Genomic DNA, 54,688 nt, shown 5'->3' with positions numbered 1-54,688 from the left:
GCGCGCCGACTCGCTCGCGGCAGAAATCCTGGCCGAGGCTTACCCTGGCCGGCGCGTTGTCACCGTCGATGCCCGGCCTATCCTCGCCCGCGGCGGCGGTATCCACTGCATCACCCAGCAACAGCCGCATCTGAGCAGCGCACAAATCGCGGGAGGTGCCGCGTAATGGCTCCCTTCGACGTGGTTGAGGCCTCCATAGCGCAACTACGCGCAGCACTGGAAGCAGGGGAGGTGACCAGCGAAGCGCTCACCCAGGCATATCTTGACCGCATTGAGGCTTATGACCGCAACGGCATCAGGCTCAATGCACTGGTGGTCATGAACCCCGATGCTTTGGCGGACGCCCGGGCCTCCGATGAACGCAGGGCCAAAGGCTCAGTGCGGGGACCATTGGATGGCATCCCCTACACAGCCAAGGACAGCTACTTGGCCAAGGGGCTCACCGCTGCGGCCGGATCGCCGGCGTTTGAGCACCTGGTGGCGCAGCGTGATGCTTTCACCATCGAACGCCTCCGGGATGCCGGCGCGGTGCTCATCGGCCTCACCAACATGCCGCCCATGGCCAACGGCGGCATGCAGCGCGGCGTCTATGGCCGGGCTGAAAGCCCTTACAACGCAGACTTCCTGACTGCCGCTTTCGGTTCCGGGTCTTCGAACGGTTCGGGCACCGCGACGGCGGCCAGCTTCGCCGCTTTCGGCTTAGGCGAGGAGACCTGGTCAAGTGGCCGTGCACCGGCGTCGAACAATGCTCTGTGCGCGTACACGCCCTCCCGCGGCGTCATCTCGGTGCGCGGCAACTGGCCGCTGGTCCCCACCATGGATGTGGTGGTCCCGCACACGCGCACCATGGCTGACATGTTGGAGTTACTCGACGTGATCGTGGCCGACGACGCCGAGACCCGCGGTGACTTCTGGCGTGCGCAGCCCTGGGTTCAGATCCCCAAGTCGTCCGAGGTCCGGCCGGAGTCTTATGTGGCACTGTCTCCGGAAAAGCCCGACGGCGGACGGTTGGCGTTGCGCGGGAAGCGCTTCGGAGTGCCGCGCATGTACATCAACGCAGATCCAGACGCGGGGACCAGCACGAAGCCGGGGATCGGCGGGTCCACCGGGCAACGGATCGAGACCCGGGCTTCCGTGATGGAACTGTGGGAAGCCGCGAAGCGCGACCTCGAAGCTGCGGGGGCCGAGGTTGTTTTGGTGGATTTCCCTGTGGTCTCAAATTACGAAGGCGACCGCCCCGGCGCACCCACCATCGCCACCCGGGGACTCGTCAGCCCCGAATACCTGAAGCGTGAAATCGTGGACCTTTCCTCCTGGGCTTGGGACGACTTCCTGCGCGCCAACGGCGATCCCGCGCTCAGCAGCCTTGCCGATGTGGATGGCGCGACCATCTTCCCGCACCCGGAGGGAGCACTGCCTGACCGCTACGCCGGGTTCGACGACGACATCGCCGAGTACCCAGGACATGTCCGTGAGCGCGGAGTTTCCCGATTTACCGAGATTCCCGAGCTGGAAAATGGTGTGCGAGGGCTCGAGGAGACACGGCGAACTGACCTTGAGGGCTGGATGGACGGGCTCGGATTGGACGCTGTCCTTTTCCCGGCAGCCGCCGATGTGGGTCCTGCCGACATGGACGTCAACCCCGCGTCTGCGGACCTCGGCTGGCGCAACGGCGTGTGGGTGGCCAACGGCAACCTCGTCCCGAGGCACCTGGGCATCCCCACGGTTACCGTACCGATGGGAACCATGGCGGACATTGGCATGCCCGTGGGCCTCACTTTCGCTGGCCGCGCCTACGATGACACGGCACTGCTGACGCTGGCCGCAGCCTTCGAAGCCACCGGTTCACGGCGGACGGAGCCACCCCGTACGCCAGCGCTCTAACGGATTCGACGGCGGCCCTACGGGACCCAATGCGTGATGGGACGTCGGCTCTGATTACAATCAAAGGGACGTCGACCACTGAGGGAATCATGAAGAAACTCACCACTGTCCTGATCGCTGCCGGGCTTATTGCCTCGGCATCCGCCTGTTCCGCTCAGCAGCAGCTGACCACCGCGGAAACCTGTGACCGCGTTGGCGTCGCCGCAGCCAGTATTCCGCAGAACCCGAGCCAGACGGCCTCGAACCGCGCAGCCAACGCCATCAGGCCAATCGAACCGGTGGCGTCCACCGAGATGAAGCCTGTAGTCACAGCCATCCTTGAGTATCTGGACGAGCAGGCCAAGGAAGAACCGAACGAAGCAAAGATGGGCGAGCTTACATCGGCCTTCCAGGAAGCTGGTGCCAAGTTCGGCGAACTGTGCCGCGGCTAATGACGCCCGTGGCGTAGCCGCAGTTGCAACGCAAAGGGACCGGTTCGTTGAACCGGTCCCTTTTTGCGCCCTCAACGCTCTATCACTTCCCACGTGCTTGAGCCGAACCTTCTCTCACTTCCCGGCCCTTATAGGGGAACGCCCTATCACTCTTCTGAGGAAAGTGAGAGAGGGGTGGCGGGAAGGGCACGGGATGTGAGAGAGGGTTACTTTCGCCGTTCTCCACGGCTCGAACGGGGTTGGTCGGAAGTGGTCGCAGCTGAAGCTCCTTTGCCCTCACCCTTCAGAACGGTGTATAGATGTATACAAGTACACTTCACGCGGTAGGCGGAACGTCATGGCAGATCCACAACCACGCAATACAGGAGCGCACGTTGTCTATAGCGTGCTCAAGCGCCAAATCCTCAACCTTGAACTCAAGCCGGGTGAACGCATCTACGAGCCGGCCATGGCCGAAGCTCTGCAGGTTAGTCGTACCCCGCTGAGGGAAGCTATCCGCCGCCTGATTTCCGAGAACCTGCTCGAGCAGCAGCCCACGGGCGGAGTGATAATCCCGGCGTTGGACGAGAAGGTGATTTCAGAGTTGTACGATGTCCGCGCAGCCTTGGAGTCCCTGATGGCACGGGAAGCGTGTGCCAATGCGAGCCCGACGGACCTTGAAGAACTGCGAGGGATCGTGGCCCGTAATGCCGCCATGGTGGAGTTCGCCGACGAAGCCATGAAGTACGGGGTTGCCCTGCACGCCGCGATCGCCAGGATCGCCGGAAACTCCTGGGCCCAGCGCTTCCATGAGCAGATCGCCAGCCAGGTTGAGCGCTACCGATACTTCACCAACAATGCCCCCGAACGTCGTGATGAAGCACTCGCCAATCACCGGCTCTTAGTCGAGGCCATCGCTTCCAAGGACGCCGAGATGGCAGCCAAGGTCGCTTTCGATCATGTCATCGGGGCTCGTGATGAGACCTTGCGCGTCATCTCAAGTACCGGCCTCGTGGTCGAATGATCGGCGAGCTCGGACGGCGTTCCTCAACGGCTCTCCTGGTGCACTCGGCTCTCATCCAGGCCGTCACTTTCCTGGTCCGGCCCGCCACCACGTACCGCGCCCTCGAATTGGACGTTCCCGGGTTCGCCCTCGGCCTTCTTGCCGCCAGCTACGCAGTGTTTCCCCTACTGCTCGCCCTGCCCATCGGCGGACTGGTGGACCGCCTTGGTGAGCGTCGCCTCATGGCGATCGGGGCCGCCGTCGTACTGGGCTGTTCCGCCTTTCTGTTGTTCTGGGGGACGTCAGTCCCCGCACTCGTGGCGGGAACCGCGCTTCTAGGTGCAGGGCAGTTGGCGTGCGTAGTTGGACAGCAGGCCGTGGTTGCGAACAATGCGGCGTCAACGCGTCTGGACTCCGCTTTCGGTTATCTGACCTTCGCCGCGTCTCTGGGCCAGGCTCTTGGACCGTTGGCCATCTCCGTGGTGGGCGGTGCGTCTGTTCGCCCGAACACCAACGCGATCTTCCTGCTCGCGACAGCGATGAGCCTGGTGCTCTTCCTGACCACGTTCGTGATTTCCTCGAAGGTCAGCCGAGGGAGGCGCACTGCCAAGGGAGGACCAAAGGGCAGCTCGGCTGCTCTCCTTAGGACTCCCGGCGTCGTCCGGGCGTTGGCCACCAGCGCTACTGTCCTGGCCGTAGTGGACCTGACGGTTGTTTACCTGCCGGCACTGGGCGCGGAGAGGGGTCTGACCGCGGCAACCGTGGGTCTGATGCTGACCGTTCGGGCCGTGTTTTCCATGGTCTCCCGATTGGGGCTGGGCAGCATGTCCCGCAAACTTGGCAGGATGAAACTGCTGCTCCTCAGCCTGGCCATCTCCACGGCATCGCTGGGGGTGGCCGCGATACCCATGCCCGTGTGGTTGCTCTTCATCGTCATGGCATTCCTCGGCTTGGGCCTGGGAATCGGCCAACCACTGACCATGTCGTGGCTCTCAGCGCAAGCGCCCGAAGGCCAACGCGGCCGTGCGCTCGCCTTGCGGTTGGCGGGAAACAGGGTGGGCCAAGTGGTCCTGCCCAGCGCAATAGGCATCGTGGCGGTGGGACTCGGTGCGGCGGGCGTGTTCCTGGCCTCCGCAGTTGCCGTGGGTGGAACCATGTTGTTGCTACGCGGGGTTCGGCTGGACGACTAGCTGTACTGACCGGAGCGAGTGATTGAGCGGCTCACACGTCCCGACCATGCACGGGTCTGGCGTTCGCAGGGGGTTCTCCGACCTCGTGGATGGTATGGCCGCCGCAAGCCGTTTTGGTTACGCTGGCCCGCTCGATGCGCGACACGATGAACCATCTCATGGCGTCGCGAAGTCGACACCACCCAACCAAGTACCACTGGCCGTTCGTTGAGGCGAACAGTACGGGTTCGACGTCGCGGATGGTGGTGCTCCCATCTCCCGATGTGTAGCGAATGCGGACTACCCGCTGCTCGGACATCGCCTGCTCCAGAGCCGACCTTATGGTGCGCGAGGAGGGGGGGCCCGCATTAACCCAGACACGGCCGGCAAGTTCGTCGGCTCTTGCCCGGGTCTTGGGATCGAGGACATCTACGATCTTCCTGATTCCGGCTGCTGCCAGATCGGCATAGGGGGCGTCGGGTGCAGCAGATACGGCTGCCATGAGCGCTACGGCCTGCGTTGGGGACAAGCTTACGGGCGGCAGGGAAGCGCCAGCGGCCAACCCGTAGCCACCGCCCGGACCTGGGCGCGACCACACGGGTGCACCGCTGCTCTCCAAGGCATCCAGGTCCCTCTTGACTGTGCGCACAGACACCTCGAACTCTCTCGCCAGACGCTCGGCGGAGACTCCCCGCGCCCCGCTGCGGCGAAGCATCTCGGATAGAGCATGGAGTCGTTCTGCTCGCTTCACCGTTCAGGCCGTACAGAATTCATGACATAAATAGTGACATACACTTGTCCGTAGCGCCTGCGAGGGTAGTGATATGACAACTACTAGAAGCAGTCGGGACATCATCCTCATCGCCGGCCACTGGCTGGGCGCTTGGGCGTGGGACGAAGTCCTCGAACACCTGGAATCCGACCACTCCCGTGTAACGGCAGTAACGCTCCCTGGTCTCGATGGGGACGATCCTGAGCGGGCGACAAAGACCCTCGACGATCAAGCTGCGGCGGTCCTGGACATCTTTGCCCGACGCGGCGTTTCCGAAGATCAGCCTGCAACTATCGTCGCTCATAGTGGGGCGAACGCCCCTGTCAGCCTTGTCCTTGACCGACACCCTGAGCTTGTTCATCTGGTGGTGTGGGTCGACTCCGGCCCCCTGGCCACAGGAAGCGTCTTCGCCCCGGATCTCCCGGAGGGATTGGAGGAGCTTCCCCTACCGTCCTTTGAAATCCTCGCACAGCAGGCGAGCCTTGAAGGCCTGAGTGCAGGGGTCCTCGAGCGTTTTCGTGCCCGGGCCGTCCCTGAGCCTGGCCCCGTGCTCCGTCAGCCCGTCGAGCTCATGAACGATGCCCGCCGCAAAGTCCGGACCACCTTGGTGTGCTGCTCGATCCCTGGCGCGCAGGTGCTGGAGTTGGCCCACACAGGCCATGCCATGTTCGCTGAAGTGGCGAACATCGAGAATCTCGACGTCATCGACCTGCCGACGGGGCATTGGCCCATGTGGAGCCGCCCCCGCGACCTCGCCAAGGTCATCCAGTCAGCTGCCTCACGGGCCAGCTGAACCAGTGCGGGCTGTTCGGGGAGGTCACTCCGCGAACAGCGCCGCCAAATCATCCGCGGTCAACGAGCCACCGGCCAGCGCGTCGCCTTCCATCACGTCCGCGAACAGCTGTGATTTCTTTGCCTTCAACGCCATGACCTTTTCTTCGATGGTGTCCTTCGCTACCAGTCGGTACACCATCACGTTCCTGGCCTGTCCGATGCGGTGCGTGCGGTCCACGGCTTGGGCCTCTGACGCCGGGTTCCACCAGGGGTCCAGCAGGAACACGTAGTCCGCCTCGGTCAGGTTGAGTCCAAAGCCACCGGCCTTCAGTGAAATCAGGAACACCGGAGCGGCACCGTTCTTAAACTCGCTGACCACATCGCCTCGGTTGCGGGTGCTGCCATCGAGATAGCAATACTCGACGCCCTCGGCATCCAAACGCTCCCGAACCTTGCCCAGGAACCCCGTGAACTGGCTGAAAATAAGTGCCCGGTGTCCCTCGGAAATGAGGTCCTCCAGCTGTTCAAAGAGCACGTCCAGCTTGGATGAGCGCACCCCGGACAGCGACGAATCCACCAACGACGCATCCAAACTCAGCTGACGCAGCAACGTCAACGACTGGAAAATCGTAAACCGGTTCTTGTTGACGTCATCGATCAGCCCAAGGATCTTCTGCCGCTCGCGCTGCAGGTGTGTCTGGTAGACCTTCTGGTGCCGCGGGTTCAGCACCACTTCCAGGATTTGCTCCTGCTTGGGCGGCAGATCCTTGATGACCTGCTCTTTGGTGCGGCGCATCATGAGCGGACGCACACGACGCCGGAGCTTGCCCAGTTGCGCGGAGTCACCGTTCTTCTCGACCGGCTTTTGGTAGTTCTCTGCGAAACGTTTGGGGCTCGGGAACAGTCCCGGCGCCACAATCGACGTCAGCGCCCAGAACTCCATGAGGTTGTTCTCCAGCGGCGTACCCGTGATGGCCAGCTTGAAACGGGCAGGCAGTTTGCGTGCGCACTGGTACGCCTTGGACTGGTGGTTCTTCACGAACTGCGCCTCATCCAGCATCAGCCCTGCCCACTGGAAGGAGGCGTAGGCATCGTAATCAATGCGGAACAGGGCATAGGAAGTGATGACGACGTCGGCGCCCGCCAACGCTTCGGCCGGTGCCAGCCCGCTCTTGGCAAAGGTTTCACCGACGGTCCGCACCGCGAGCCCCGGAGCGAAGCGCTGCGCTTCAGCAGCCCAGTTGCTCACAACGCTCGTGGGTGCGACAACCAGGAAAGGAGCCCGGGGCGTTACCTCTGAGGCATCACCCTGCGGGGCGGCACCCTGCGCGGCGGCAGCGGTGGAGGATGCCAGGTCTTTCGCCGCACAAATCAGCGCGATCGCCTGCACGGTCTTACCCAGGCCCATGTCGTCAGCCAGGACCCCGCCGAGGCTGTGCTTGTACAGGAAGCTGAGCCAGTTGAAACCCTCGAGCTGATACGGACGCAGCTCAGCGTTAAGTCCTTCCGGGAGCGGAAGCCCGGTCACGCCGTCGTCGAGCAGTCCACCAACGGCCTCGCGCCACGCGGCGGCCTGTTCGTCCACGATTCCCAGCTGCGCCAGCTCATCCCAAAGTCCGGCCTGGAAACGGCTGATCTGCAGGGTACCGTCCTTGTTGTCGGGGTTGTCCTGCAGGGAGCGGGCTTCGTCGATCAATGCGCGGAGCTGGTGAAGTTCGGGGAGGTCAAGCGAGAAGTAGGCGCCGCTGGGCAGCAGCATGCGGCTCATTCCGGCAGCAAGGGCAGAGAACACAGCCGCGAAGGAAACGGGTTCGCCTTCGAGGGTGATCACGATGCCGAGGTCGAACCAGTCGCCGCTTGCTGTTTCCTTCGTGGAGATGGACACCACCGGCGCTTCGGCTGCCTCGCGATAGTCGGCGATGTCGCCGGACGTTTCGACCACGACGTCGGGCAGATCCTTGAGCGCGGGCAGCACCTCTTCCGTGAACGCCAGTGTGTCCAAGCCGCCGAGCTCAGCGGAGGCAGCGATCCGGGGCGCACCCCAGCCGCCCGTTGCCGATTCTGCCAGCGCAGGCACCACGTCCCACGGCCGCCCAAGTGACTCCAGAATCCGTGCTTCTTCAAGGTCGTCGCGGTAACCGCGGTCGTCCGGATGCCGCCAAAGTGGCTGGGCGGTGACCAGCGTGCCGGACTTGTAGTGCCATTCCCAGTGCAGGCGGACTTTGTGGTCGTTACCGTAGTTGGCTAGCAAGGACAGTGTGGGGACGGCCAGTGTGGGCAGCCCCACCGATTCATCCGCGGCCTGCACCGGCGTGGATTGCCGCAACTTCGGATAGAACGAGGTCAGGAACCGGCTCTCATCCTCTGCGGGAATCTGAAGTGTTTGGCCGTCCATGACGAACTCCAGCAACTCATCGCTGATGCCGCCCTCGATCGGGGCAAGCGTGATGAGGTTCTTCTGCTGCGGAACGCCGGGCAGGGTTTCCCCGGAATGCGTGAAGAAGATTCCGTTGGCCGGTTTGCCCAGGAAGCCGACGGATCCCGGATCCACGGGCTCCCCGGCCAAAGTCACGGACGGCGCGAGCTGCAGGCCGCCGTCGGGCCCCTCCTGCTTTGGGGTGGCCTGAGCCGCTTCAAGTCGCGCCAAGCTGAGTCCAACGACGGCGGGTTGCGACTCAACGCGGACAGGCTCGCTACCAGCGGAGTGAATGAGTGGGATGCCGGCCTTGGTGGCATCGGCCAGGAGGGTCCAGAGGTTCTTGGCTGCGAAATCGTTCAGGCTCAACCACATGGCACCGGAGGGTTGCTGCCGGCCGTTGCTGGAGCCGTGTGCCGCGAGGAAAGTCTGAAGCCATTCGACGTGGACCTCATTGAATTCACGCCGGAAACTGACGTAGCTCAGGTTGTTCCACGAGACGTCGCCGCGGATCCATTTGCCCTTGGCGCCCATCATCACCGGGCGGGCCTTGAGTTGGCGGACGCTGCGCATGGGGTCGCGGCGGCCTGTGTAGGAGAAGTGGGCCGCGGGCTCTTCCACCTCAAACTGAAGCGCAAGCTGGATACCGGCAGCGCTGGGAGCCGTTCCGGGTTTGGCGATCAGCCTGTTGAGGGCTTGTTCCCACGCAGGACGTGCCGAGCCGCCCTGTTGGCCGGAGCCCACCCTCGACGTTTGAATTCCGGGAGCCTGGGAAAGAAGTTGGGCGCGGATAGTGGGGTGGTCTTCGGCAGTGAAGAGCAACGCGGCCACATGTTTGCAGTCCTTACGGACCGGGCAGCTGCAGATACCCACCGTGCAGCTCCAGCCGCTGGGCTTACGGACCAGTTTCGCCGACGTCGAATAAGGCTGCGGGCCGGTGCCGCGGACCTTGCCCATAAGGAGCCCCGTAGCCGCGTCGAAAGAAATCCCGTTCACGCGGCTGCCCATGGCATAGGCCAGTCCGGCCGCGAGCGAGCGGTCCGTTATGGCTGGAGTCTGAATGGCCAGTTCCCAGTTTTCGTCTGTGTGGGACGGCATGCGTAGGGCTACTTTCGGCAGGAGGATATCTGTTCAATCTTAGTCAGCAGAAAACGGCTCCCAAACTTCGCCCTCCGTTAACCTCTTCCTCGATTGCCGCGCCGCTCCCACGCGTACGTTGAAAGTGTCCGGAGCACCATCAGCTTTCAGCAGTGAGGATTCCCCATGACTACCAACGAGTACCCCGTCGTCCTGAGCAAGACCAGCTTCGAAGCCGGCAGTGCGGATGTAGTGGATTCCAACGTCAACGTGGTGAACGAAATGTACGCGGAGCTCCTCAACAGCGACGAAATTGCCACCCCTGCGCTCAACAGCTATTTTGTTGACTTCTACCTGACCCAGGCACTGTCCGGAGGCTTCGCCCAGTACGTCTTCACCGCATCGGAGCGTGAAGAAGTGGACGCCTACATCCGTGCAGGACTTGAGGCCATGGCAGCCACCCGGCACCTTGACCTCTTCAACCGCACCGCCGCAGCATTCGACGCCCTGACCGAAGACGAAGCCGAGGCCTACCTCGACGGCGACCTGGACGAGTCCGAAACGCCGCCTGCGGCTGTTGGTACCTTGGATGAGCTCGACGGCGAGTTTGAGGCGCTGCTGGAAGAAGAGGACATCATCGAGCTCAGCGGTGCCTACCTCCGCGGCCAGTCCGAACTGCTTGTTCTTTCGGATGAGGAAATCGAAGCGCACATTGCCGAACGCGTTGCCCAGATCCCAGACCTCGCCGAGCGCCAGGCCGAAGCCGACGAAGAAGCCCTCGCCAACGCCCCCGAGTTCGAGGTCATCATCCGCGAACTGTGCGACGTAACCGGCTACGCCTTGGAAAAGATCACCATGGGCGATCCCAACTACGAGCACGACGGCGTGAAGACCCTCGCCTGGCACTTCTCCACCGACCACGGCGACTACATCATGGTGGAAGACGACGACGAGGCCTTCATGATTCACCCGGAGACCAAGGAGATTGTCGCGGCCGTAGAGTTCGAAGAATCTGAGGAATTCGCCGACGCCTAAGCCTTTGGTTCGGCTGGACGGCAGCCATCCTCCGTGTTTGCCTGCGGCTGGACGGCAGCCATCCTCCGCGTGTACCCCGCCGTCCCCCTAGCCTCGCAAGCTCGGCCAGGGAACCCTGACGGTGTGGGCCCACTTTGCGCTTTGACGCACGCTTCCGGATGCCTGCCGTCCAGCCGCTTGGCGAGCTTCCGGATGCCTGCCGTCCGGCCGGCGGTTGCGGACACCCTGGCGACGAATTCACGGCTTTAGTCAGGTGGGTTTGTGTGTCGTAATAGACTCGACCGGTGCGTGCGTATTGGGAGCTGGCCAAGTCATCATTCCGTCGCCATTCCACGTACCGTACTGCCGCCGTCGCCGGGGCTTTTACCAACTCGGTTTTCGGGCTCATCCGGGCATCGCTGCTGCTGAGCGCCATTACGACGGCGGGTGGGGCCATCGGGGGATATTCGGCGATGGAGGCCGCCACTTATGTGTGGTTGGGCCAGGCGCTCCTGGCACCTTTGGGGCTGTTCGGCAACACTGAGCTCGCAAGCCGCGTGAAGTCGGGGGACATCGCCGTCGACCTTTCCCGGTCCGTCAACCTGACCGCGTCCTACTGGGCTCAAGACCTGGGACGTGCCGCCTTCGATATCCTGCCGCGCGGGTTACCGCCACTGATCGTCGGTGCACTGATTACCGGCCTGGCGATGCCCGGAACCCCAGGGCCCTACCTGCTGGGATTCGTGTCGATCCTGGCAGCAATATCCCTCAATTTTTTGGGCTTTTTCGCCATCAATCTGTTGTCCTTCTGGGTGCTCGAGATCCGCGGCTTCTGGATGCTGTACATGGTCCTGATGAACCTGCTGTCCGGCTTCCTGGTTCCCGTGACCTGGTTTCCCGGCTGGTTGCTCGATTTCGCCCGGGCCACACCGTTCCCGTCAATGCTGCAGACCCCGGTGGATATTCTCGCGGGAAGGACCGACGGCGCCGAAAGCCTTGCCATGGTGGGTCTCCAATTCCTGTGGCTGGCCGTGCTGCTGGTGGTCGTTCAGGCCATGGTCCGGTTCGGGTCACGGAAGCTGGTGGTGCAAGGTGGCTAGTCCCCGCGCGACGTCGCCCCGCGCAACCCGGGACCCGCATGCCCCGGTCACCAACCGGGTCCTCCTCAAACTCCTTGTCTCGGCCCGGTTGCGCTCGCAGCTCGCCTACCGGGGGAGTTTCATCTCCGACGTCGCCGGGCAAATCCTGCTGGGCTTGACCGAATTCGTGGAGCTCTACGCAATAGTCCATAACGTCTCCACCTTCGGCGGTATGACCTTAGCCCAGACCCTTCTGGTGTTTGGTCTCGCCTCGGTGGCCTTCGCGCTGGGTGACCTGCTCTTGGGAGAGACCGATTCCATGTCCGAGACCATTAGGTCCGGCAAGTTGGAGGTGTTGCTGGTCCGGCCTTTGCCTGTGCTGCTCCAACTGGCCACATCCGATTTCCAACTGAGACGCGTGGGGCGGTTGATCTTCGCCCTGGCCGCACTGGGGGTAGCGCTCCTACTTACGGACATCGCTTGGGACCCGGCCAAGATCGTGCTGGCTATCATCACACCTGTTGCCGGTGCTGCGATCTTCTGTGCACTCTTCCTCGGCGCGGGAGCAATGCAATTCTGGATCCTCGACGGCAGGCAATTCGCCAACGCCTTCACCTATGGCGGCCGGTACGTGGCCTCCATGCCCGGGGCGGCGCTGTTCTTCCCGATCCAGATCTTCTTCACGTTTGTCATCCCCGCAACGTTGGTGGCATACGCGCCCAGCCTGGTCATCCTCGATCTCGACGGCCCCGCCGGAATCCCGGCCTGGACGGGCTGGCTGGGACTGCCGGCCGCCGTCGTCCTTAGCGGACTCATGCTGCTTCTATGGCGGGCGGCCATCAAAAAATACACCGGCGCAGGAGGCTGACATGCCCATCATCGAAGTGGAAAATCTGAGCCGGGAGTTCCAAATCATGGAATCGGTGGGCCGGTTCCGGCGACGCAGGAAAGCCGTTCACGCGGTCCGCGGGATCGACTTCACTGTGGAGCCTGGGGAGGCGGTCGGCTACATCGGTGCCAACGGGGCCGGCAAGTCCACCACCATCAAGATGCTGACGGGTGTCCTGGTACCAAGCTCGGGTCGCGTAACCGTCTGCGGGTTCAACCCGGTGCCGCAGCGTAAAGCGTTGGCCCGGAAAATCGGGGTCGTGTTCGGACAGCGCTCGCAGCTATGGTGGGACCTCCCGCTGCAGGACTCTTACCCGATACTCGGTGCGATGCATCGCATGTCCGAGGCGGATTGGAGGCCCAGGTTCCGCGAGCTCGCCGATCAGATGGATCTGGGGGAGTTCCTCACCACACCTGTTCGGCAGCTCTCCCTGGGCCAGCGGATGCGGGGTGAGGTTGCCGCTGCCCTGCTGCATCGGCCGGAGCTGGTGATTCTGGACGAGCCGACCATTGGCCTGGACATGATCAGCAAGGAGAAACTGCGCCAGTTCCTGGACGCTGAGCGTCGCGAGAACGGCACCACGCTCCTGCTGACCACCCATGACATGAGCGATATCCAGCGTTTGTGCCAACGCGTCCTGGTAGTCGACGACGGCGCCATCGCCTACGACGGTTCGCTCACCGGTTTGGCTAACGTCGCCGGAGCCGTGCGCACCATGGTGGTTGACTTCACCACCCCAATGCACTCGGCTGCTCTCCTTTCGCTGCCTGACGGCGCGGTGCATGAGGGTATTGAGGCCGATGGAATCAGGCACAGCGTTTCCTTCGATCCGCGCAGGCTCTCGGCGGCCACTGTGCTTGCCGCGATTACCAGCACAGCCGAGGTTGCCGACCTGTCCCTGCACGAGCCGGACATCGAGCACCTGGTGCGGCAGTTGTACGGGCGTGCGAGGCGCTAACTGTTCTGGTCCAACGCCTTCGCGAGGTACCCGAGTAGCTCGTCGTCGACGTCGTCGATTGACTTCAGCCGCACCCGGCGGTCGAAGAATTCTCCCTCACGTGCCTTCACGGCCTCGAGCCTTCCCTCGGCTGGAACGTCCAATCGCAGGGCGATATCAACGGTGGTGGTATTGGTCCGCGTGACCTGGGCAAACTTCCGCCGAGGACTGTGAAGCGAGACATAACCTTTACGCATCTGGATCCCGACGCCCTCGGTCTCGGCGGACCAAGCCAGCAGAGCGTCGGCTATGGGGCGCAACTGCGGATGATTGGCGTATTGGCCGTCGATGAGTTCATCGGCGCCCCGGAGCATGAACTCGGGGTAGCCAAACATCTCCCACGAGACTGCGTATTGCGCATAGCCCGTGATGCCGTGTTCGTCGCGCATCCAGTCGCGGAGCTCGGCGTCGTTCTTCAGGCCCTTGACACGGCCCTCTTCGGCCCACCAATGGACGTCGTGTCCGGACTTGCGCAGAAGCAACGCCTGGTTGCTGTCCACCATGGTTTGCCACGTCTTGGCCGCGGCCTTAATGTCAGAAATCTCGCCCATATCCCGATCCTAGCCCGGCGCGGCGAGCTCGGAGCACGCCTCAGTAGCCCGAACCCGCAGCGCCCTTGATCATCTCCCCCGTCGGGCTGACCAGGTACCAGACGCCGCCCACGCCCTGACCAGTCACGTCGCCGGGAGCCTTGTCCTTGGCGTAGTAGTACAGGGGCATGCCGTTGAGTGTTACCTGTTTCTTGCCGTCAGGCGTCGCAATGGTTCCCACAGTTCCCGTGACGCCTTCAACCGTGGGCATATCCGACGTTGTGGTGAAGACGGGCCAAGCTTCCAGGCACGCGTCCACGCAGGCGCTGGTTCCCGAGTCCTTGACGTCCTTGGTGAAGAAGTAAAGACTCATGCCCTTGCTGTCCGTCACGATCTGACCTGCGCTGGATGATGAAACCTTCATTTCGGCGCCCGTGGTGGTGGAATCCGCTGTCGGGGATGCGGAGGTAGCTGCTGCAGAGGTAGTAGCCGCCGGAGGTGGTGCGGAGGTAGCGGTGGTTCCAGGACTTCCGCCACACCCTGCCAAGGCAGCGGTCAGGATCAACACACCGAATCCAAAACTGAGTCGTTTCCTCATGTCTAGCTCCTTTGACGAGCCGGCCGGAAAGGACCGGCGCTAACCCCTACGACGCCGGTGGGGGAAGAATGGTTCATGGGGTTGAACCTTTTCTGTCCACGCGTCGTCGTATAGGCGATGGGGCAGCTGGAAGAGGGAGGTGGTTATGCCGTTGGATGAAGACGTGGTGGCCGCGATCTACCGCGAACATGGCACGGCTCTGAAGCGCTTCGTTCTCAGCTGCACGTCCGACGCCCATCAAGCGGACGACGTCGTTCAGGAAACCATCCTCAAGGTATGGCAGCACGCCCCGCAGATCACGGGAAGCCTGCGCAGCTACCTCTTCCGTACGGCCCGCAACGTCATCATCGACAACTACAGGAAGTCCCAGCGCCGCCCTGCCGAGGCCAGCGAGCAAGAGCTCCCGGACCATCCTGCAACGGAGCGCGTTGATGAACTCCTGAACAGGGTCCTCATGGAGGAAGCGTTGCTCCGCCTCAGTCACGAACACCGCCAAGTTTTGGTTGCCCTCCACTATCAGAGGTTCACTGTCACCGAGGCAGCGCTGCAGTTGAACATTCCGGCGGGCACCGTGAAATCCCGGGCTTTCTATGCTGTGAAAGCCCTCCGAACAATCCTTGATGAAATGGGGGTGGAACGATGAGCGGCAACTCCGTCCACCAGTTGCTGGGCGCCTACCTGCTGGGTGGGCTCGAGCCCGACGAAGCACGCACCTTTGAGGATCACCTCGCCAAATGCGCTGAATGCCGCCACGAGCTGGAGGAACTCGAGAGCCTGCCCGCGTTACTCGACGCCGTTCCCGCGGCTGACGCCGTCGCCCTCACCGTAGCTGGTGGTTCGCACGGGCTCTCACCTTTGGAACCCGAAGCGCTATCGGAGAAGGTTTTGGTGGACTTGTCGGTCCGCAGGCGGAAATTACGACGGCGGTGGGCGGGTTTGGTGGGCGCGGTTGCCGCTGCTTGCCTTGCGGTTGGCTTCCTCGCCGGGCCCCTGCTGAACCAGCCCCCGAAACCGGACGCAAGCTATTCGGTTCAGTCGGAAACCGGATTACAGCTGACCGTGGGCATGGTGAAAAAGAATTGGGGCACTGAACTCGCTGTGGAGGGACGGTCCATGCCGCTGGAAGGCACACTCTACCTGTGGGTGAAGGGCCGGGATGGTGCCGAAGAACGCACTTGTGGATGGACTGCCACGCAGAGCGGTCGGATCAAGATCACCGGTGCCACTCCGGTGCAGTTGGCTGGTATAGCCGGTGTTGAGCTTCGTGATGAAGCAGAGAAAACGGTGGCCTCGATTTCGGTGCCGTAAACCCTAGCGGTCCGTGACCCCCGTGCCGCTGACCCCCTTGCCCCGGGCGCGTAGTTCCGCAATCAGGGCCTGGTCTTCGCAAGCCCGGGCGAACGCCTCAATGCGACGCTCAATCTCCCGGCCCAGAAGCCAGCTTCCGATCCTCTCGGCCAACGGCTTCAGCAGCGCCGGGCGGCAGGAAAAGGTGTACTTCCAGACTGCCCGGGTGCCGCCGTCGTCCGGGGTGAACCGCCAGCCGCCGCCGAAATTCTCAAAGAACCAAGGCCCGGACACCATGGTCATCCCCACGTTTCGCGGAGGTGTGTAGGAGACGTACTCGCTGACCATTTTCAGCCCCATCCGGGAGACCGTTCGAGTCCTGACGCCCTTGCCCGCAGCTTTTGCGCCATCCAGAAAGGCTTGGGCGGAGATAAAGGGGTCCCATTTGAGTCTGAAATCACCTGTGGTCTGGGAAAGGGCAAAAGCGGTCTCAGGATCCAACCGGATCAGCCGCTCGGCACGTACCTGGGGCATTAGGACCCTTGCCCTGCGCCGAGTACCAGGAAAACCATGAAGGCAACACCAAAGACGTTGACCGCCATGATCGCCAACCCGACGATTCCCGTGATGCGCCCCGCGTTCATGCGACCCGCCCGGAATACGGCGAGCAACCCACTGACCACAGCCACGATAGCCAGAAGGACCGCGACTCCAGCCAGGATCAGTGCACCGAACCACCAAGCGTCGTTGCCCTGGTTGTACTGGCTAATCGACGAGGCGATAGCTGCAATGCCCAAGGGAATGCTCACTACGGCCGCGATGGGGGAGAGGACAGCGGCGACGATGCTCGTGATGCCGGCGCCCAGGCCTCGCGTACCGGACCGTTGTGGTTGCTGGTAGTAGTCGATCGGCGGCTGATAGCTCATGGTTCCCCCAAAGTCCGTTGGCTAAAGCTTGCGGTACGTGAGGTCAAAGATCATGCGCCCGGCCTCATGGGCTTTGTTCTCGAAGCTCGTCCGGATTCGGCCATCGAACCGGGGAGCCCAGCCGCCCTCTTCATCTACGCCCTCATTCGGACCGGTGTGCTCAGTGCTGACCGGTGCTCGACCTTCCCGGACGGGCGCACCGCCCACAACAGACTCGACGCCGGACTGCCACACCTGCGTCAGTGGGCTCTCCTCGCCGCTGCGCTCGCCTTCGTGCATGTTCTCGAACTCTGTGGACCCTGCCAGTACTTCGCGGACGTGCACGGCATAGTTGGACCAGTCGGTGGCGATGCGCCAGTAGCCACCCTTTTCGAGTGCCTTGGCGGCAACTGAGGCAAAGGCAGGCTGGATGAGGCGTCGCTTGTGGTGCCGGGCCTTGTGCCAGGGATCCGGGAAGAACACCCAGAGCTCGCTAACGGAGCCTTCCGGGAGCATGGATTCTAGGACCTCTGGGGCGTTGGCTTCCACCACCCGCACGTTGGTCAGTCCACGGCTGTTGATCTTGATGATGGTGTTGGCCAAACCTGGTGTGTAGACCTCCACCGCGAGGAAGTCCTTGTCCGGGTTCTGTTCCGCGGCGTGGACTACGGCGTCACCCAGGCCTGAACCGATCTCCACAATCAGGGGTGCCTTACGCCCAAAGACAGCCTCGGCGTCGAAGGTGTAGTCCGGGTGCACCGAGGTGTTGGCAACATGGCGCGGCACCTGAATGGCCCAGCGTTCTGCGTGCTCTTCCCAGGCGGCTTGCCTGCGTCCCTGCAGTCGGGTGCCACGGCGCACGAAACTGACGGGCCGGCCACCGTAGGTACCGAAGGATGCCTGGCTGCCGGGCGTGACTGGTCGCGGGGAATCTGGGGTTTCACTCATCCTTTCCAGAATACTTTGGTTCGGCGGGGTAGTTTGGCCCGGTTGGGGTACCTGGGCCGGAACGTTCAAGGGTGGGCAGGGGTTCAGCTGCGCAGCAACATTAAGAGCAACACCAACCCCTCGAGTCCTGCAATACAAAGCCCGAATAATCCGAACATCCAAGCAATGGTCCGCTGCCCATCTGCGTCGCGGTGTTTGGCCAGCCTGAGACAGGTCAGGCCACAAACCACCGCCGCGAGCCAACAAGCTCCGGTGGGGACCAGGAGAATGGTCTGCGCAGCAACCGCGTAGGAGGGTGACTCAGCGCCGAACATAAATAACATCCCCACAGGGAAGACCATCATGAAGACAATGGGCACCCCCATGGCCAGCGTCAAGCTCCAGATGCTCACCCTCAGTCCCGGTGGGCGCGAATACGCTGTGGCCGTCTTGTGAGATGGCGTACCGGGGCGTTCGGAAGTTGCGGGGTGAGGTAAAGATTCAGGCTCTTTATCCATGCCCTCAACGCTATGGAACGCCAAGCTACACAGGCAGGGGCGATCAACCCTATGTGGATAACTGCACCGGAGGTCGTCGAAGGGTCACATCCTGCCCAACAAGCCCCGATCAGGACCGGCTGACAGAATAGGACGGTGACCTCCTCCAAGACGCCCGGCTACCGAGAGAAATCTGTCCACCCCGATATAGCAGTAGACGCAGAGATTGACGATGAACCAGCTGCGGACCCCACGCATCTCCGGGGCAAACGGGGCCTCGTCTACCTAGGCGTCTGCCTGGTGCTGATCGGCCTGAATCTGCGGACGGTCTTCTCCAGTTTCTCCGCCGTGCTTCCGGAAATTACGTCCGACGCCGGCCTGCCGGGCTGGTCGCTGGTGGTCCTCACCACCGTGCCGGTTACCTTGCTGGGCGTCTTCGCACCCCTTGCTCCAGTCCTCGCCCGCAGGTTCGGCGCAGAACGGGTGCTCCTCGGCGCCATGGCTGTCCTCACTGCCGGCTTGCTCCTGCGGCCCGTGGAGATGCCGGGAATTGGCCACCTGCCCGCTCTTTTGGCCGGAACTGCGGCCTGCGGTGCTGCCATCGCACTGTGCAACGTCCTTCTTCCGGGCGTCGTTAAGCGGGATTTCCCACACCGCCTTGGCCTGATGGGCGGGCTATACACCACAGCTATTTGCGCTTCGGCGGCACTTGGCGCGGGCTTCACGTATCCGGTCTATACGGCAACCGGCCACTGGACGTCGGCGCTGTGGTTCTGGGCGGTGCCCGCCGCCGTCGTACTTTTGCTCTTCCTGCCGCTGGCAGTCCGGCAGCCATCGGTGAGGCATCAAGCAGTCCATGGCGGCGTCAACGTGTGGCGTTCAACCGTGGCCTGGCAGGTGACGCTGTTCATGGTGCTGCAGGCAATGATGTCATTCAGCGTTTTCGCGTGGATGGCACCTATCCTGCGCGACCGGGGGATCGATGGCGGAACGGCTGGGCTGATCGTGTCCGTGTCCATCGTGCTTCAGATGCTCGGCTCGCTGTTTGCCCCTGCCCTGGCCACGCGCTTCAAGGACCAGCGAATCATCAACATGGTGGTGGCGCTGATGACCGGGGGCGGTTTTGCCCTCACCATCTTTGGCCCCACCGAGCTGATCTGGGTCTGGACCGGGCTCAACGGGCTGGGCCAGGGTTCGTTGACTGCCGTCGCCCTCACCATGATCATGGTCCGTACCCGCGACGCCCACACGGCGGCACACCTGTCCGGGATGATGCAGGGCGTGGGCTACGGCGTGGGCTCGCTCGGCACACTGATGGTAGGTCAACTCCATCAGGCTACTGGCGGTTTCGCAGCTGCTGGAGTCCTGTTCCTGGTGGTCGGTTCACTGGCAGCATTCTTCGGATACAGGGCCGGCCGGGATCGCTTCGTTTAAACCCAAGTAGGTCGCAGATCAGGTCGTTCTCAGTCCTGGGAACGACCTGATCTGCGACCTACTTGGGAGAACCTAGACGGTGAGGTCCTTGCCCTTCGTCTCCGGGATGGAGAAGGCGAACGCGATGCCCACCAGCAGCAGGATCACTGCGTACACGTTGAACAGCTGAGCCATCCCGATGGTGCCGAGCCAGGTCTGCAGGTACGGAGCCGTGCCACCAAACGCAGCGACGCAGATGGAGTACGGAACGCCCACGCCGATGGTGCGGATATGGGTCGGGAACAGTTCGGCGTAGACGGCAGGAACGATTGCGGCGCTACCCGCGATGAAGAACAGCATCACGGACATGGACACGGCGAGCTGCCACGGTGAGTCCTTGAGTAGCCATGTCATGGGGAAGTGCAGGAGCGCGGCGCCCGCGGCCGAACTGATGATCACCGGCTTGCGGCCGATGCGGTCGGACAATTTGCCCCAGAACGGCAGGGCGGCGATGAACACCACGTTGGCCACCACGCCTGCCCAGAGCGCTTCACCGCGGTCCATCTTCAGCGTGGTCGCGGCGTAGCTCGGAGCCACAACACCCCAGATGTAGTACACCACCGTCAGGCCAACGGTGAGGCCGATAACCTGCAGAGCCTGCTTGCGGTACTTCACGATCTGCGGCCAGATGGGCAGGCGCTTCTCATTGGGCGCCTCGGCCTCGAAAGCTTCGGTTTCCTTCATCTTTGCCCGCATGAACAGTGCGTAGATACCCAATGCGCCGCCGATGAGGAACGGGATGCGCCACCCCCACGAGCTCATGTCGCCCTTGCTGAGGGTGGCAGTGAGAATGGCGCCCAGCAGCGTGCCGGCCAGGATGCCGGCCGTGCCGGAGGTATAGATGAGGGTCGCCCAGAAGCCGCGATGTTCCTTGGGTGCCATCTCGGACAAGTACGTTTGCGACGACGGCAACTCACCACCGTGGGCAAGGCCTTGGATGAGTCGGGCGATCAGCAGCATCACCGATGCGAAGACGCCCACAGACTCAAACGTCGGGGCAATGCCGATGAGCAGGCTGCCCACCGCGCCGAGGGCCACCGCCACCGTCATGGACGTCTTGCGTCCGATCCGGTCGCCGATCCAGCCGAACACGAAACCGCCGAATGGGCGGGCAACGAATCCGACGGCGAAGATCGCCAAAGTGGACAGCATGGCCGACGTGGGGTCGGCGCTGCTGAACAAAGCGCTCGCGATAAACGGCGAGAACGTTGCGTAGATGGCCCAGTCGTACCATTCAACGGCGTTGCCGATGCCGGTGCCGACCAGCGTGCGCATGTGCGACTTGTGGACCTTGACGTCGGGGGACGTTCCTACGGTGGTGGTCATGTGCTTCTCCAAGATCAGGCAGGCCGGGAGTTAGTTGCCGGCGAGGGCGGCGATACGGGACACGGCGAGTTCGGCGTACAGCGCGGCACCGTCGGTGAGGACGCCGTCGTCGAACATTGCGTAGGGGGAGTGGTTGAACGGCGACGTCGTGTGGTCGGCGCCGGGGGCAACAGCGCTGAGTCCCACGAAGGTGCCTGGGACTTCAGCGAGGACCCGTGAGAAGTCCTCGGACCCGCTCAGGGGAGTGGCCATCCGGGTGTGCCGGGACTCACCGAACATTCCGGCGATGACCTTCTCCGCGGTGGTGGTTTCATCCTCATCATTGATGGTGAGGGGGTATTCCTCTTGGTAGTGCACATCCGCCTCCAAACCGTGGGCTGCGGCGATGCCATGTAACAGCCTGGGTACTGCTTCCATCATCTTCCGACGGGACTCCTCGGAGAAGGTCCTGATGGTGGCTTCGATCCGGGCGGTCTCGGGGATGACGTTCCGCTTGGTTCCTGCGTGCAGGACGCCGACGGTGAGGACCACGGGATCGAACATGTTGAACTGACGCGTGACCATCACCTGAAGTGCCGTGACCATCTCGGCAGCTGCCGTGACGGGATCTTTGGCGGAATAGGGAGCGGAGCCGTGGCCGCCCGCGCCCAGCACAGTGACAACAAGTCCGTCGGAGGAACTGAGCATGACCCCCGGCTTGGTGACGAACTGGCCATGCGGTTCAAGGGAAGAGAACACGTGCATTCCGTAGGCAGTGTCTGCGCGACGACCGGCCGCGTCCAGGACGCCTTCCTTGATCATGTAACTCGCGCCGTCGAAGCCCTCTTCGCCGGGCTGGAACATGAGGATGACGTCGCCCGCCAACTGGTCCCGGCGCTCGGCCAGAAGGGTGGCGGCGCCGGCCAGCATGGAGGTGTGCAGGTCATGGCCACAGGCGTGCATGGCTCCATCCACGCGCGAGGTGTAGTCCACGCCGGTGGTCTCCTGTACAGGAAGTCCATCCATGTCGGCACGCAGCAACACCACGGGCTTCTCAGCCGAAGCGTGGGGTGCACCGCCACGCAAAACTGCGGTGACCGACGTCGTTTCCTTGCCAAGGCTGATCTCGTAAGGCAGCCCATCCAGCGCCTGGAGTACCTTCTCCTGCGTGCGGGGGAGCTGCAGGCCGATCTCCGGTTCGCGATGGAGGTCGTGGCGGAGGCGGACGATGTCCTCCTGCAGTTCCTTGGCGTCGGCGGCGATGGTCATCTGCTCTCCTGGTCTGTCTAGGTGATGCGTTCCTTATGCCATTCTGTGGTGATGTGATTCACATCCCGCTAAACATCTGTAAATATGCACCAACTAGTGCACTCAAGCAGGAATCATGCATCCTTCTGCAAGAATTGACTCATGGAGCTCAGCGAGGAAGACCTGCGTCTGGTCAACGCCCTACAGATCTCGCCGCGGATCAGCTGGTCCGACGCCGGAGAAGTCCTGGGCGTCCACGCCACCACGCTGGCATCCCGGTGGGAACGACTTAGGGGAGCCGGCGCAGCATGGACCACCGCGCATCTCATGGGCGACCCCAAGGATATGTGCCTGGCCATGGTGGACATCGACTGCGAAATGCACCTCAGGCCGGACGTCACCGCGGCGGTCGCCGAGCTTCCCGAGGTCATCACGGTGGAAGAGGCTGCCAGTAACCGCGACCTCACGCTCACTGTGATCACGCAGGACCTGGGACAGTTCAGCACCGAGGTATTGCCGAAACTCAAAGAGATCAGGGGACTCACCAAGTACCACACGGCCCTCTGCACCCGGATTCACACCAGCGGATATGCGTGGCGGCTCAACGTCCTCACCAAGGCAGAGCAACAAGCACTCCGCGCGCTGGCCGGACCTGAATCAGCGAACCCGTCAGCCCACGACGCCACGGTGATACCGCTCCCCGAGAGCCATCTGGCGATCATCCCGTTCCTCGCCCGCGACGGCCGTGCCACGGCCGCCGAAATTGCCCGCGCCTTGGGCCGAAACCCCGCCACGGTCCAGCGGCAACTGGGCAGGGTCCTGAGCAGCCGGATGTTGTCCTTCCGCTGCGAAATTGCCCAGCAATTCTCCGGCTTCCCCATCACGGTCCAATGGTTCGCGAACGTTCCCGCAGGTGAGCACGAAGCCGCAGCCACGGAACTCAGGGCCATCAGGAACATCCGCTTCTCTGCGTCCACCACAGGCCGCACCAACTTCACCATGATCATGTGGTTGCGCTCGCTGGCTGACGTCATGGAAATGGAACTCACCATCCAGCAGCGGATCCCGGGCGTCCAACTCGTGGAAAGCGTAGTCATGCTGAACACGGCCAAACGCGTGGGATGGATGCTCAATCCGGACTCCACCGCCACAGGAACAGTGGTCCCGCCCTACGGAGAGTTGCTGCCCGCGGGTATATAGGCGTGCAGGTACCTAGGCGTGTTTGGTGGCCCTCAAGACCGTGTCCAGGGTGGTGCCTGACTCGCCGTTGGGTCCCGTTACAGTGCGGGCCCGGTCTGTCAGGACGTTGACGAACCACGGCTCGCGATCCAGACGTAGGGCGCCCGCCAATTGCTCCGGCGTAAAGAACATTCCGGACTCATGATGGTGGCTCCACGATGGGAGTCCGTGCGGGTGATGCCCCACAACCAGCAACGTGCCACCCGGTGCCACGGCAGCGGCAGCTGATGCCACTGAATCCCGCCACGGCAGGAGAGGAGAGTGCAGGAACTGGGCGGACACCAGATCGAAGACGGGCTCAGGCTCCCACTCCGTGAGGTCCTGTTGCTGCCACGTGATCCGCTCGCTGACGTCGTTTTCGGCGGCATGCGCGGCCGCCCGTTCAAGCGCGACGGCGGACACATCCATTGCCGTGACAGTCCAGCCGTGTGTGGCGAGCCAGATAGCGTCCGCGCCTTCCCCGCAGCCGAGGTCGAGGGCTCTTCCGGGCTTCAAGTCCTTGGCTTCTGCAACCAGCTGTGGATTTGGGTTTCCGCTCCACACTTTGGGGCGCTCGCGGTACATGCCGTCCCACATGTCCACGGCGTTGTCTGCGTCCTCGTGGAGGTTCAAGCCGCTCTGCTGAGCGCCTTCATGGGTGTGGTGCCCTTGTTGGTGGGTACCGGCGTCGTGGGTGTGTTCAGTCATGACCCAAGCGTGCCGCGACGCTGCGGTGAAAGGCAATGCCTGTTGCTATTCCGGCAAAGTCCAGCGCTGGGCGCCGGCACCGGAGGCCCCGAGTTCGTCCGACGGGTTCTGCAACGTACAGGATTTCAGGCTGAGGCAACCGCAGCCAATGCACCCGTCCAGGTCGTTTCGCAGATGCTGCAAAGCGGCTATCCGCTCGTCCAGTTCCTTGCGCCATCGCAACGACAACCTGGACCAGTCGCGCTTGGTGGGCGTGCGGCCATCGGGAAGGGAATCCAGCGCCTCACGGATGTCCTTCAGGGGCAGGCCCACACGTTGCGAGGTCTTGATAAACGCAACCCGCCGCAGTGTGTCCCGCCGGTAACGCCGCTGGTTGCCGGCTGTTCGCTCCGCCTCGATGAGCCCGTTGCGTTCGTAGAAATGAAGGGCCGACGCCGACACTCCACTCCGTTCGGACAACTCACCAATGGTGAGTGGCCGGTGCGTTTCGACTGGCGGCATGGCGTTCTTTCCGTGACCGGGGTGGTGGATTGACCTCAACATTAGTTGAGGTTCTAGGCTGACGTCCATGACCTCTGACACCTCAACGGCCGGGATACTGCGCCGTCCATACCTGCTTGCCACCGTTGGGGCCTGCGCGCTCGTGTTCCTGAGCGCGTTCGAGTCCCTCGCAGTGACCACCATCATGCCGCTCGTCAGCCGCGACCTGGACGGTGCCAGCCTTTACGCGCTGGCCTTCGCTGGACCGCTGGCTACCGGCGTGATGGGCATGGTGGCGGCAGGGAACTGGTCGGATCGTCGTGGTCCGGCGGCGCCGTTGTACTCCTCTGTGGCCTTGTTCGTGGCTGGACTCCTGATCGCCGGTACCGCCGGGACCATGGAGATGCTGGTGCTGGGGCGACTGGTGCAAGGACTTGGTGGCGGCGCGATGACCGTGGCCCTCTATGTATTGGTGGCCCGCGTGTACCCGCCGGTTTTGCACCCGAAGATCTTCGCCGCCTTCGCCGCGTCCTGGGTGGTTCCTTCCCTCGTGGGTCCATTCGCGGCCGGCGTGGTGGCCCAGCTGAGCAGTTGGCATTGGGTGTTTCTCGGTGTTGTGGGCCTGGTAGTTCCAGCCTTGTTGATGGTGGTGCCGGCCGTGCGGGGAATGAATTCCGAACCTGCTGCCGAGCCCGTTCCATGGGCCTTCGGTCGGATGGGGTGGGCGGCGCTCGCGGCCTTCGCCGTCCTGGGTCTGAACCTGTCTGCTGAGGTGCCCGGCTTCGGTGGGGTGATTGCCGTCGTCGCGCTTGTCATTGCCCTTATCGCGGTGAGGCCGCTGGTTCCGCGGGGAACCCTCACTGCCCGGCGGGGCCTGCCCAGTGTGATTCTGGTCCGGGGGCTGGCGTCGGCGGCGTTCTTCGGGGCCGAGGTGTACCTGCCGTACCTGCTGACCGAGCTCTACGCGTTCACGCCGACGTTCGCCGGGCTGACACTGACCGGAGCCGCACTGGCGTGGGCCGGGGCGTCGGCGATCCAGGGGCGGCTCGGTGCCCGGTTGGCCGACGATCTCGCCGTGAAGATCGGAGCTCTTTTGGTGCTGATAGCCGTGATCTCAACGCTGGTGACCGCAGCGCTTAGCCTGCCCGCGGCAGTTGCCATTGCTGGTTGGATCCTGGCTGGTGGCGGCATGGGTCTCATGTACCCGAGGCTGTCCGTGATGACACTGGCGCTCTCCACCGAGGAAAACCAAGGCTTCAACAGCGCGGCCATGTCCATTTCCGACTCCCTCGGCGGCGCATTGTCCCTCGCAGCTACGGGACTTGTGTTCGCTGCATTCACGACGGCGAACTCGTTTGCGGGGGTCTTCGCGCTGACGGTGATCATCGCCGTCGTCGGGGTAGTCATTGCGCCGAGAGTTGCCGCCCGCTCGGCTCGGAGGGGTGTGGATGAGACGGGCGTAGGGGAGGTGGGTGCCCTGGACGCCGGAACGGGTGCCCCGGACGCCCAACCCGAACTCACGCGCCACTCCTGACCCGTTGTGGGGCCTGCTCTGCAGGGTCTTGCCGCCCGGAAGGGTGCAGATCGGGCCTCGCAACGCAGGGTCGGCGAGTTGTGGGGCCTGCTCTGCAGGGTATTGCCGCCCGGAAGCGTGCAGATCGGGCCTCGCAACGCAGGGTCGGCGAGTTGTGAGGCCTGCTCTGCAGGGTATTGCCGCCCGGAAGCGTGCAGATCGGGCCTCACAACGGGTGCCTGACCAGCCCCGATGCGGGCTCGCAGGAGAAACACTGCTAAGCTAGGAACACTTGATGTGCGGTGACGCCCTGAAGCAGGTGGCCTGACAGGCTGCGCGACGGGGCATTTTTCATGTGAGAGGCACATCCTGCGTCGATGAACGCGTTCTATTTGGTCCCGGCCACAGCTGTTGAAGCGAACCGGTAGACCACCTGACTTTTCCTCGGCGAACCCCTGGCCCAACCGGCGTCGGGGGCCGATGTCCGCAACTGGACACCGCCCGAAAGACATGAAGTTTATGACTACTTTTGCTGCCCTTGGCACGCCCAAGCCCATTGCTGAATCCCTCGCCGCAGATGGCATCGAAGAGGCATTCCCCATCCAGGTGAAGACCCTCCCGGATACGCTCGCAGGCCGCGACGTCCTGGGCCGTGGCCGCACCGGTTCCGGCAAGACCATCGCTTTCGCCATCCCGCTCGTGGCCCGCTTGGCCGAGCGTGAAGCAAAGCATTTCCGCAAGCCGGGCCGCCCCATGGGCCTCGTCCTTGCCCCGACGCGTGAACTGGCAACCCAGATCAACGCCACCATCGAGCCGCTGGCCAAGGCCATGGGCCTGAACACCACGGTCATCTACGGCGGCATCTCCCAGGCACGCCAGGAAAAGGCGCTGCGCGCCGGCGTCGACATCGTCATCGCCTGCCCGGGCCGCCTCGAAGACCTGATCCGCCAGCGCATCCTGACCCTCGAAGCCGTTGAGGTCACCGTGCTGGACGAGGCCGACCACATGGCTGACCTGGGCTTCCTCCCGGTGGTCAAGAAGCTCATGGACATGACCCCCACCCAGGGTCAGCGCCTGCTCTTCTCCGCGACGCTGGACAACGGTGTTGACAAGCTGGTCAACCGTTACCTGTCCAACCCGCTGACGCACTCTGTGGACGATCCCCAGGCCGCTGTGACCACCATGGAACATCACGTCCTGGTGGTCAACGACCAGACCGTCAAGAAGCAGCTCATCGTTGAACTGGCCTCCGGCGCCGGCCGCCGTGTCCTCTTCATGCGGACCAAGCACCACGCCCGCAAGCTTGCCAAGACCCTCACCGACGCCGGCATCCCCGCCGTCGACCTTCACGGCAACTTGTCGCAGAACGCCCGCGACCGTAACCTCGCCGAATTCTCCAACGGTGACGTTCGCGTCCTGGTGGCCACCGACGTCGCAGCCCGCGGCGTACACGTTGACGACGTCGAACTCGTCATCCACGTGGATCCGCCCACAGAGCACAAGGCGTACCTGCACCGCTCCGGCCGTACGGCGCGCGCCGGTTCCGATGGCACCGTTGTCACCCTGACGCTCCCCGAGCAGCAGAGTGACGTCAAGAAGCTCATGAAGGCTGCCGGCGTTGACGTGAACTTTGAGCGCGTCACGGCAAGCTCCCCCTTGGTTTCAAAGCTCGTGGGCGACATCGCGGACAAGGTTGATCCCCGCACCCGTGCGGCTCTCCTCGCTGCGAAAACCCAGCAGGGTGGTGGCACGTCCACCGGCGCCAACGCCCAGCGCAAGCGCGCACGCCGTTCCACGCAGGCTGCTCCCACCGCTGGTGGTCGTGGCGGTCGCAACGGACGCGGCAAGGTTGGGGCTGAGCCGGTTCGCACGGACACCAACCGCGCCGATCGTCGCGCAGCAATGAACGACGACGTCGCACGCAGCCCTCGCGGTCGCGGCAAGGCTGGCGCTACTCACCGCAACGACGTTCCCGGCTCGCAGGGCCAAAATGGTCGCAGCGGCCGTCCGGCTACCGGCCAGCGTTCAGCTTCGGCTCCGCGCACGGCATCCACCACGAGTACCCGTACCGGCGGAAACAAGGCTGTTTGGTCTTCCGCAACGGGTGCTACGTCCGGCGGATCCTACGGTTCGGGTGCCTCGGGCAACTCCGGTCGTGGCGGGTCCGGTGCAGGTCGTCCGGCACGCAGCGGTCCCCGTCGTGCGTCGGCTCCCGCATCGAACGAGCGTCGCGGCCGCTAACCTCCCCGTTGTGAGGCCCGCTTTGCGCGCTATTCCCTAGGTTTAGGGTGCAGAGCAGGCCCCGCAACGCACGGGCTCCATGTTGTGAGGCCCGCTCTGCGCGCTATTCCCTAGGTTTAGGGTGCAGAGCAGGCCCCGCAAATCACCAGCCTCGGGCGCGCCACTCGTCAAGGTGAGGCCGCTCGGCGCCGAGGGTGGTGGGCAATCCATGACCCGGGTGCACCAGGGTTTCGTCCGGATAAGCGTCGAACAGTCGCTCCGACACGTCGTTCAACAGAGAAGTGAAACGTGAAGGATCGTTCTGTGTGTTGCCTACGCCTCCCGGAAACAACGAGTCTCCACTGAAAATGTGGGCGGGCCCGTCCGGATCCTGGTACACGAAAGCGATCGAGCCCGGGGTGTGACCACGCAAGTGGATAGCCGTGATCTGGAAGCCATCGAACTGTTCGACGTCGCCGTGACCCAGCCGGACATCCACCGGAACCGGCAACGCATCGGCGTCGTCCGCTCCTGCTGACGTGCTTGCACCGGTGACTTCCACCAGTTCCGCCAGTGCCCGGACGTGGTCCCAGTGCTGGTGGGTGGTGGCAATCCGGGCGAGCTTCGGCGTCGCGGCCGTATCTGCGGTGCTGTCTTCGAGCAGTTCCTGAATGGCCGGAAGATCATCTGCAGCGTCGATCAGCAACTGCGCACCTGTGGACTTTGAGGTCAACAGGTACACGTTGTTGTTCATCTCGCTGACGGAGATGCTGCGGATAGTGACGTCACGCAAAGAGTGAATTAGCGAATCCATCGTGTCAGTCTATGCAGTTGCCGGGTTGGCTTCGCGGCCCTGCGATACCCAGTTGGGGTCGGCAGAGCGTGAACCCACGACGGCGGCCGCAGCTTGGTCGAGCCTCTCAAGCTGCGCTGTTCCCAGTTGCAGGGACAGCGCCCCAAGGTTCTCGTCGATCCGGTGCGTTTTGCGCGTGCCGGGGATGGGGACCACCGAAATCCCGAGGCGCTGACCTTGGGTAAACAGCCAAGCCAGGGCTACTTGGGCCGGAGTTGCATCCAGCCCGCTGGCTACCTCGCGGACCGCGTCCACTACGGACTGGTTCGCATCAAGTGCCTCGTCACCAAAACGGGGGACCTTATGGCGGAAGTCATCTTCCCCAAGGTCGCTCGCGCTGACGGTTCCCGTAAGGAACCCGCGGCCCAGCGGCGAATATGGCACGAACCCGACGCCAAGTTCCTTGGCTGCAGGTACAACGTTGAGCTCAACATCCCTGCTCCAGATGGACCATTCACTCTGGACCGCGGCAATGGGATGGACGGCGTTGGCCTGCCTGAGCTCCTCGGCTGTCACTTCAGACAGGCCGAGGTGCCGGACCTTGCCCTCTCGGACCAGCTCCGCCATGGCCTCCACGGTTTCCACTATCGGAACGCGGAGGTCACGGCGGTGCATGTAGTAGAGGTCAATCACGTCAGTGTCCAGGCGGCGGAGGCTCGCTTCCGCCGCTTGCCTGATGTAGGGCGCATCCCCGCGGACTCCCGTGTACCCGTCCGCGGGGTTGCCCTCAATTCCGAACTTCGTGGCCACTTGGACCTCGTCGCGCCGCTCCTTCAAGAGCCTGCCCACGAGTTCCTCGTTGCTGCCCGCTCCGTAAACATCCGCGGTGTCGATGAACGTGATGCCCGCGTCCACTGCATGCCTGAGTGTCTGCAGGCCTTTCTCGGGATCGATTCCGCCGTAAACCGGGGTGAGGGCCATTCCGCCGAAGCCGAGAGGGCTGACCTTCAGGCCGTCGCCGAGCTGAACTGCAGTCATGAACTTCTCCAATGCGCGTTTGTGTGCTCTTGAAGGCGTGAACTCACTGGCTCACATGGGTATTCCTGCTGGCGCCAGAATTGGGCAAAAGGTGCCCGGTTGGCTTGCCCGATTCGGGGGTTCCCTGCGTGACGTGCCGCGCGAACGGCACGATGCGCAGCGAGCCAACGAAATGGAGCGAGCTTCCTCTCTGGGGAACCGGGCAGGAGCGCCACGGAGCAGTGCTACTCGGCCTTGGCTGCGGCCTTGTCAGCGGGCAGGGCCTTCAAACCGGCAGCACAGCCCACGATTCCCGCGATGAACAGCAGCTTCAGCGGGCTCGCGGATTCCACACCCGTGATCATGGCCCAGCCAACGGTCAGAGCAGCGCCGATACCCACCCACACCGCGTAGGCGGTGCCAAGGGGAATCCGCTTCACCGCGATGCCCAGCCCGAGCATGCTCAGGACGGCAGTGATGGCGAATACCACCGTCGGCATGAGTTGCGTAAAGCCGTTGGAGAGGCCCAACGCTGTGGCCCAGACGGCTTCGAGCAGCGCTGAAGCCAAGAGGATGACCCAGAAGATTCCGTTGCCGGATTCGCCGGACTTGCCGGAGCGGCCGGTTTTCCTGGTATTCGCAGTGTTCCCGGAATTCACAGTGTTCTCAGTCATGGCTACGCCACCACCTTCAGGCCAACTACACATGCGCCGATGCCGGCCAGCAAAAGCAGCCGGGCCGTCGTCGCGCGTTCAACTTTGGTGACCATTGCATACGTGGCTGTCAGTACGACGCCGACGCCAACCCACACTGCGTAGGCAGTACCCGTGGGGATGGATTGCATCGCGATGGCGAGCCCACCCATGCTGGCGATGACGGACACCAGGAACACAATGGTGGGGACGGGCTTGCGGAAACCCTTGGAACGGTGGAGCGCTGCGGCCCAAACGGCTTCGAGTGCTCCGGAGAAAATGAGAATTAACCACGACATGACATTTCCTTTGGCCAGTCTTGTCGCGTGCCGGGTACTGAACCGTCGTCCGGAGGTTCCAGAGGGGAACCTTCATTTCAGGCTAGCAACTCCCGCGCGGGGTGGCCACCTCTGGTGGTTAACGTCACCACATCAAGCGTGTGACGGCTCCACATGGTCGATCGAGATCACTGCCACGAAGCCGCGTCCTGAGATCTCCGGGCTGCGGATATCCGAACCAACCACGGCGTCGTAGCGGGACAATTCGACCGGTTCACCGGCGCTGGGTGCCGGGCCGCCGCCGTCGGACTTTTCCTCCACGGCGGGTTCTTCCTCCACAGGTGCGCCAGGCGCAACTGTGGCCTTACCCTCGAGCAGGATGGCCAGCTGGCCCTCGAAAACCGGGTGAGGACGTTTCTTGGAGATCTCGACTATGGAGGTGTAGCCCTTGAAAGCGCCTTCGCGTGCGATGACGTTCAAGTCCCGGATGTCACCGGTTGGGAGAGTGGCTGATGACGCGGCCTCTCCCGAGAAACGGAACGGACGGTACTTTTCCAACGGGTGCTCGGAGCCGTCCACTGTAAGGAGGAGCAGTTCGCCGTCGATGATGGTGATGACGCGTTCCATCCCCGGGAACGTTGAGAAATCGCCCGCTTTGGAAACGTCTGCGATGCTGACCCGCCAATCCCAGGCATTGTCCTGCGCCGAGGCGGCCTTCGGGTGGCTGGCGAGTTCGCGCGTTACACCGCCCCCGTTGCGCCACGGTTCGGGACGGATGTCGGCAAAGCGGATAATCTCCATCCGACCAGCCTAGTGGTGGACGCGGCTTCTGCGTTGGCATTGCGGCTTGCTAACGTCATATGTGGAAAACGTTGCGATTAAAGCTGGAGGCGCTGGAATGTTCGTCAAAGTGTGCGGCTTGAGCACGCCTGAATCCGTGCGTGAAGCCGTCGACGCCGGTGCAGACGCGGTCGGCTTCGTGCTCACCTCCAGCCCTCGCGAAGTCAGCCCGGACCAGGTGCGTATTCTGCTGCCGTTGGTTCCGGAGGGCGTTCACGCAGTGGGTGTTTTCCGGCATGAGAATGCCGGTGACGCCGTGGCAACAGCTCGCGCTGCCGGACTCGAGTGGGTTCAATTGCACGGCCACCGGACGGCCAACGATGTTAAAACAGTGCACGACGCCGGAATGCGGCTCATTCGGGCAGTCACCATGGGCGCCTCCCGGGACGAGTTCGCGGATCTGGGCGAAGACGTTTTCCTGATCGATGCCGCAGTGCCGGGCTCGGGGGAGTCCTGGGATTACGCGTCAGTGCGGGCAAAGGGGCTGGACGACCGGGATTGGCTGCTTGCCGGGGGACTCGAACCCGGCAACGTGGCTTTCGCGGCGGCTGCTGCCGGCGCTTGGGGAGTGGACGTTTCCTCCGGCGTGGAGGCATCCCGCGGAGTGAAGGACCTGGCAAAGATCCGCGCTTTTGTCGAAGCTGCCAAAGCTTAGGCTCGGTTACCGTGTCAGTGGGACACCCTAGACTCGCTCACGACGACACGATTTACTCCAACGCACCACTACTTGGATATCGAACATCACCGAAACCAGGAGTTAAGCAATGAGTACGGAACAGCACACTCTGACCATGAGCCGCGAGTTTGATGCTCCCCGCGAGAAGGTCTTTGAAGCCTGGATGGAGCCGGACAAGCTCACCCAGTGGTTCGGGCCTGTAGAAGTGGAAGCTCCCCGTGACCAGATCATCGTAGAGCCCCGGGTGGGTGGCATCTGGCAGGTGGTCATGGTGTGGTCTGACGAGAACGGCGAGCAGTCGGCACCCATCGAAGCCACCATCACCGAGCTGAACAGCCCTGCACTTTTGGTCGCCCAAGCCAAAGCTGCTCCTGACGCCGACCACGAGTACGAGGAAATGCACCTTGAATTCGAGGACCTCAACGGCCGTACCAGGATGAATCTTACGCAAGGGCCGTTTGCTTCCGAAGAGTGGGTTGAAATGACACGCGACGGCTGGGGCACCTCCTTCGACAAGCTGGACGGAATCCTGGCCGGTTGAGCTAGTGGCGTGGTCGGGAGCGGAGCGCCGCAGGGAGCCGCTGCAAGTCAGGGAAGATTCAGGGCAGACCCCTAGGCTTTTTGTCGTGCCCGCAAGGGAGAATGAAGACTATGAAAACGCTCCTTAACATCATCTGGCTTGTCTTCGGTGGGTTCTGGCTGGCCTTGGGTTACTTCGCGGCAGGCATCATCTGCTGCGTGCTCATCGTCACCATCCCGTGGGGTATCGCTTCGTTCCGAATTGGTGCGTACTGCCTGTGGCCCTTCGGCCAGATGGTGGTTGAGAAGCCGGGCGGTGCCGGGGTGTTCGCGCTTCTCGGCAATGTGATCTGGCTTCTGGTTGCAGGCATCTGGATTGCGATCGGCCACGTGGTCACCGCAGTTGCCATGGCCATCACCATCATTGGAATCCCGCTGGCCATCGCCAACTTGAAGCTGATCCCGGTATCGCTGATGCCCCTCGGTAAGCAGATTGTGCCCACCAACCAGCCGTTCGTCAGCACCTACCGCTAGGCCGGCACTGCCCATTTAGACGACGCGCTGCAGAACAGACGACTCCTACCGTCTAACCTGCAGCGAATCGTCTAATCGGGGAGAGGAACGGGAGTAGCTCAGGCGAGTTCGCTGGCGAGGTTCCGGCGCGCGGCGTCGAGCCAGAGAGCCTTGGCGCGTTCGCCGTGGAACAACGGGTCCAGCCTCAAAAGATGACGCACGACGGCGGCGCGACCCTTCGCGAAGTCGTCGTCGCTGACGCGGGCGTAGTCTTCGCGGACGGCGGCCAAGTAGCGTGCGTAGGATTCCGGGTCGCCACCGAGCACGGAGAGGTCGGCGTCGCAGAGGAGTGCACCGGCGTAGTCACCCGTCTTGGGGCTGTGAGTGGTGGTGAGGCGGACCAAGCGCGCCACCTCCGCCACCTCGTGGGGAGGCAAACCAGTGGCAGTGAGCCGGTCCTCGGCCAAGCGTGCGGACTCTTCCTCGTCCTGCCCGGCGACTCCTTCATAGATGGCGTCGTGAAACCACGCTGCCAGCAAGACGGTTCGCGCAGGCTGTTCCGGTTCCGTCAGCACGTCCAAGGCTTCAAGGACTGCCAGGAGGTGGGTCCGGCTGTGGTACTTCCTGCCGTCCTCGCCCCAACGCTCCAGTAGTTCGAGGCCCAGTTCCTCGTGGCCCGGGTAGGTGCTGTTCCAACGTTCCATTAGAGGTACTGTCAATGCCTTGCTCCGTTCACGAGCCGGGATGCGCAGTCCGCTGGCAATGAGCTTGCGGACCAGGATGCGGGCCTCCACAGGGATGGCGCCCGCGGAAACGAGATCGTCATAGCGGCGTTCCGGGACATCGTAATGATCTCCGTCGAAGGCCCGCTCGGGTACACCGGAAGCGGCCGCGAACGCGTGCAGCTCATCCAGCGAGGTATCCGAAACGAGGTGCGAAAAGACGGTTCCATGCGCTGGCCAAAGGGGCGGATCGACGTAGATGGCCATTGCCAAAGTGTACCCATGTGATCCTTCCCAGTTGCCGGCCATCGGGACGTCTACCGCCGTGCTGCCGTCCCGGAAGTACAGGCTTCACTGCCTGCGCTGATCACGGCAACTGGGAAGGAGTGCAGGGAACTCAGTGCTGGGCGGGCAGGATGTTCTGGTTGCCGCGGAACACGTTGTCGGGATCGAATTCGCGCTTCACCAAGGACAGCCGCCGGTAATTCTGCTCGCCATAAGCGGCCATGATCCGGTCCTGCCCTTCGTCACCGATGAAGTTCAGCCACACGCCACCCGTGGTGTGCGGGGCGATGTCCTGCCGGAACTGCTTGACCCAGGCTTTTGCCTCCTGCCCACCCTCCGGGGTTTCGGAAAGGCCGAACGGGTGGCTGACCCAGGCTGCACCCCGATGCTGCAACGGAGTGTTCGCCGCAGCAGGGCCGCCCACCGCTCCGCCCCAACGTGCCACCAATTGCTGCGAGTGCGGTCCCGGAAGGCGTTGAGCCGAGTCGACCAGAAGATCCAGTGCGGCGTCATTGAGCTCGTTATGGTAGTCCGCGCTCCAGTAGTTGTAGTGATCCGGAGGGTCGTCGATCATGCACTGGAAGTCGGCATATTGCATGGGCGAGACGAGGTCCACCGAGGGGCCGAGTTCCTTGAACGGTTTGACGTGCTCTTCGCCGGCCTCAACATCACCCGCGTAGATGTAAGCCATCCCGACGGCGAGCTTGCCCACCATCTCTTCCGGGACGAACTCTTCCGGCGGGGCGGTGAGGTACACGAGGGCTGTCCCCACGGCGTCGGGCGCCTCCAACGCAAGTCCCCGGAAGGCGCGCGACAAATCCGTCGCGTCCTCCCCGGGGAACAACATGAGGCCAGCCATCACAGTAGGTCCGAGATCGTGCAGCTTGAACGTCAAGGAGGTAGCCACACCGAAGTTTCCGCCCCCTCCGTGGAGTGCCCAGAACAACTCGGGGTTTTCGCCGGGGCTGGCGTTAACGCGTTCCCCGGAGGCCGTGACCAGATCGACGGAGAGCAGGTTGTCGCACGCGAATCCGTACGAGCGTTCCAGCCATCCCGAACCACCGCCTAGGGTGAATCCCGAGACTCCCGTGGTGGATGCGCGCCCTCCCGTGACAGCCAGCCCGTACTGCTGGGTTGCGCGATCGAACTCGCCCCAGGTCAGCCCTGCGCCCACCGTGGCGGTCTTCATCCCGCGGTCCACGCTGATGGACTTCATTGGGCGGACGTCAATTACCAGGCCGTCGTCATTGGTGGACATGCCAGCCACTGAGTGCCCGCCCGAGCGCACGGCGACGTCCAAATTGTGGTTGTGCGCATAGCTCAGCGCTTCCGCCACTTCGCCGGGATCCGAGCATTTGGCGATGACAGCCGGCTTCCGGTCGATCATCGCATTGAAGAGTTTTCGGGCTTCGTCATAGTCCGGGCTGTCCGGACGAATCCATTCCATGGGAGTTCCTTCGCATCGGAAACTCTCCCCTAGAACAGGGTACGTCCGCACCTCCCATCGGACCATGGGTAGTTCAAAGAAGTACGACGACGGCGGCGCGCCACTTCGCGCCAAGCGCACCAGGGCTTACGGGGGCGAAGGGCGGTAACGGGTGCGCCGAAAGGTGCGCCGGGAGTGAAGCGCAGCTCACCAGCGCTCGACGTTCATATTTCGTATGCGGTAGAAATGGTAGTGGCAATCCGCAAATACGGACCTATGATTCATATATGCCGCAAATACGAATTTCCGAGGCCGCGCGCTTCCTTGGTGTCAGCGACGACACCGTGAGGCGATGGACGGAAAACGGAACGCTTACTGCCCGGAAGGACTCAGCTGGTCGCCTGGCAGTGGATGGTTTGGAACTGGCCACGCTTGCCCGTGATCAATCCCATCTCCCGGATGATCCCTCCCGGGCCGGAAGCTCGGCCCGGAACCGCTTCGTGGGTCTGGTCACCGGCATCACTGCGGACAAGGTCATGGCCCAAGTGGAGCTTCAGTGTGGTCCGTTTCGTGTGGTCTCACTCATGAGCAGCGAAGCCGTCCGGGAGCTTGGGCTGGAACTCGGTTCGGTAGCCACAGCCGTGGTGAAGGCCACCACCGTCATCATCGAAACACCGCAGGGAAAGAGCATCACATGAGGATCAGCCGCAAGCCTTTCGCCGCAGTGCTGGTCGCGGCTGCCCTGGCGGCGGGCCTGGGTGCCTGCGCCTCCGGGACAACACGTCCGTCCACGGGCTCGGCCAACCCCGGGTCCTCGATGTCCGGCGAGATCACCGTGTTCGCCGCGGCATCCCTGAAATCAACCTTCACGCAGCTGGCCAAAGACTTCGAAGTCCAGCACCCGGGCACCAAAGTAACTCTCAGCTTTGCAGGCTCCTCCGACCTGGCCACGCAGATTACCCAAGGCGCCCCCGCGGACGTCTTCGCTTCAGCAGATACCAAGAACATGGCCAAGCTCGCCGACGCGGATCTTGTGGACGGCACAGCAACCAACTTCGCCACCAACGTCCTGGAGATCGCCGTCCCGCCCGGCAACCCGGCGTCGATCTCTTCCTTCGCGGACCTGGCCAAGCCCGGCGTCAAAGTGGTGACCTGCGCCAGCCAGGTTCCCTGCGGTGCTGCAACGAAGACCGTCGAAAAAGCGACAGGGACCGCATTGAGCCCGGTCAGCGAGGAATCATCCGTGACCGATGTCCTCGGCAAAGTTACCTCGGGCGAAGCGGACGCTGGCCTGGTCTACGTGTCGGACGTCAAAGCGGCTGGTGACAAGGTCCAGGGCATACCCTTCCCCGAGTCGGACAGGGCCGTCAACACTTACCCGATTGCGACGGTTGATACCAGCAAGAACAAGGAACTCGCAACTGCGTTCATAGCAAACGTCACTAGCGAAGCCGGCAAGAAGGTCCTCATGGACGCCGGCTTCGGAACGCTGTAGTGGAGGCCACAGCATCATGATCAAGCACAGCGGCTACCACGGCATTCCGCGGTGGATTTATGTTATTGCCGCTGTAGGTGGACTTCTGATGGTGCTTCCCTTGGCGGCGATGCTGCTGCGGGTGAATTGGCCGCAATTCATTCCGCTCATCACCTCGGAATCGTCCCTTGCCGCCTTGGGCCTGAGCCTGAGAACCTCAGCTGCCAGCACCGCCCTTTGCGTCGTCCTGGGAGTTCCGTTGGCGCTGGTACTTGCCCGCGGCGAGTTCCCCGGACAAAGGCTCCTCCGTTCCTTCGTCCTGCTGCCGCTGGTGCTGCCGCCCGTCGTCGGCGGTCTCGCTCTCCTGTACACGTTCGGGCGGCAGGGACTCCTGGGAAAGTCCCTTGAACTGGCCGGGATCCAGATCGCGTTCTCTACCTCGGCGGTGGTTTTGGCCCAGACTTTCGTGGCCCTGCCGTTCCTGGTGGTCAGTTTGGAAGGCGCGCTGAGATCGGCCGGAAGTAGATATGAAGCTGTGGCGGCGACCCTCGGGGCGCGGCCCACTACCGTCCTTCGTCGCGTCACGCTTCCACTAGTGCTGCCAGGGCTCGCGTCAGGTGCTGTGTTGTCGTTCGCGCGAAGCTTGGGTGAGTTCGGAGCCACCTTGACCTTTGCCGGGAGTTTGGAAGGGATCACCCGCACCCTTCCCCTCGAAATCTACTTGCAGCGTGAGGCAGATGCGGACGCCGCCGTCGCGCTTTCCTTGGTGCTGGTGGCGGTTGCCGTTGCGGTGGTTGGGCTCAGCTATGGGCGTCGGCGAAGCAGCACTCCCGTGGAGGTCCAGCCATGAGCTTCGAGCTGCAGGCTAGCGTCCGCGCCAGGAACTTCGACATGTCGCTAAGCCTCGCTGAAGGCGAGACTGTTGCCATACTCGGTCCCAATGGTGCCGGGAAGTCCACTCTGCTGGGCGTGATTGCCGGCCTGCTGCGGCCGGATGCCGGCTCGGCGAGAATCGGCGTCAAAGAACTGTTCAAGCTCGACGGCGGCACTCCCTTTTGGAGCCCGCCACACCTGCGGGGGACCGCGCTTCTGGCCCAGGAAGCTCTCCTCTTTCCGCACCTGAATGCCTTGGACAACGTGGCATTCGGGCCGCGTAGTGCGGGTGCTTCCAGGGCTGCCGCGCGGGAAACTGCACAACACTGGCTGGCCGAAGTTGATGCCCTGCCCCTGGCTGACCGCAAGCCCTCCCAGTTGTCCGGCGGGCAGGCCCAACGCATCGCGGTAGCACGCGCTTTGGCTGCTCAGCCCGAGTTGTTGCTCCTTGATGAGCCCATGGCCGCCCTCGACATTCACGCGGCACCGTTGCTCCGCCGCGTCCTCAAACGAGTCCTGCGGGACCGAAGAGCGATCATCGTCACGCACGACATCCTGGACGCCTACATGCTCGCAGACCGCGTCATCGTGGTGGAGGAGGGGCACATCGCGGAAGAAGGACCCACGCGTCAGGTCCTGGAAAGACCACGAAGCCACTTCGCCGCGGGCCTCGCTGGCCTCAACCTCGTCGCCGGGAACATTGCTTCCGAGGGAATTACGACGCCGGATGGCCGGGTTTTCGCGGGCCAGCATGATCCTGACTGGTCACCAGTGCTCGGGCAGGCGGGCGTAGCCGCCTTCCCGCCGTCGAGCGTCTCCGTCTTCCTGGGCGACGTTCACGGAAGTCCGCGTAATTCCTTCCCGGTGACCATCACGGACCTTGAGCCGTATGGGGACCAGATCCGAGTCCGCGCCAGCGGGGTGCATTCGCCGCAAGCGTTGTCAGCTGACATCACGCCCGCGGCATCAGCCGATCTTGGTCTGGTACCGGGCATGGAAGTCAGGTTCGTGGTCAAATCTGCGCTGATATCGGTCTACCCGGCCTGAATACCCCTGCCTGAAATAACCCGGTCCGGATAACTCAGGCGCTACTCGCGATACATCCGCTCCGCATACGACGGCCCGTAGTAGGCCTCCAGATCCTCCAGTGGTGTTTCGGGTTGCGTGTAGGTCCGGGACAGCATCGCGATGCTCGGAAGGTCGTCAGTGTCCCAGGTTTCCGGTTGCCACAGTCCGCTCCGCATGAAGGCCTTACCGCAATGGGTGAACACTTCCTCCACGGCAACCACAACAGCGGCGCGCGGCCGGTGCCCCTTGACCACCAAGTGATCGAAGAAATCGGCGTCGCGGACAATCTGTGCCGTCCCGTTGATCCGTAAAGTGTCCGTTCTGCCTGGGACGACGGACAGAATGCCGACATTCGGGTTCTCCAGGATGTTGTGGAAGCCGAAGGCGAGCTTGTTGCCGGGGCGTTCCGGAATGGCGATTGTGTGCTCGTCCAGGACATAAATGAAGCCAGCGGGATCGCCCTTGGGCGAGGCGTCCACGCGGCCCTGCGCGTCCGAAGTCGAGATCACGCAAAACGGGCTGGCTGCCAGCCATTGGCGGTCGAAATTGCTCAGCGCTGTGCGCACCTTCCGGCGCACACGGTCCAAGGGCAATCCGATCAGTTCTTCGAGTTCATTCACGCTGGAAATGGTGTCCATTGCCCCAGCCTACGGGTGTTTTTTGGCTTGGGGACGGCTCGCGCCACTTGCCGCCATCCGCGCTGGTTCTTGCTGGTGCGGATAGCGGATACGGGAGCGAGAGCTATAAGAAGACCCCCGCTATTCACATAGCCATGGTTTTGTGTGGACAGCAGTTTCGCCGTGGGCAAACATGGAACTCAGAGAGTCCAAAAGCAAAGTTGAGCGTAGTAGACTCAACTTTGTAATCATAGGTATCACTCCAGAAAGGGAGCACTCTTTGGACGTCAAATTCACCACCAAAAGCCAGGAGGCCCTTTCTGCGGCCGCCATGAACGCCTCCACTGCGGGCAACCCGCAACTTGAGCCCGCACACCTGCTGAAAGCCCTGATGGACCAGCGCGAAGGCGTTGCTGTTGCGCTGTTGCGTGCCACGGGAGCGGACCCTGATGCCGTGAGCGTTCAGGCCAGCTCAGCCATCAAATCGCTGCCGTCGTCATCGGGCAGCTCGGTCCAGCAGGCCCAGTTGTCCCGCCAGTCCATGCAGGCCATCCAAGCTGCCCAGAACGAGGCCGACAAGCTCGGCGATTCCTTTGTGTCCACGGAGCACCTGCTGCTCGGACTCTCGGCCGGCAGCGACGCCGTGGGTAAGTTAATGCGCGACGCCGGTGCCTCCCACGAAGCGCTGCTCGCCGCCCTGCCGGGGGTCCGGGGGGACAGGAACGTCAACTCGCCGGATCCGGAAAATACCTTCCAGGCCCTGGAGAAGTTCGGCACGGACCTCACTGCCGTAGCCCGCTCAGGCAAACTGGATCCCGTCATCGGGCGCGACAGCGAGATCCGACGCGTCGTGCAGGTTTTGAGCCGTCGCACTAAGAACAACCCCGTGCTGATTGGTGAGCCGGGCGTTGGCAAGACCGCCGTCGTCGAAGGCCTTGCGCAGCGCATGGTGGCCGGCGACGTCCCCGAAAGCTTGCGCGGCAAAACGCTCATCGCCCTGGACCTCGCGTCCATGGTGGCCGGAGCAAAGTATCGCGGCGAGTTCGAGGAACGCCTGAAGGCCGTCCTGGAGGAGATTAAGAACTCCAACGGGCAGATCGTGACGTTCATCGATGAAATTCACACGGTTGTGGGTGCCGGCGCCACAGGTGAAAGCGCCATGGACGCTGGGAACATGCTCAAGCCCATGCTGGCCCGCGGTGAGCTGCGCCTGATTGGTGCCACCACCTTGGACGAGTACCGCGAGAACATTGAGAAAGACCCTGCACTGGAACGCCGCTTCCAGCAGGTCTATGTTGGCGAGCCCAGCGTCGAAGACACCATCGGCATCCTTCGTGGCCTGAAGGAACGTTACGAGGCCCACCACAAAGTAGCCATCGCCGACTCTGCTTTGGTTGCAGCCGCAACGCTGTCCAACCGCTACATCTCGGGGCGCCAGCTTCCGGACAAGGCAATCGACCTCGTGGACGAGGCCGCGTCGAGGCTGCGCATGGAGATCGATTCCGCACCGGAAGAAATTGACCAGCTCCGCCGCGCCGTCGACCGTTTGACCATGGAGGAACTGGCCCTGCAAGGGGAAACTGATCCTGCTTCGGTGGAACGGCTGGCCGCGATCCGGGCGGACAAAGCCGATAAGAATGAGGAGCTCAGCGCTTTGAACGCGCGCTGGGAAGCTGAGAAAGCCGGGCTCAACCGGGTGGGTGATCTCAAAGCGAAAATCGACGAACTACGCTCCGCAGCGGACAAGTCCCAACGCGAGGGTGACCTGGAATCGGCGTCGCGGATACTCTACGGCGAACTGCCCGCTCTGGAACGGGAGCTGAGCGCCGCTGCTGAAGAGGAGTCCGCCCGGAGCGATTCGAAACCGGAACTGATGGTAGCCGAGGACGTAACTGCCGACGACATCGCGGAAGTCATCTCAGCCTGGACAGGGATCCCGGCTGGTCGCATGCTCCAAGGCGAGTCCCAGAAACTGCTGCACATGGAAGAGGAACTCGGCAAGCGCCTCATCGGGCAGACCAAAGCCGTCCAGGCCGTGTCAGACGCCGTGCGCCGTGCCCGTGCCGGAATCAGCGACCCCAACCGCCCCACGGGTTCATTCCTGTTCCTGGGTCCCACGGGCGTCGGCAAGACGGAACTGGCCAAGGCCTTGGCGGACTTCCTCTTTGACGACGAACGCGCCATAATCCGGATCGATATGTCCGAGTACAGCGAGAAGCACTCGGTCGCCCGGTTGGTGGGTGCCCCTCCGGGATATGTCGGCTACGAAGAAGGCGGCCAACTTACAGAGGCTGTCCGTCGCAGGCCCTACTCCGTGGTGCTGCTGGACGAGGTGGAGAAGGCCCACCCTGAGGTCTTTGACATCCTCCTTCAGGTTCTCGATGACGGCCGCCTCACCGACGGTCAGGGCCGCACCGTGGACTTCCGCAACACCATCCTGGTGCTGACCTCCAACTCCGGAAGTCAGTTCCTTGTGGATCAGTCTCTGGACGCAAGGGCTAAGCGGGACGCTGTCATGGCTGTGGTCCAGGCATCGTTCAAGCCCGAGTTCCTGAACCGGCTGGATGAGATCGTCCTCTTCGACCCGCTGACGGTAGAGGAACTTGCCCGGATCGTGGAGCTGCACGTCGCCGAGCTGAGCAACCGGCTCCGCGATCGCCGCCTGAGCCTTGAGGTTACCGATGGGGCACGCGCATGGTTGGCTATGTCCGGCTTTGATCCCGCCTATGGTGCACGGCCGCTTCGCAGGCTGGTTCAACGGGAGATCGGCGACCGCCTGGCCAAGGAGATCCTCGCCGGCGAAATCAGCGACGGCGACACCGTGCTGGTGGATACCGCTGCGGACCTCGACGAACTCACCGTTGAGGGCTTCGAAGCGCTGACGGGTCCCGACGGCGGCACTCCCGCAGGTACTGGCCTGACGGTTCGTCGGAAGTAGGTTTCAGGCTACTTCGCGAGGAGATCTTCGGTGATGGTGTTGCCGGAATCCACCACGATGAAGCAATCAACGCGGCGGTCGCCCCGATCCCAACTGGTGGTGCTCGGGTAAACGTTCTGCTGAAGCAGCACGTAATTGTCGGCCGCCGCGTTGAGCTTCACATCCTTGCAAACCTCGCGCCCTTTGTCCCTGAGGGCATTGGTTCCAGGAAAGGACTCGTCGGCACCGTAGGTGTGGACGGCTCCGAGTTGGGCCGAATGCTCGGTGTCGCAGGCTACGGCCCTGGCTTTTGAGGCGTTGGCATCGAAGTCGGCAAAGCAGTCGCCCACTTGAAAGTCCTTGGCCTCTGCATCACGGGGGAGCGGGCCGGCAGTCGGAGATGCGCTGGGCGTGGACACGGCTGCTTCGGGGCGGGTGCCCAGCAAGTTGAGCAGGACCCAAATCACAACGCCAATGAGTATGAGGACGCCAACAACGATTCCGCCGATTACCAGCCGCTGCCGCTTGACCGGATCTCCGTGGGGTTCCGGCTGTCCGTGGACGCCTTGATCTCCTTGGGGCTCCGGCCGCCATTCCTGACCCGTGTAGGGCTGTTGGCCGGCGAACGGTTGCTGCCCGGCTTGCGGCTGCTGACCTGCATTCGGCTGCCAAGGAACTGTCGGCGGTTGTTGCCCAACGTATGCCTGCTGTCCCGAGTAAGCAGGAGCATTGGTCTTTTCGGGTGACACTGAATCCCCGGCTGGCTGTGAATCCGTGGGCGGCAACGCAGGATCGGGCTGCTCTGCCGGATTGGCAACAAAGTCAGGATCGAGCTCGGGTGCGGGATCCGGTTGCAGACCCGAGGGCGGCCCCGAGGGGGCCGATGACGGTTGCTGACCCGGTGAAGGCGGTGTTTGGGGCGCAGGGGGCACTCCATCCTCGCCTTGTTCGCGTCGTGAACCGTCACGGGGTGAAGTGTTGTCCTGGCTCATATTCCCGGGTGTGCCTTCCTGCTGTGGAGCCGCATTGAGGCAGACTCTACCCAATTTTCGCTTCTCTTGGAGGTGTAATGGCGTGCTTTCAACCGTAGTCGGCCCGGACGCGGGGTGGTGGTGGCGCGCGGGCACCCCCGAAAGCATGTAATCTAGACATACGACAAATTGACCAAACATTCCGGGGCCTCGCCGATAGCCAAGGTGACCACCTCCGGTCCAAGTACAAAAGGGGGTCACGCCATGGGGCGCGGCCGTCAAAAGGCAAAAGCTACCAAGCAGGCTCGGGACATTAAGTACTATTCCCCGAACACTGACTATTCGGCACTTGAGCGGGAGCTCACGGGTCCGTCCAGTCGTGTCAAGAGCCACTTCCCCGACGATCCCCCGGAGCCGGACTATTCGGCCTACGAGGACAAGTACGCGGAAGATGACGACGACGAGGTAGACACCCGTCGGATCGGATAGCTGTCGCAACCAACAGGTGCTTATGGCACTGAGTTGCGGACCGCCGTCGTACACCAAGGTCAACGCGCATTTTCGAATGCCGTATATCTTTTGAAAAAGGGCCTCCAGGCCACGCCATTTTTTGGCGTACCCTGGGGGCTCTTTTTTGCGTAGGCTGGAGTTCGAGCGCATCGAAAGGGAAATCCATGTCGGAGGTCGAGAGTTATCAGCAGGGAACACCGTGTTGGGTGGACCTGTCCTCCACCGACATTGAAGTTTCCAAAAAGTTTTACAGCGACCTCTTCGGGTGGGAGCTGGATGCCATGGATGCCGGAAATGGTATGACTTATTACATGGCCAAGCTCAAAGGCCGCTACGTCGCCGGAATGATGCAGCAACTGCCCGATGCCCCGGAGGGAATGCCTTCCTATTGGGCGAACTATCTTGCCGTTGATTCCGCTGACGAGGCCGCCCGGCGCGTGGAAGGCGCTGGCGGAACCCTGCTTTTCCCTCCAGATACGGTTCCTAACGGCAGCGGACGTATGTTCTTCGCCACAGACCCGACGGGTGCACAGATTGGATTCTGGGAGGCCGGCAACCATCCCGGTTCGGGTTTGGTCAACGAGCCTGGGACCATGATTTGGAATGAACTGCAGACAGACGATGTCCACACGGCCGTTGCGTTCTACGAGGCTGTGACAGGTTGCACCAGCGAGACTACGCCGGCCGGCGACCTGCAGGAGTACACGAGCCTGCTGGTGGATGGAAAGCGAGTCGCGGGTGCCCTTAAGTTGCCTATTGAAGGCCTGTCACCGTTCTGGATGACGTACTTCAACGTGGTGGACATTGATGACACGGTGAAGCAAGCCGTTGAGCTGGGCAGTCATCTCATTGCACCGGCTTTTGATGTGCCGGGAGTTGGGCGAATGGCAGTTCTCATGGATCCAGCGGGAGCAGCGTTCAGCATCATGACAGGCTTGGCAGCATGACATCACGAAAGCACTATGCCAGTGGAGAGCCGTGCTGGGCCGACCTTCAGACCCGGGACGTCGCGGCAGCCAAGACTTTCTATGAACAGGTTTTCGGCTGGACTTTCAAGGACCTGCCCACGCCGGACGGCCGCAGTTATGCGCAGGCCTTCGTCAAGGATCAATTGGTGGCTGTGATCGCCCCGCAGAACCCCATGCAGGAGGCTGCCGGCACGCGTGGCCAGTGGAACGTCTACATCTCGGCCACTGACACCGAGGAGATCGCGGAGGACGCTGTCCACGCGGGAGGGAAACTCCAGTTTGGCCCGGAAGCCGTCGCCGACACCGGGGTCTTGGCGTTCATCGAGCCTCCGGGAGGCGGCACCACGGGCATCTGGCAGGCTGGCACTCATGTGGGCAGTCACTTGTTCAACGAGCCCGGGGCGTTGGCGTGGGCGGAATTGCTGACGCCCGAGCCGCAAGCCGCCGTCGCGTTTTTCCAGCAGCTTTTTGGGCATGAGGTCACCGAATATCCCCAGGACGACGGCGGCAGCTACAGCACGCTGATGGTCAAGGGCGACGAAGTGGCTGGCATAGTTCCTGCCGATGAGGGCGATGAGGCCGGCTGGCAGATCTACTTCGGCGTAGCGGATCTGCGAAAAGCATCGGAAGCCGCAGCCGCAGCCGGGGGAGAGCTCCTGGTTGAACCGGAGGGCAAACCCGAAACGGGGTCGCTTGCCACTATTCAGGACCCGCAGGGCGGCGTCCTTAGCCTGATCCAGATCTAGGGCAGGAACAGCAAAAAGAGCGGCCGGGCAGTTCAAGACTGCCCGGCCGCTCTCTTTACGAAGCGGTAACGCGCTTAGGCGTAGGCATTCACCAAACGGACAGCGCCGCCGTCGACACCCTTGGCACCCTGGACGTAGTCCGGGCCGGTCTTGTCGATCGAGTCGCTGTCAGCCGAAACGGCACCCATGACCCAGGACGGCAGGCCGCGGTCGTTGAGGCGGGCCACTGCAGCATCGGCTGCTTCGGCGGAAACAATGGCAACCATGCCCACACCGAGGTTCAGCGTGCGCTCCAAGTCGGCCAGCGGAACGTTGCCGAGCTCGGAGACGAGCTTGAAGATGGCAGGCAGTTCCCAGGTGTTGCGGTCCACCGTGGCTACGAGGCCCTGCGGGAGGACGCGTGCCAGGTTAGCAGCGAGGCCACCACCGGTGACGTGGCTGAAACCGTGAACTGCTGCGCCTCCCGTGACAGGGAAGGTGCGTGCCAGGTCAAGGCAGTCAGCTGCGTAGACGCGGGTGGGCTCCAGTAGTTCTTCGCCCAGCGTGCGGCCGAGTTCGGAGACCTGGCGGTCCAGTGCCCAGCCGGCGTGGTTGATGACGCGGCGGACCAGGGAGTAGCCGTTGGAGTGCAGCCCGGAGGAGGCCATGCCGATGACGACGTCGCCTGCCCGGACGCGGTCCGGGCCAAGCAGGGCGTCTGCCTCGACGATGCCGGTTGCGGCACCTGCGACGTCGTACTCGTGCTCACCCAGGAGACCGGGGTGCTCAGCGGTTTCGCCACCCACCAAGGCGGTGCCGGCAACGGAACACGCAGCAGCGATACCGCGGACGATGTCCGCGATGCGCTCCGGGACAACCTTGCCGCAAGCGATGTAGTCGGTCATGTAGAGGGGCTCAGCGCCCACCACGACGATGTCGTCGACAACCATGCCCACCAGGTCAAAACCGATGGTGTCGTGGATGTCCATGGCCTGGGCGATAGCCACCTTGGTGCCAACACCGTCGGTGGACGTCGCCAGCAGCGGCTTCTTGTAGGTCAGCAGCCGGGAGACGTCGTACAGGCCAGCGAAACCGCCGACGCCGCCAATCACCGATGAGTTATGCGTCGCCTTGATGGCGCCCTTCATGAGTTCGACTGCGCGGTCTCCCGCTTCGACGTCGACACCCGCGGAGGCGTAGGTGATACCGGAGTTATTCTCAGCGGCGGGTGTTGCGGAGCTCATACAGACTCTTTCTTGTCGGCGTCGGTCAAACGATCAGCGTCGGTAAGCAGGTTTTCGAATTCGGCGTCAGGCCCGGGATCGCAACCCGTGGCGCCCGGCTTCTCGGCAGGGTCCTCGGAATCGTCCACGGAGTCGGACGGAGCGGCCGGTTCCAGACCGCCAAGGTCGGTGCGCTCCAGCAGGTTCTTGCCCAACTTGTCCGCGTGCGGCAGCTCGATGGGGTACTTGCCCGTGAAGCAGGCCGTGCAGAGGCGTTCGCGCGGCTGCTGGGTAGCGCCGATCATGCCGTCTTCGGAGATGTACGCCAGCGAGTCAGCGCCGATTGCCTGTGAGATCTCCTCGATGGTGGCGCCGTTGGCGATGAGTTCCGCGCGGGACGCGAAGTCGATGCCGTAGAAGCAGGGCCACTGAACCGGGGGAGAGGAAATCTTGACGTGCACAGCGGCGGCGCCGGCTTCGCGGAGCATCCGAACGATGGCCCGCTGGGTGTTGCCGCGGACGATCGAGTCATCCACCACAACAATGCGCTTGCCACGGATCACGGATTCCAGGGCGTTGAGCTTGAGGCGGATACCCAGCTGGCGCAGGGTCTGCGACGGCTGGATGAACGTGCGGCCCACATAGGCGTTCTTGACGAAGCCGTGCGCAAACGGAATGCCGGACTGCTCTGCGTAGCCCACGGCGGCAGGTGTGCCGGACTCGGGCACCGGGATAACAAGGTCTGCCTCGTGAGTGTTTTCGCGGGCCAGCTGGCGACCCATTTCCACGCGTGCCTCGTACACGGAGCGGCCGGCGATGGCGGCATCCGGGCGGGCGAGGTAGACGTATTCGAAAACACAGCCGGCGGGGGTTGCCTCGGCGAAGCGCTGCGAACGAACGCCGTCCTCGTCGATGGCAATGAATTCGCCGGGTTCGATTTCACGGATGAAACTCGCGCCAACGGTGGCCAGACCGGCCTGCTCGGAAGCGACAACCCAGCCGCGCTCCAGGCGGCCCAAGCACAGCGGGCGGATGCCGTACGTATCGCGGGCTGCGTAGAGGGTTCCTTCATCCATGAAGACGAAGCAGAAGCCACCCTTGATCTTGGGGAGCAACTCCAGGGCGGTCTGTTCCAGGGTCTTGCCCTCTTCGCCCTCAAGGAGAGCGGTCACCAGGGCGGTGTCCGAGGTGTTGCCCTGCTTCATCTCACCGGTCAGCTGGCCGTCGTTGCGCTCAAGGATCATTTCCCGGAGTTCAGCGGTGTTGGTCAGGTTGCCGTTGTGAGCCAGGGCAACCGTGCCGGTTGCTGTTGCACCCAGGGTTGGCTGCGCGTTGGCCCAGTGGCTTGCACCGGTGGTGGAGTACCGGCAATGGCCAACGGCCAGATGCCCGGTAAGGGTGTTCAGGGTTGTCTCATCGAAGACCTGGGACACAAGGCCCATGTCCTTATAGACATTGATGCGCTTGCCGTCACTGGTAGCGATACCAGCCGATTCTTGTCCGCGGTGCTGCAGCGCATACAGCCCGTAATAGGTGAGTTTTGCTACTTCTTCACCGGGAGCCCAAACCCCAAAGACGCCACAAGCGTCCTGGGGGCCTTTTTCGCCGGGGAGAAGATCATGAGAAAGTTTTCCGTCGCCACGTGCCACTGGTCGATTGTCTCATGTTGTGGCCGTGGTACGTTCCCCCATTGCCTATGTGACCCCTTGAACTGGCGTGTTCCCGCGAAAATGCGGTGTGTCTCACATTCGGTACCCCTGTGAAGAGGCGGGCAGGGCGCCTGACCTAGCGGACGTCGTCGTTCTCTGGTCCTTCATCCGGAACCGAGTCCGGAACGGGCTCCACCACGGCGCGCTGGGTGCGCTTCACGCTGAGTCGGTCCAGGATCAGGGCGAGTACGGAGAACAGGATGACGCCGCCGCCTGCGCAGACGATGAGGAAGAATCCGAACACCGTGCCGGCGTCAAAGGCGGGGTCGGCCTGGCGGCCGTAGGCGATGATTGCAGCCACGATTGCACCAACCACGGCTCCCAAAATCATGAAGGGTACGAACTTGGGTGCCCGGCGAACCGTGATCTCGCGACGGGCGGAGTTGGGGGTGGTGTCCTCTGAAGCCATGCCTTCAAGCGTACCTTTCCCTGCCCAAGTGACAGTTAATGCCAATGTCCTTGCGGAACATTGGCATTAACTGTGAACTCGGCGGGGGGGGGGGGTGGGTTAGCTGCCGCGGTACGTCGAGAACGCGAACGGGCTCAGGAGGAGCGGCACGTGGTAGTGCTCACCGGCGTCGGAAACTGTGAAGTTCAGGTCAACTTCGGGGAAGAACGTCTCGGTGCCGAGGCCCTCGTAGTAGGCGCCGGTGGCGAAGTTCAGGCGGTAGGCGCCGCCGGGAATCCGTTCGGGACCAAGTGTCTTGATGCGGCCATCGGCGTCGGTTTCGCCCTTAGCCACCAGGGTCCAGTCGTCACCTTCCCGGAAGTAAAGTACGACGGCGACACCCGCCGCCGGGCGTCCGGAACCGGTGTCCAGAATGTGGGTTGTTACTTGTGAAACGCTCATGCGTTGACTCCTTCGCTGATCAGTCCGGAGAGCCGCAGCAGTGCGATCTCCCGTAGCTGGCCGGCCACGATCGTGTCTTCTTCTTCCGGGGTGTGGGTGAGGCGTTCCTGGAGGGCGCCGAGCATTTCCTGCGCGCTGCGACCTGCCGCGCGGATCAGGAAGACCCTGCCGAACTTCTCCTCATACGCCCGGTTTCCCTCGGCGAGTGCGGTTGTTGTTTGGTTGTCGCCGGGATCGACTCCTGCCTGCTCCGAGCGCGACATAGCCGCCTCGGTGGTCTGAGCCTTGGGGCGTTCGCCGATCCGGGGATGGTGTGCCATGGCGGACTCCACCTCGGCAGCAGTGAACGGTTCGGCGGCGCGCTGGGCCTGCCCCAGTAGTTCGTCGACGCTGGCGTAGGGGCGCGCGTCCACGATGGTTTCCACCCAGCGGCGGATGTCCAGGCAAGGCGTGAGGGTCCTGATGGCCTCGTCCCGGTCAACACTGTTGAATACTGCAAGCTCCATGCTTGTGTCATCCTCATGCAAAATGCTGGCATCCATGGTGTGGGCTATGCGGAACTCCTGTTGGTACAGGAGGAAGCCCTTGCTTCAAGCTTCCGCATCATGGAACTGTTATTTCAGCATACGTAATTAGTTAAGCTGAGTGAATGGCCCGGTGTCAAGAGACTACCGCGCGGTGACGGCGTGTTCTCACCGTGAGGTACAGTCGGTGCGCCGTAATTATCAGGGCTAGCCAAGCGATGCCAATGGCCCAGGCTGCAAGGACATCCGTCAGCCAGTGATGACCTAGATAAACGCGGCTTAGGCCCATGGTGAAGGCGAACGCTGCCGCCACGAGAATAGTGATGATCCTCGCTTTGGTGGTCTTGAGCCTGAGGATGATCAAGTACGCCACAATTCCTGCGATCACGATCGAGTTGAGCGAATGGCCGCTTGGGAAGGACGCCGAGTGTTCGTAGGGAGGGATGGCGTCAACGAGGTCCGGGCGGGCGCGGCCGAAGAGCGGTTTGCCCAGGATGGTAATGACCAGGGAACCCAGCCCGGCGGCGAGCATCAGGATGACAGGTGTCCATGATCGCCGTTTGGTGGCCAGGAAAATCATGATGCCCACGGCAATGATGGGCATGCCAACGGTGCCGCCAATATTGGTATAGGCCGTGGTGGCCATGTCCAAGGCGGGGGAGCGCGCCGACTTGGCTGCCGCCAGCACGGGATCATCCAATCCGGCCACGCCGTCAGCTTCGGTCACGGACTCGTAGACCTCGCCGAACACCAACGCTAGTGACAAGGCAATGGCAAGACCTGCCATAAGGGTGATGATCAGCGCAGCATAGGGACCCAACAGGGAAGTGACTTTTTCGGCACCCCCGGCGAGAACCCGGCCGGCAGGTGATTTCCAGCGCGTCAGGTCCTGTCCGGCAACGAACCGGTCCTGGCTTACCTCGCCGCTGACGCCTTGCTCGGGCGCCTCTTTTCCTTCAGTCGTCACTCTCGTCCCCTATCCGTGGCGGCCTCAGTATTGGTGAGTAACCTTAGCAGTTTGGCCTAGGAGGGTTCCTGAGCGGTGGGCTCTTCCGGCAGCGATTCGCCAACTTTGACCAGCAGTGGCTGTTCCGGTGCGAGCTCCGCACCGCTTTCCCGGAGAGGGCGGAGCTGCGGGACCGGCTCACCCGTCGCGGGGTCCACCAGGATGGAGTGAGCTTCGCCGGCGCCGAAGGCGTTGCGTTCGCCCCATTGCCGGAGGCTGAGGATCAAGGTGAAGAGGTCGCGCCCGGCGCTTGTTAGCTCATATTCGCTCCGCGTCCCGCGGTCATTGGGGATCCTGGTTAGGACGCCCCTGTCAACGAGGAGGCGGAGGCGGTCCGAAAGGATGTTCTTCGCCACCCCCAGAGACCTCTCGAATTCTGAGAAGCGACGCTTGCCGTCCAATGAATCCCGAATGATCAGCAGGATCCACTTGTCGCCCACGAGGTCGGCTGCCCTGGCTACCGGGCATTCGGAGTCGGTCCATTCGATCTCGATCGGTTGCAACATGAAACCATTCTGCCATAATCTCAGATGGTTGCATATTGAAACCAAGTGAATGGAGGCGGGAAGAATGAGCAGTGATCAGCTGACAAAACCCAAGCAGGGAGTAGGCCGTGGCCTTTTGCTGCTGCTCGCCGTCGTGGCCGGGTTCATGGTGTCCAACATCTACTACGCACAGCCCCTCCTGGAGCGCATCGGTGCCGACGTCGATATCTCGGTGGCAAGCATCGGATGGGTCGTGGCAGCATCCCAAGCCGGGTATCTTGCTGGACTGATTCTTCTGGTGCCATTGGGTGACATGGTGGACCGCCGCATCCTCATCACCGTTCAGGTGGCAGCAAGTGCTGTAGGTGCATGTGCCGTGACCCTGGCTTCATCCCAAGCTGCCTTGCTGCTCGCCTTCGGGATTCTGGGATTGGCCTCTTCCGTTGTGCAGACCATCGTCGCGTACACGGCCGCCTCCAGTAGTCCGGACCGAAGGGGCGGAAACATCGGAACCGTCACCGCCGGCGTCGTGAGCGGCCTTATCCTGGCGCGGACCGTGGCGGGTGGCATGACGGACCTATGGGGTTGGAGGTCGGTTTACGTCTTTGCCGCGGCAGTTGCTGTGGTCCTGTCGCTGGCAGTCCTCCGCGCCATTCCCCGGGAACCGGCTCCAAAAGTCGACGTGCGCTATTGGCAGGCTGTTTCATCAGTGGTGGTCCTGACGCGCCGCAATCCCGTTTTCCGTACCCGCGCGCTCATCACCATGCTGCTCTTTGCGTCTTTTGGGGTGCTGTGGAGCGGGATGTCGCTGCTGCTCAGCGGACCCGCGTGGAACCTGCCACCGGGCATTGTGGGGCTTTTCGGGCTGGCTGGCCTAGTGGGCGTACTGGCTGCATCCGGAGCTGGTGCTGCCGCGGATCGTGGGTGGGGTCAACGGGTCACCGGGTTGAGCTTGGTGGCGCTCTTGGGCTCGTGGCTCGCGTTGTCCCTGGGAAGTTGGTCGCTGCTCTGGTTCATCGCCGGCATCATCGTTCTCGACGCCGCTGTGCAGGCCGTCCATGTCAGCAGCCAAGCACTCATTGTGTCCGGTGCTGAAGAGTCAGCCAGCAGCATCATCGGCAGCTATATGGTGTTTTATTCGGTGGGCAGTGCCGTGGGGGCCGCCTCTGTCGCGCCGGTATTCGACGCTTGGGGTTGGACCGGTGCCAGCATTCTTGGGGCAGTATTCGCGCTGCTGGCGCTTGCTGTTTGGGGGATGGACCGGGCTCGGCGCCTCAAGACGCATGCTGGCTTGGTTCGCACCGTCCACCAGGCTGCGGCAGAATGACCTCAACCAGCTGAAGGAGTTCGCACATGCCGCACATTCTGACGTCCAGGTTCCTGTTCGGTCCCGGCCCGAGCAATTGCTACCCCGAGGCCATGGCCGCCCTTGCCTATCCCGTGCTCGGCCATCTTGATCCTGTGTTCATCGAACGGCTCGACCACACCTGCGAAGGCCTCCGGACTGTCTGGGGAACGTCCAATGCGCGGACACTTCCGTTAAGTGCCACAGGTTCCGGCGGGATGGAAGCAGCTTTCGTGAACACTGTGTCCGACGGCGACGTGGCAGTGATCGCTGTCAACGGACTCTTCGGGGCGCGCATGTGTGAAGTCGCCCGGCGTTGCGGGGCCACAGTGGTCCGCGTCGATCACGAGTGGGGCCAGCCCGTCGATGCCGAGCGCGTACTCTCGGCGCATCCAAATCCAAAGGTGATCGCGGCCGTCCACGCTGAGACTTCCGTGGGCGTGCTCTCCGATATAGCTGCGCTGGGTGCCGGTAAGGGTGACGCCCTGTTGATTACCGACGCCGTCACGTCCATCGGTGGACTTGAGCTCCGGGCAGACGACTGGGGCATCGACGTCGGATACGCCGGAACGCAGAAATGCCTCGGTGTGCCACCCGGACTTTCGCCCTTCACCGTTTCCGATCGCGCCTTTGAGCGGCGCATCAAAGATCCGCGCTCCTGGTACCTCGATATCGGGCTGCTGGGCGGGTACGTCGGCGCTGCCAGCGGTGCCCGGACGTACCACCACACAGCACCGGTCACCATGATCGCCGGGCTTGAAGCCGCCCTGGACCGCATCCTCGCGGAGGGTCTTGGAAATGTGCAGGCCCGGCACCGTGCCGCTGGTGCCGCTTTGCAGGCTGGGCTTCAGGAAATGGGTCTCGAATTGTTTGCTGCCGAGGGCGCCCGGTTGCCGAGCCTCACCACCGTGAAAGTGCCCAACGGCGTCAGCTCGGCCGCCGTCCGCGCTTACCTTCTGGAGAACTTCAGCATGGAAATCGGCTCGGGCGTCGGGGAGTTCGCGGATACTGTGTGGCGCATCGGCATGATGGGCCCGAACGCCAACAGCGCTTCTGTCACGCTGGTGCTCGGAGCTCTTAGAGAGGCAATCGCGAAAGCCTAGCCCGCACGCTCTCTCACGTCCCGCGGGGTTGGGCGGGTCGCTCTCTCATGTCCGGCGGGGTTGGGCGCAACGCTCTCTCATGTCCGGCGGGGTTGGGCGCAACGCTCTCTCATGTCCGGCGGGGTTGGGCGCAACGCTCTCTCATGTCCGGCGGGGTTGGGCGCAA

General features: G+C 62.9%; 56 protein-coding genes and 1 riboswitch (1 of these 57 cut by a window edge). Of the genes, 29 read left to right on the top strand and 27 right to left on the bottom strand.

Annotated elements, in window-relative coordinates; genetic code table 11:
- From ACIQTW_RS08105 to ACIQTW_RS08085, 5 genes are all read left to right on the top strand, one after another.
- On the top strand, positions 1–166 hold the 3' end of the coding sequence (locus ACIQTW_RS08105; protein ID WP_402935834.1) for an agmatine/peptidylarginine deiminase. It extends 893 nt beyond the left edge of the window; the window shows 166 of its 1,059 coding nt (coding positions 894–1,059); its start codon lies off the left edge, out of view; the stop codon is at positions 164–166.
- Positions 166–1,884, top strand: a complete 1,719-nt coding sequence (locus tag ACIQTW_RS08100) for an amidase (RefSeq protein WP_402935831.1) — start codon at positions 166–168, stop codon at positions 1,882–1,884. The genes ACIQTW_RS08105 and ACIQTW_RS08100 overlap by 1 nt, the downstream gene beginning before the upstream one ends.
- Positions 1,885–1,973: 89 nt before the next feature.
- Positions 1,974–2,315, top strand: coding sequence for a hypothetical protein (locus ACIQTW_RS08095; protein WP_014922851.1), 342 nt, complete (start codon positions 1,974–1,976; stop codon positions 2,313–2,315).
- 337 nt (positions 2,316–2,652) lie between these two features.
- Positions 2,653–3,318 carry a GntR family transcriptional regulator gene (locus ACIQTW_RS08090; protein ID WP_402935826.1) on the top strand — a complete coding sequence of 222 codons (666 nt, stop codon included), beginning with the start codon at positions 2,653–2,655 and terminating at the stop codon, positions 3,316–3,318.
- Entirely contained in the window at positions 3,315–4,487 is a 1,173-nt protein-coding gene (locus ACIQTW_RS08085) for an MFS transporter (protein ID WP_402935823.1), read from the top strand. Before ACIQTW_RS08090 ends, ACIQTW_RS08085 begins: the two co-directional genes overlap by 4 nt.
- Positions 4,488–4,518: 31 nt before the next feature.
- Here ACIQTW_RS08085 and ACIQTW_RS08080 read toward each other — a convergent pair whose 3' ends face one another.
- Positions 4,519–5,217, bottom strand: a complete 699-nt coding sequence (locus ACIQTW_RS08080) for a helix-turn-helix transcriptional regulator (RefSeq protein WP_402935820.1) — start codon at positions 5,215–5,217, stop codon at positions 4,519–4,521.
- Between the two features lie 73 nt (positions 5,218–5,290).
- Here ACIQTW_RS08080 and ACIQTW_RS08075 point away from each other — a divergent pair, with 73 nt between their 5' ends.
- Complete coding sequence (locus ACIQTW_RS08075) at positions 5,291–6,031, top strand: alpha/beta fold hydrolase (RefSeq protein WP_402935818.1); 741 nt, start codon at positions 5,291–5,293, stop codon at positions 6,029–6,031.
- A gap of 24 nt (positions 6,032–6,055) precedes the next feature.
- Here ACIQTW_RS08075 and ACIQTW_RS08070 read toward each other — a convergent pair whose 3' ends face one another.
- Positions 6,056–9,526 (bottom strand): SNF2-related protein, encoded by a 3,471-nt coding sequence (locus tag ACIQTW_RS08070; RefSeq protein ID WP_402935815.1) that lies wholly within the window; start codon positions 9,524–9,526, stop codon positions 6,056–6,058.
- Between the two features lie 165 nt (positions 9,527–9,691).
- Between ACIQTW_RS08070 and ACIQTW_RS08065 the strand changes: the two genes are divergently transcribed.
- From ACIQTW_RS08065 to ACIQTW_RS08050, 4 genes are all read left to right on the top strand, one after another.
- Positions 9,692–10,540 carry a hypothetical protein gene (locus tag ACIQTW_RS08065; RefSeq protein ID WP_402935812.1) on the top strand — a complete coding sequence of 283 codons (849 nt, stop codon included), beginning with the start codon at positions 9,692–9,694 and terminating at the stop codon, positions 10,538–10,540.
- Between the two features lie 284 nt (positions 10,541–10,824).
- Entirely contained in the window at positions 10,825–11,619 is a 795-nt protein-coding gene (locus ACIQTW_RS08060) for an ABC transporter permease (protein WP_402935809.1), read from the top strand.
- Positions 11,612–12,466: an ABC transporter permease gene (locus ACIQTW_RS08055; RefSeq protein WP_402935806.1), complete on the top strand. Its 855-nt coding sequence runs from the start codon at positions 11,612–11,614 to the stop codon at positions 12,464–12,466. Before ACIQTW_RS08060 ends, ACIQTW_RS08055 begins: the two co-directional genes overlap by 8 nt.
- Position 12,467: 1 nt before the next feature.
- Entirely contained in the window at positions 12,468–13,445 is a 978-nt protein-coding gene (locus ACIQTW_RS08050) for an ATP-binding cassette domain-containing protein (protein ID WP_402935803.1), read from the top strand.
- On the opposite strand, the gene ACIQTW_RS08045 is transcribed toward ACIQTW_RS08050, so the two are convergent.
- Both ACIQTW_RS08045 and ACIQTW_RS08040 read right to left on the bottom strand, forming a co-directional pair.
- Entirely contained in the window at positions 13,442–14,035 is a 594-nt protein-coding gene (locus tag ACIQTW_RS08045) for a DUF5655 domain-containing protein (protein ID WP_402935800.1), read from the bottom strand. The two genes, ACIQTW_RS08050 and ACIQTW_RS08045, sit on opposite strands and share 4 nt — an antisense overlap.
- 40 nt (positions 14,036–14,075) lie before the next feature.
- Positions 14,076–14,612, bottom strand: coding sequence for a hypothetical protein (locus ACIQTW_RS08040; RefSeq protein ID WP_402935797.1), 537 nt, complete (start codon positions 14,610–14,612; stop codon positions 14,076–14,078).
- Between the two features lie 145 nt (positions 14,613–14,757).
- Between ACIQTW_RS08040 and ACIQTW_RS08035 the strand changes: the two genes are divergently transcribed.
- Both ACIQTW_RS08035 and ACIQTW_RS08030 read left to right on the top strand, forming a co-directional pair.
- Positions 14,758–15,255 carry a sigma-70 family RNA polymerase sigma factor gene (locus ACIQTW_RS08035; protein WP_402935794.1) on the top strand — a complete coding sequence of 166 codons (498 nt, stop codon included), beginning with the start codon at positions 14,758–14,760 and terminating at the stop codon, positions 15,253–15,255.
- On the top strand, positions 15,252–15,920 hold the full coding sequence (locus ACIQTW_RS08030) for an anti-sigma factor family protein (RefSeq protein ID WP_402935791.1): 669 nt from the start codon (positions 15,252–15,254) through the stop codon (positions 15,918–15,920). The genes ACIQTW_RS08035 and ACIQTW_RS08030 overlap by 4 nt, the downstream gene beginning before the upstream one ends.
- A gap of 3 nt (positions 15,921–15,923) precedes the next feature.
- On the opposite strand, the gene ACIQTW_RS08025 is transcribed toward ACIQTW_RS08030, so the two are convergent.
- The 3 genes from ACIQTW_RS08025 to trmB are packed head-to-tail and all read right to left on the bottom strand — an operon-like array spanning position 15,924 to position 17,752.
- Positions 15,924–16,433: a type II toxin-antitoxin system RatA family toxin gene (locus ACIQTW_RS08025; RefSeq protein ID WP_402935789.1), complete on the bottom strand. Its 510-nt coding sequence runs from the start codon at positions 16,431–16,433 to the stop codon at positions 15,924–15,926.
- Positions 16,433–16,825 carry a hypothetical protein gene (locus ACIQTW_RS08020; protein WP_402935786.1) on the bottom strand — a complete coding sequence of 131 codons (393 nt, stop codon included), beginning with the start codon at positions 16,823–16,825 and terminating at the stop codon, positions 16,433–16,435. Before ACIQTW_RS08020 ends, ACIQTW_RS08025 begins: the two co-directional genes overlap by 1 nt.
- A 21-nt stretch (positions 16,826–16,846) precedes the next feature.
- Positions 16,847–17,752 (bottom strand): tRNA (guanosine(46)-N7)-methyltransferase TrmB, encoded by a 906-nt coding sequence (gene trmB / locus ACIQTW_RS08015; RefSeq protein WP_402935783.1) that lies wholly within the window; start codon positions 17,750–17,752, stop codon positions 16,847–16,849.
- Between the two features lie 632 nt (positions 17,753–18,384).
- Between trmB and ACIQTW_RS08010 the strand changes: the two genes are divergently transcribed.
- Positions 18,385–19,662, top strand: a complete 1,278-nt coding sequence (locus ACIQTW_RS08010) for a CynX/NimT family MFS transporter (protein ID WP_402935780.1) — start codon at positions 18,385–18,387, stop codon at positions 19,660–19,662.
- A 72-nt stretch (positions 19,663–19,734) separates the two neighbouring features.
- Here the strand turns inward: ACIQTW_RS08010 and ACIQTW_RS08005 are convergent, their stop codons facing one another.
- Both ACIQTW_RS08005 and ACIQTW_RS08000 read right to left on the bottom strand, forming a co-directional pair.
- Positions 19,735–21,027 carry an MFS transporter gene (locus ACIQTW_RS08005; protein ID WP_402935777.1) on the bottom strand — a complete coding sequence of 431 codons (1,293 nt, stop codon included), beginning with the start codon at positions 21,025–21,027 and terminating at the stop codon, positions 19,735–19,737.
- A 30-nt stretch (positions 21,028–21,057) separates the two neighbouring features.
- Positions 21,058–22,275: a M20 family metallopeptidase gene (locus ACIQTW_RS08000; protein ID WP_402935774.1), complete on the bottom strand. Its 1,218-nt coding sequence runs from the start codon at positions 22,273–22,275 to the stop codon at positions 21,058–21,060.
- Positions 22,276–22,416: 141 nt separating this feature from the next.
- Here ACIQTW_RS08000 and ACIQTW_RS07995 point away from each other — a divergent pair, with 141 nt between their 5' ends.
- A complete protein-coding gene (locus ACIQTW_RS07995; RefSeq protein WP_402935772.1) occupies positions 22,417–23,454 on the top strand; it encodes an Lrp/AsnC family transcriptional regulator in 1,038 nt (345 codons plus the stop codon).
- Positions 23,455–23,466: 12 nt separating this feature from the next.
- On the opposite strand, the gene ACIQTW_RS07990 is transcribed toward ACIQTW_RS07995, so the two are convergent.
- A complete protein-coding gene (locus tag ACIQTW_RS07990; protein ID WP_402935769.1) occupies positions 23,467–24,180 on the bottom strand; it encodes an SAM-dependent methyltransferase in 714 nt (237 codons plus the stop codon).
- A gap of 45 nt (positions 24,181–24,225) precedes the next feature.
- A complete protein-coding gene (soxR, locus tag ACIQTW_RS07985) occupies positions 24,226–24,750 on the bottom strand; it encodes a redox-sensitive transcriptional activator SoxR (RefSeq protein WP_402935767.1) in 525 nt (174 codons plus the stop codon).
- Between soxR and ACIQTW_RS07980 the strand changes: the two genes are divergently transcribed.
- Both ACIQTW_RS07980 and ACIQTW_RS07975 read left to right on the top strand, forming a co-directional pair.
- Positions 24,749–26,194, top strand: coding sequence for an MFS transporter (locus ACIQTW_RS07980; protein ID WP_402935763.1), 1,446 nt, complete (start codon positions 24,749–24,751; stop codon positions 26,192–26,194). The genes soxR and ACIQTW_RS07980 overlap by 2 nt on opposite strands.
- A gap of 498 nt (positions 26,195–26,692) precedes the next feature.
- A complete protein-coding gene (locus ACIQTW_RS07975; RefSeq protein ID WP_402935760.1) occupies positions 26,693–28,414 on the top strand; it encodes a DEAD/DEAH box helicase in 1,722 nt (573 codons plus the stop codon).
- Positions 28,415–28,556: 142 nt separating this feature from the next.
- Here ACIQTW_RS07975 and ACIQTW_RS07970 read toward each other — a convergent pair whose 3' ends face one another.
- The 5 genes from ACIQTW_RS07970 to ACIQTW_RS07950 form a co-directional block, all read right to left on the bottom strand.
- On the bottom strand, positions 28,557–29,207 hold the full coding sequence (locus tag ACIQTW_RS07970) for an MBL fold metallo-hydrolase (protein ID WP_402935758.1): 651 nt from the start codon (positions 29,205–29,207) through the stop codon (positions 28,557–28,559).
- 9 nt (positions 29,208–29,216) lie between these two features.
- A complete protein-coding gene (locus ACIQTW_RS07965; protein ID WP_402935755.1) occupies positions 29,217–30,224 on the bottom strand; it encodes an aldo/keto reductase in 1,008 nt (335 codons plus the stop codon).
- Positions 30,225–30,448: 224 nt separating this feature from the next.
- The gene (locus ACIQTW_RS07960; RefSeq protein WP_402935752.1) at positions 30,449–30,877 is read right to left on the bottom strand and encodes a DMT family transporter; all 429 of its coding nucleotides are present in this window, start codon (positions 30,875–30,877) and stop codon (positions 30,449–30,451) included.
- 2 nt (positions 30,878–30,879) lie between these two features.
- Positions 30,880–31,194: a DMT family transporter gene (locus tag ACIQTW_RS07955; RefSeq protein WP_402935749.1), complete on the bottom strand. Its 315-nt coding sequence runs from the start codon at positions 31,192–31,194 to the stop codon at positions 30,880–30,882.
- A 9-nt stretch (positions 31,195–31,203) separates the two neighbouring features.
- Positions 31,204–31,269: riboswitch (guanidine-III (ykkC-III) riboswitch) on the bottom strand.
- A 57-nt stretch (positions 31,270–31,326) separates the two neighbouring features.
- The gene (locus ACIQTW_RS07950; protein ID WP_402935746.1) at positions 31,327–31,974 is read right to left on the bottom strand and encodes a HutD family protein; all 648 of its coding nucleotides are present in this window, start codon (positions 31,972–31,974) and stop codon (positions 31,327–31,329) included.
- Between the two features lie 97 nt (positions 31,975–32,071).
- Here ACIQTW_RS07950 and ACIQTW_RS07945 point away from each other — a divergent pair, with 97 nt between their 5' ends.
- The 3 genes from ACIQTW_RS07945 to ACIQTW_RS07935 all read left to right on the top strand — a co-directional run bounded on the left by ACIQTW_RS07945 (position 32,072) and on the right by ACIQTW_RS07935 (position 33,742).
- Positions 32,072–32,668 (top strand): phosphoribosylanthranilate isomerase, encoded by a 597-nt coding sequence (locus tag ACIQTW_RS07945; RefSeq protein ID WP_402935743.1) that lies wholly within the window; start codon positions 32,072–32,074, stop codon positions 32,666–32,668.
- 109 nt (positions 32,669–32,777) lie between these two features.
- Positions 32,778–33,230: an SRPBCC domain-containing protein gene (locus ACIQTW_RS07940; RefSeq protein WP_402935740.1), complete on the top strand. Its 453-nt coding sequence runs from the start codon at positions 32,778–32,780 to the stop codon at positions 33,228–33,230.
- A gap of 110 nt (positions 33,231–33,340) precedes the next feature.
- Positions 33,341–33,742, top strand: coding sequence for a YccF domain-containing protein (locus ACIQTW_RS07935; protein ID WP_091470118.1), 402 nt, complete (start codon positions 33,341–33,343; stop codon positions 33,740–33,742).
- A 98-nt stretch (positions 33,743–33,840) separates the two neighbouring features.
- On the opposite strand, the gene ACIQTW_RS07930 is transcribed toward ACIQTW_RS07935, so the two are convergent.
- Both ACIQTW_RS07930 and ACIQTW_RS07925 read right to left on the bottom strand, forming a co-directional pair.
- A complete protein-coding gene (locus ACIQTW_RS07930) occupies positions 33,841–34,710 on the bottom strand; it encodes a DUF4031 domain-containing protein (protein ID WP_402935736.1) in 870 nt (289 codons plus the stop codon).
- Between the two features lie 130 nt (positions 34,711–34,840).
- Positions 34,841–36,175: an FAD-binding oxidoreductase gene (locus tag ACIQTW_RS07925; RefSeq protein WP_402935733.1), complete on the bottom strand. Its 1,335-nt coding sequence runs from the start codon at positions 36,173–36,175 to the stop codon at positions 34,841–34,843.
- A gap of 266 nt (positions 36,176–36,441) precedes the next feature.
- On the opposite strand from ACIQTW_RS07925, the gene ACIQTW_RS07920 reads away from it, so the two are divergent.
- From ACIQTW_RS07920 to ACIQTW_RS07905, 4 genes are read left to right on the top strand one after another with little or no spacing between them, the layout of a single operon-like run.
- Complete coding sequence (locus ACIQTW_RS07920; RefSeq protein ID WP_402935730.1) at positions 36,442–36,852, top strand: molybdopterin-binding protein; 411 nt, start codon at positions 36,442–36,444, stop codon at positions 36,850–36,852.
- On the top strand, positions 36,849–37,649 hold the full coding sequence (gene modA, locus ACIQTW_RS07915; protein WP_402935727.1) for a molybdate ABC transporter substrate-binding protein: 801 nt from the start codon (positions 36,849–36,851) through the stop codon (positions 37,647–37,649). The genes ACIQTW_RS07920 and modA overlap by 4 nt, the downstream gene beginning before the upstream one ends.
- 16 nt (positions 37,650–37,665) lie before the next feature.
- A complete protein-coding gene (locus ACIQTW_RS07910; RefSeq protein ID WP_402935724.1) occupies positions 37,666–38,478 on the top strand; it encodes an ABC transporter permease in 813 nt (270 codons plus the stop codon).
- A complete protein-coding gene (locus ACIQTW_RS07905; protein WP_402935721.1) occupies positions 38,475–39,548 on the top strand; it encodes a sulfate/molybdate ABC transporter ATP-binding protein in 1,074 nt (357 codons plus the stop codon). The genes ACIQTW_RS07910 and ACIQTW_RS07905 overlap by 4 nt, the downstream gene beginning before the upstream one ends.
- A gap of 41 nt (positions 39,549–39,589) precedes the next feature.
- Here ACIQTW_RS07905 and ACIQTW_RS07900 read toward each other — a convergent pair whose 3' ends face one another.
- Positions 39,590–40,207 carry an MSMEG_1061 family FMN-dependent PPOX-type flavoprotein gene (locus ACIQTW_RS07900; protein WP_402935718.1) on the bottom strand — a complete coding sequence of 206 codons (618 nt, stop codon included), beginning with the start codon at positions 40,205–40,207 and terminating at the stop codon, positions 39,590–39,592.
- Between the two features lie 259 nt (positions 40,208–40,466).
- Here ACIQTW_RS07900 and clpB point away from each other — a divergent pair, with 259 nt between their 5' ends.
- A complete protein-coding gene (clpB, locus tag ACIQTW_RS07895; protein WP_402935715.1) occupies positions 40,467–43,124 on the top strand; it encodes an ATP-dependent chaperone ClpB in 2,658 nt (885 codons plus the stop codon).
- An 8-nt stretch (positions 43,125–43,132) separates the two neighbouring features.
- On the opposite strand, the gene ACIQTW_RS07890 is transcribed toward clpB, so the two are convergent.
- Entirely contained in the window at positions 43,133–44,095 is a 963-nt protein-coding gene (locus ACIQTW_RS07890) for a septum formation family protein (RefSeq protein WP_402935712.1), read from the bottom strand.
- A gap of 243 nt (positions 44,096–44,338) precedes the next feature.
- Between ACIQTW_RS07890 and ACIQTW_RS07885 the strand changes: the two genes are divergently transcribed.
- From ACIQTW_RS07885 to ACIQTW_RS07875, 3 genes are all read left to right on the top strand, one after another.
- Complete coding sequence (locus ACIQTW_RS07885) at positions 44,339–44,563, top strand: DUF3073 domain-containing protein (protein WP_011776148.1); 225 nt, start codon at positions 44,339–44,341, stop codon at positions 44,561–44,563.
- A 185-nt stretch (positions 44,564–44,748) separates the two neighbouring features.
- Entirely contained in the window at positions 44,749–45,531 is a 783-nt protein-coding gene (locus tag ACIQTW_RS07880; protein ID WP_402935709.1) for a VOC family protein, read from the top strand.
- The gene (locus tag ACIQTW_RS07875; RefSeq protein ID WP_402935706.1) at positions 45,528–46,298 is read left to right on the top strand and encodes a VOC family protein; all 771 of its coding nucleotides are present in this window, start codon (positions 45,528–45,530) and stop codon (positions 46,296–46,298) included. The genes ACIQTW_RS07880 and ACIQTW_RS07875 overlap by 4 nt, the downstream gene beginning before the upstream one ends.
- 74 nt (positions 46,299–46,372) lie before the next feature.
- Here ACIQTW_RS07875 and purM read toward each other — a convergent pair whose 3' ends face one another.
- The 7 genes from purM to ACIQTW_RS07840 form a co-directional block, all read right to left on the bottom strand.
- On the bottom strand, positions 46,373–47,521 hold the full coding sequence (gene purM / locus ACIQTW_RS07870) for a phosphoribosylformylglycinamidine cyclo-ligase (RefSeq protein WP_402935704.1): 1,149 nt from the start codon (positions 47,519–47,521) through the stop codon (positions 46,373–46,375).
- Positions 47,518–49,149 carry an amidophosphoribosyltransferase gene (gene purF, locus ACIQTW_RS07865; protein WP_017199953.1) on the bottom strand — a complete coding sequence of 544 codons (1,632 nt, stop codon included), beginning with the start codon at positions 49,147–49,149 and terminating at the stop codon, positions 47,518–47,520. The genes purM and purF overlap by 4 nt, the downstream gene beginning before the upstream one ends.
- A gap of 136 nt (positions 49,150–49,285) precedes the next feature.
- A complete protein-coding gene (locus ACIQTW_RS07860) occupies positions 49,286–49,618 on the bottom strand; it encodes a hypothetical protein (protein ID WP_402935700.1) in 333 nt (110 codons plus the stop codon).
- 99 nt (positions 49,619–49,717) lie between these two features.
- Complete coding sequence (uraH, locus tag ACIQTW_RS07855; protein ID WP_402935697.1) at positions 49,718–50,059, bottom strand: hydroxyisourate hydrolase; 342 nt, start codon at positions 50,057–50,059, stop codon at positions 49,718–49,720.
- Positions 50,056–50,565 carry a 2-oxo-4-hydroxy-4-carboxy-5-ureidoimidazoline decarboxylase gene (gene uraD, locus ACIQTW_RS07850; RefSeq protein ID WP_402935694.1) on the bottom strand — a complete coding sequence of 170 codons (510 nt, stop codon included), beginning with the start codon at positions 50,563–50,565 and terminating at the stop codon, positions 50,056–50,058. The genes uraH and uraD overlap by 4 nt, the downstream gene beginning before the upstream one ends.
- 154 nt (positions 50,566–50,719) lie before the next feature.
- Positions 50,720–51,550 carry a phosphatase PAP2 family protein gene (locus ACIQTW_RS07845; protein ID WP_402935691.1) on the bottom strand — a complete coding sequence of 277 codons (831 nt, stop codon included), beginning with the start codon at positions 51,548–51,550 and terminating at the stop codon, positions 50,720–50,722.
- 56 nt (positions 51,551–51,606) lie between these two features.
- On the bottom strand, positions 51,607–52,095 hold the full coding sequence (locus tag ACIQTW_RS07840; RefSeq protein ID WP_402935688.1) for a winged helix-turn-helix transcriptional regulator: 489 nt from the start codon (positions 52,093–52,095) through the stop codon (positions 51,607–51,609).
- Positions 52,096–52,159: 64 nt separating this feature from the next.
- On the opposite strand from ACIQTW_RS07840, the gene ACIQTW_RS07835 reads away from it, so the two are divergent.
- Both ACIQTW_RS07835 and ACIQTW_RS07830 read left to right on the top strand, forming a co-directional pair.
- Positions 52,160–53,401: an MFS transporter gene (locus ACIQTW_RS07835; protein WP_402935685.1), complete on the top strand. Its 1,242-nt coding sequence runs from the start codon at positions 52,160–52,162 to the stop codon at positions 53,399–53,401.
- A gap of 26 nt (positions 53,402–53,427) precedes the next feature.
- Positions 53,428–54,522, top strand: a complete 1,095-nt coding sequence (locus ACIQTW_RS07830) for a pyridoxal-phosphate-dependent aminotransferase family protein (RefSeq protein WP_402935682.1) — start codon at positions 53,428–53,430, stop codon at positions 54,520–54,522.
- Positions 54,523–54,688: the final 166 nt, after the last annotated feature.

Origin of the sequence: Paenarthrobacter sp. NPDC090517, from assembly GCF_044769165.1 — a bacterium.
GTDB lineage: Bacteria > Actinomycetota > Actinomycetes > Actinomycetales > Micrococcaceae > Arthrobacter.
Note: the sequence above shows the minus strand (reverse complement) of the source record. Positions and strands in the feature narration are given on the sequence as shown.

What these genes read in the sequence shown, in the direction of transcription:
- ACIQTW_RS07970 (WP_402935758.1), bottom strand. Translation starts at nt 29,207, where the DNA reads ATGGATTCGCTAATTCACTCTTTGCGTGACGTCACTATCCGCAGCATC.
- ACIQTW_RS08065 (WP_402935812.1), top strand. Translation starts at nt 9,692, where the DNA reads ATGACTACCAACGAGTACCCCGTCGTCCTGAGCAAGACCAGCTTCGAA.
- ACIQTW_RS07945 (WP_402935743.1), top strand. Translation starts at nt 32,072, where the DNA reads ATGTTCGTCAAAGTGTGCGGCTTGAGCACGCCTGAATCCGTGCGTGAA.
- ACIQTW_RS08070 (WP_402935815.1), bottom strand. Translation starts at nt 9,526, where the DNA reads ATGCCGTCCCACACAGACGAAAACTGGGAACTGGCCATTCAGACTCCA.
- ACIQTW_RS07995 (WP_402935772.1), top strand. Translation starts at nt 22,417, where the DNA reads ATGGAGCTCAGCGAGGAAGACCTGCGTCTGGTCAACGCCCTACAGATC.
- ACIQTW_RS08025 (WP_402935789.1), bottom strand. Translation starts at nt 16,433, where the DNA reads ATGCCCCAGGTACGTGCCGAGCGGCTGATCCGGTTGGATCCTGAGACC.
- ACIQTW_RS07955 (WP_402935749.1), bottom strand. Translation starts at nt 31,194, where the DNA reads ATGTCGTGGTTAATTCTCATTTTCTCCGGAGCACTCGAAGCCGTTTGG.
- ACIQTW_RS07975 (WP_402935760.1), top strand. Translation starts at nt 26,693, where the DNA reads ATGACTACTTTTGCTGCCCTTGGCACGCCCAAGCCCATTGCTGAATCC.
- ACIQTW_RS08075 (WP_402935818.1), top strand. Translation starts at nt 5,291, where the DNA reads ATGACAACTACTAGAAGCAGTCGGGACATCATCCTCATCGCCGGCCAC.
- ACIQTW_RS08050 (WP_402935803.1), top strand. Translation starts at nt 12,468, where the DNA reads ATGCCCATCATCGAAGTGGAAAATCTGAGCCGGGAGTTCCAAATCATG.
- ACIQTW_RS08005 (WP_402935777.1), bottom strand. Translation starts at nt 21,027, where the DNA reads ATGACCACCACCGTAGGAACGTCCCCCGACGTCAAGGTCCACAAGTCG.
- ACIQTW_RS07835 (WP_402935685.1), top strand. Translation starts at nt 52,160, where the DNA reads ATGAGCAGTGATCAGCTGACAAAACCCAAGCAGGGAGTAGGCCGTGGC.
- trmB (WP_402935783.1), bottom strand. Translation starts at nt 17,752, where the DNA reads ATGAGTGAAACCCCAGATTCCCCGCGACCAGTCACGCCCGGCAGCCAG.
- ACIQTW_RS07950 (WP_402935746.1), bottom strand. Translation starts at nt 31,974, where the DNA reads ATGGAGATTATCCGCTTTGCCGACATCCGTCCCGAACCGTGGCGCAAC.
- ACIQTW_RS08030 (WP_402935791.1), top strand. Translation starts at nt 15,252, where the DNA reads ATGAGCGGCAACTCCGTCCACCAGTTGCTGGGCGCCTACCTGCTGGGT.
- ACIQTW_RS07960 (WP_402935752.1), bottom strand. Translation starts at nt 30,877, where the DNA reads ATGACTGAGAACACTGTGAATTCCGGGAACACTGCGAATACCAGGAAA.
- ACIQTW_RS07930 (WP_402935736.1), bottom strand. Translation starts at nt 34,710, where the DNA reads ATGGCCATCTACGTCGATCCGCCCCTTTGGCCAGCGCATGGAACCGTC.
- ACIQTW_RS07920 (WP_402935730.1), top strand. Translation starts at nt 36,442, where the DNA reads ATGCCGCAAATACGAATTTCCGAGGCCGCGCGCTTCCTTGGTGTCAGC.
- ACIQTW_RS08035 (WP_402935794.1), top strand. Translation starts at nt 14,758, where the DNA reads ATGCCGTTGGATGAAGACGTGGTGGCCGCGATCTACCGCGAACATGGC.
- ACIQTW_RS08040 (WP_402935797.1), bottom strand. Translation starts at nt 14,612, where the DNA reads ATGAGGAAACGACTCAGTTTTGGATTCGGTGTGTTGATCCTGACCGCT.
- uraH (WP_402935697.1), bottom strand. Translation starts at nt 50,059, where the DNA reads ATGAGCGTTTCACAAGTAACAACCCACATTCTGGACACCGGTTCCGGA.
- ACIQTW_RS08090 (WP_402935826.1), top strand. Translation starts at nt 2,653, where the DNA reads ATGGCAGATCCACAACCACGCAATACAGGAGCGCACGTTGTCTATAGC.
- ACIQTW_RS07965 (WP_402935755.1), bottom strand. Translation starts at nt 30,224, where the DNA reads ATGACTGCAGTTCAGCTCGGCGACGGCCTGAAGGTCAGCCCTCTCGGC.
- uraD (WP_402935694.1), bottom strand. Translation starts at nt 50,565, where the DNA reads ATGGAGCTTGCAGTATTCAACAGTGTTGACCGGGACGAGGCCATCAGG.
- ACIQTW_RS07875 (WP_402935706.1), top strand. Translation starts at nt 45,528, where the DNA reads ATGACATCACGAAAGCACTATGCCAGTGGAGAGCCGTGCTGGGCCGAC.
- ACIQTW_RS07940 (WP_402935740.1), top strand. Translation starts at nt 32,778, where the DNA reads ATGAGTACGGAACAGCACACTCTGACCATGAGCCGCGAGTTTGATGCT.
- ACIQTW_RS07990 (WP_402935769.1), bottom strand. Translation starts at nt 24,180, where the DNA reads ATGACTGAACACACCCACGACGCCGGTACCCACCAACAAGGGCACCAC.
- ACIQTW_RS08045 (WP_402935800.1), bottom strand. Translation starts at nt 14,035, where the DNA reads ATGGGCGAGATTTCTGACATTAAGGCCGCGGCCAAGACGTGGCAAACC.
- modA (WP_402935727.1), top strand. Translation starts at nt 36,849, where the DNA reads ATGAGGATCAGCCGCAAGCCTTTCGCCGCAGTGCTGGTCGCGGCTGCC.
- ACIQTW_RS08000 (WP_402935774.1), bottom strand. Translation starts at nt 22,275, where the DNA reads ATGACCATCGCCGCCGACGCCAAGGAACTGCAGGAGGACATCGTCCGC.
- soxR (WP_402935767.1), bottom strand. Translation starts at nt 24,750, where the DNA reads ATGGACGTCAGCCTAGAACCTCAACTAATGTTGAGGTCAATCCACCAC.
- ACIQTW_RS07840 (WP_402935688.1), bottom strand. Translation starts at nt 52,095, where the DNA reads ATGTTGCAACCGATCGAGATCGAATGGACCGACTCCGAATGCCCGGTA.
- ACIQTW_RS07830 (WP_402935682.1), top strand. Translation starts at nt 53,428, where the DNA reads ATGCCGCACATTCTGACGTCCAGGTTCCTGTTCGGTCCCGGCCCGAGC.
- ACIQTW_RS07900 (WP_402935718.1), bottom strand. Translation starts at nt 40,207, where the DNA reads ATGGACACCATTTCCAGCGTGAATGAACTCGAAGAACTGATCGGATTG.
- ACIQTW_RS07925 (WP_402935733.1), bottom strand. Translation starts at nt 36,175, where the DNA reads ATGGAATGGATTCGTCCGGACAGCCCGGACTATGACGAAGCCCGAAAA.
- ACIQTW_RS08085 (WP_402935823.1), top strand. Translation starts at nt 3,315, where the DNA reads ATGATCGGCGAGCTCGGACGGCGTTCCTCAACGGCTCTCCTGGTGCAC.
- purM (WP_402935704.1), bottom strand. Translation starts at nt 47,521, where the DNA reads ATGAGCTCCGCAACACCCGCCGCTGAGAATAACTCCGGTATCACCTAC.
- ACIQTW_RS08020 (WP_402935786.1), bottom strand. Translation starts at nt 16,825, where the DNA reads ATGAGCTATCAGCCGCCGATCGACTACTACCAGCAACCACAACGGTCC.
- ACIQTW_RS07905 (WP_402935721.1), top strand. Translation starts at nt 38,475, where the DNA reads ATGAGCTTCGAGCTGCAGGCTAGCGTCCGCGCCAGGAACTTCGACATG.
- ACIQTW_RS07890 (WP_402935712.1), bottom strand. Translation starts at nt 44,095, where the DNA reads ATGAGCCAGGACAACACTTCACCCCGTGACGGTTCACGACGCGAACAA.
- ACIQTW_RS07860 (WP_402935700.1), bottom strand. Translation starts at nt 49,618, where the DNA reads ATGGCTTCAGAGGACACCACCCCCAACTCCGCCCGTCGCGAGATCACG.
- ACIQTW_RS07910 (WP_402935724.1), top strand. Translation starts at nt 37,666, where the DNA reads ATGATCAAGCACAGCGGCTACCACGGCATTCCGCGGTGGATTTATGTT.
- ACIQTW_RS07935 (WP_091470118.1), top strand. Translation starts at nt 33,341, where the DNA reads ATGAAAACGCTCCTTAACATCATCTGGCTTGTCTTCGGTGGGTTCTGG.
- ACIQTW_RS08100 (WP_402935831.1), top strand. Translation starts at nt 166, where the DNA reads ATGGCTCCCTTCGACGTGGTTGAGGCCTCCATAGCGCAACTACGCGCA.
- ACIQTW_RS07980 (WP_402935763.1), top strand. Translation starts at nt 24,749, where the DNA reads ATGACCTCTGACACCTCAACGGCCGGGATACTGCGCCGTCCATACCTG.
- ACIQTW_RS08095 (WP_014922851.1), top strand. Translation starts at nt 1,974, where the DNA reads ATGAAGAAACTCACCACTGTCCTGATCGCTGCCGGGCTTATTGCCTCG.
- ACIQTW_RS07880 (WP_402935709.1), top strand. Translation starts at nt 44,749, where the DNA reads ATGTCGGAGGTCGAGAGTTATCAGCAGGGAACACCGTGTTGGGTGGAC.
- ACIQTW_RS07885 (WP_011776148.1), top strand. Translation starts at nt 44,339, where the DNA reads ATGGGGCGCGGCCGTCAAAAGGCAAAAGCTACCAAGCAGGCTCGGGAC.